44 protein-coding genes and 1 pseudogene (1 of these 45 running past the window's edge) are annotated in these 57,671 nt (G+C 53.1%); 19 read left to right on the top strand and 26 right to left on the bottom strand.

Going from position 1 to position 57,671, the window contains the following annotated elements; genetic code table 11:
• From MKY74_RS16815 to MKY74_RS16800, 4 genes are all read left to right on the top strand, one after another.
• A protein-coding gene (locus tag MKY74_RS16815; protein ID WP_076167540.1) for an endospore germination permease crosses the window boundary here: on the top strand, window positions 1-578 show its 3' portion. It extends 514 nt beyond the left edge of the window; only the last 578 of its 1,092 coding nucleotides appear in the window; its start codon lies off the left edge, out of view; its stop codon occupies window positions 576-578.
• Window positions 575-2,425 carry a spore germination protein gene (locus MKY74_RS16810; RefSeq protein WP_244169188.1) on the top strand — a complete coding sequence of 617 codons (1,851 nt, stop codon included), beginning with the start codon at window positions 575-577 and terminating at the stop codon, window positions 2,423-2,425. The genes MKY74_RS16815 and MKY74_RS16810 overlap by 4 nt, the downstream gene beginning before the upstream one ends.
• Window positions 2,422-3,567 carry a Ger(x)C family spore germination protein gene (locus MKY74_RS16805; RefSeq protein WP_084203746.1) on the top strand — a complete coding sequence of 382 codons (1,146 nt, stop codon included), beginning with the start codon at window positions 2,422-2,424 and terminating at the stop codon, window positions 3,565-3,567. Before MKY74_RS16810 ends, MKY74_RS16805 begins: the two co-directional genes overlap by 4 nt.
• A gap of 78 nt (window positions 3,568-3,645) precedes the next feature.
• On the top strand, window positions 3,646-3,846 hold the full coding sequence (locus MKY74_RS16800; RefSeq protein WP_076167546.1) for a hypothetical protein: 201 nt from the start codon (window positions 3,646-3,648) through the stop codon (window positions 3,844-3,846).
• An 81-nt stretch (window positions 3,847-3,927) separates the two neighbouring features.
• Here MKY74_RS16800 and map read toward each other — a convergent pair whose 3' ends face one another.
• The 6 genes from map to MKY74_RS16770 form a co-directional block, all read right to left on the bottom strand.
• Window positions 3,928-4,674 (bottom strand): type I methionyl aminopeptidase, encoded by a 747-nt coding sequence (gene map / locus MKY74_RS16795; protein ID WP_076169476.1) that lies wholly within the window; start codon window positions 4,672-4,674, stop codon window positions 3,928-3,930.
• A gap of 166 nt (window positions 4,675-4,840) precedes the next feature.
• On the bottom strand, window positions 4,841-7,105 hold the full coding sequence (locus MKY74_RS16790; protein ID WP_076167548.1) for a YhgE/Pip domain-containing protein: 2,265 nt from the start codon (window positions 7,103-7,105) through the stop codon (window positions 4,841-4,843).
• A gap of 226 nt (window positions 7,106-7,331) precedes the next feature.
• Window positions 7,332-7,913, bottom strand: a complete 582-nt coding sequence (locus MKY74_RS16785; RefSeq protein ID WP_076167551.1) for a TetR/AcrR family transcriptional regulator — start codon at window positions 7,911-7,913, stop codon at window positions 7,332-7,334.
• A 122-nt stretch (window positions 7,914-8,035) separates the two neighbouring features.
• A complete protein-coding gene (locus tag MKY74_RS16780; protein ID WP_076167553.1) occupies window positions 8,036-8,374 on the bottom strand; it encodes a hypothetical protein in 339 nt (112 codons plus the stop codon).
• Between the two features lie 255 nt (window positions 8,375-8,629).
• On the bottom strand, window positions 8,630-14,095 hold the full coding sequence (locus MKY74_RS16775) for a HAMP domain-containing protein (protein ID WP_076167556.1): 5,466 nt from the start codon (window positions 14,093-14,095) through the stop codon (window positions 8,630-8,632).
• A 277-nt stretch (window positions 14,096-14,372) separates the two neighbouring features.
• Window positions 14,373-15,350: a helix-turn-helix transcriptional regulator gene (locus MKY74_RS16770; RefSeq protein ID WP_341012546.1), complete on the bottom strand. Its 978-nt coding sequence runs from the start codon at window positions 15,348-15,350 to the stop codon at window positions 14,373-14,375.
• A 237-nt stretch (window positions 15,351-15,587) separates the two neighbouring features.
• Here MKY74_RS16770 and MKY74_RS16765 point away from each other — a divergent pair, with 237 nt between their 5' ends.
• A complete protein-coding gene (locus MKY74_RS16765) occupies window positions 15,588-16,373 on the top strand; it encodes an alpha/beta hydrolase (protein ID WP_208629247.1) in 786 nt (261 codons plus the stop codon).
• Window positions 16,374-16,493: 120 nt separating this feature from the next.
• Here MKY74_RS16765 and MKY74_RS16760 read toward each other — a convergent pair whose 3' ends face one another.
• The 4 genes from MKY74_RS16760 to MKY74_RS16745 all read right to left on the bottom strand — a co-directional run bounded on the left by MKY74_RS16760 (window position 16,494) and on the right by MKY74_RS16745 (window position 20,704).
• The gene (locus MKY74_RS16760) at window positions 16,494-16,916 is read right to left on the bottom strand and encodes an SgcJ/EcaC family oxidoreductase (protein ID WP_076167564.1); all 423 of its coding nucleotides are present in this window, start codon (window positions 16,914-16,916) and stop codon (window positions 16,494-16,496) included.
• 24 nt (window positions 16,917-16,940) lie between these two features.
• Window positions 16,941-19,034 carry a multicopper oxidase domain-containing protein gene (locus tag MKY74_RS16755; protein ID WP_076167566.1) on the bottom strand — a complete coding sequence of 698 codons (2,094 nt, stop codon included), beginning with the start codon at window positions 19,032-19,034 and terminating at the stop codon, window positions 16,941-16,943.
• 96 nt (window positions 19,035-19,130) lie between these two features.
• Entirely contained in the window at window positions 19,131-19,880 is a 750-nt protein-coding gene (locus MKY74_RS16750) for an SDR family NAD(P)-dependent oxidoreductase (protein ID WP_076167569.1), read from the bottom strand.
• A gap of 416 nt (window positions 19,881-20,296) precedes the next feature.
• Window positions 20,297-20,704 (bottom strand): DUF6223 family protein, encoded by a 408-nt coding sequence (locus tag MKY74_RS16745; RefSeq protein ID WP_076167571.1) that lies wholly within the window; start codon window positions 20,702-20,704, stop codon window positions 20,297-20,299.
• A gap of 366 nt (window positions 20,705-21,070) precedes the next feature.
• On the opposite strand from MKY74_RS16745, the gene MKY74_RS16740 reads away from it, so the two are divergent.
• The gene (locus MKY74_RS16740) at window positions 21,071-21,757 is read left to right on the top strand and encodes a response regulator transcription factor (RefSeq protein ID WP_076167574.1); all 687 of its coding nucleotides are present in this window, start codon (window positions 21,071-21,073) and stop codon (window positions 21,755-21,757) included.
• Window positions 21,754-22,872, top strand: a complete 1,119-nt coding sequence (locus MKY74_RS16735) for a sensor histidine kinase (RefSeq protein WP_076167576.1) — start codon at window positions 21,754-21,756, stop codon at window positions 22,870-22,872. Before MKY74_RS16740 ends, MKY74_RS16735 begins: the two co-directional genes overlap by 4 nt.
• A 124-nt stretch (window positions 22,873-22,996) precedes the next feature.
• On the opposite strand, the gene MKY74_RS16730 is transcribed toward MKY74_RS16735, so the two are convergent.
• Entirely contained in the window at window positions 22,997-24,541 is a 1,545-nt protein-coding gene (locus MKY74_RS16730) for an MDR family MFS transporter (RefSeq protein ID WP_076167579.1), read from the bottom strand.
• 173 nt (window positions 24,542-24,714) lie between these two features.
• Between MKY74_RS16730 and MKY74_RS16725 the strand changes: the two genes are divergently transcribed.
• Complete coding sequence (locus MKY74_RS16725; protein WP_084203843.1) at window positions 24,715-25,152, top strand: MarR family winged helix-turn-helix transcriptional regulator; 438 nt, start codon at window positions 24,715-24,717, stop codon at window positions 25,150-25,152.
• Window positions 25,153-25,229: 77 nt separating this feature from the next.
• Here the strand turns inward: MKY74_RS16725 and MKY74_RS16720 are convergent, their stop codons facing one another.
• On the bottom strand, window positions 25,230-25,829 hold the full coding sequence (locus MKY74_RS16720) for a nitroreductase family protein (RefSeq protein ID WP_076167585.1): 600 nt from the start codon (window positions 25,827-25,829) through the stop codon (window positions 25,230-25,232).
• Between the two features lie 196 nt (window positions 25,830-26,025).
• Window positions 26,026-27,048 (bottom strand): UDP-N-acetylmuramate dehydrogenase, encoded by a 1,023-nt coding sequence (locus tag MKY74_RS16715; RefSeq protein ID WP_244169189.1) that lies wholly within the window; start codon window positions 27,046-27,048, stop codon window positions 26,026-26,028.
• 211 nt (window positions 27,049-27,259) lie between these two features.
• Here MKY74_RS16715 and MKY74_RS16710 point away from each other — a divergent pair, with 211 nt between their 5' ends.
• The 6 genes from MKY74_RS16710 (at window position 27,260) to MKY74_RS16685 (ending at window position 32,590) form a co-directional block, all read left to right on the top strand.
• Window positions 27,260-28,357: a GerAB/ArcD/ProY family transporter gene (locus MKY74_RS16710; protein WP_076167588.1), complete on the top strand. Its 1,098-nt coding sequence runs from the start codon at window positions 27,260-27,262 to the stop codon at window positions 28,355-28,357.
• Window positions 28,347-29,831 carry a spore germination protein gene (locus MKY74_RS16705; RefSeq protein ID WP_076167591.1) on the top strand — a complete coding sequence of 495 codons (1,485 nt, stop codon included), beginning with the start codon at window positions 28,347-28,349 and terminating at the stop codon, window positions 29,829-29,831. Before MKY74_RS16710 ends, MKY74_RS16705 begins: the two co-directional genes overlap by 11 nt.
• Window positions 29,832-29,834: 3 nt before the next feature.
• Window positions 29,835-30,206, top strand: a complete 372-nt coding sequence (locus tag MKY74_RS16700; RefSeq protein WP_076167594.1) for a Ger(x)C family spore germination protein — start codon at window positions 29,835-29,837, stop codon at window positions 30,204-30,206.
• Window positions 30,152-30,910 (top strand): Ger(x)C family spore germination C-terminal domain-containing protein, encoded by a 759-nt coding sequence (locus tag MKY74_RS16695; protein ID WP_445671804.1) that lies wholly within the window; start codon window positions 30,152-30,154, stop codon window positions 30,908-30,910. The genes MKY74_RS16700 and MKY74_RS16695 overlap by 55 nt, the downstream gene beginning before the upstream one ends.
• A gap of 178 nt (window positions 30,911-31,088) precedes the next feature.
• On the top strand, window positions 31,089-31,757 hold the full coding sequence (locus MKY74_RS16690; RefSeq protein ID WP_076167599.1) for a futalosine hydrolase: 669 nt from the start codon (window positions 31,089-31,091) through the stop codon (window positions 31,755-31,757).
• Window positions 31,754-32,590, top strand: coding sequence for a 1,4-dihydroxy-6-naphthoate synthase (locus tag MKY74_RS16685; protein WP_076167601.1), 837 nt, complete (start codon window positions 31,754-31,756; stop codon window positions 32,588-32,590). The genes MKY74_RS16690 and MKY74_RS16685 overlap by 4 nt, the downstream gene beginning before the upstream one ends.
• 103 nt (window positions 32,591-32,693) lie before the next feature.
• Here the strand turns inward: MKY74_RS16685 and MKY74_RS16680 are convergent, their stop codons facing one another.
• From MKY74_RS16680 to MKY74_RS16640, 9 genes are all read right to left on the bottom strand, one after another.
• The gene (locus tag MKY74_RS16680; protein ID WP_076167603.1) at window positions 32,694-35,012 is read right to left on the bottom strand and encodes a glycoside hydrolase family 3 N-terminal domain-containing protein; all 2,319 of its coding nucleotides are present in this window, start codon (window positions 35,010-35,012) and stop codon (window positions 32,694-32,696) included.
• Between the two features lie 29 nt (window positions 35,013-35,041).
• Window positions 35,042-36,631: a response regulator transcription factor gene (locus MKY74_RS16675; RefSeq protein WP_076167605.1), complete on the bottom strand. Its 1,590-nt coding sequence runs from the start codon at window positions 36,629-36,631 to the stop codon at window positions 35,042-35,044.
• A complete protein-coding gene (locus tag MKY74_RS16670; RefSeq protein WP_076167607.1) occupies window positions 36,621-38,429 on the bottom strand; it encodes a cache domain-containing sensor histidine kinase in 1,809 nt (602 codons plus the stop codon). Before MKY74_RS16670 ends, MKY74_RS16675 begins: the two co-directional genes overlap by 11 nt.
• A gap of 30 nt (window positions 38,430-38,459) precedes the next feature.
• Window positions 38,460-39,290: a carbohydrate ABC transporter permease gene (locus tag MKY74_RS16665; RefSeq protein WP_076167609.1), complete on the bottom strand. Its 831-nt coding sequence runs from the start codon at window positions 39,288-39,290 to the stop codon at window positions 38,460-38,462.
• A 17-nt stretch (window positions 39,291-39,307) separates the two neighbouring features.
• Window positions 39,308-40,183 carry a carbohydrate ABC transporter permease gene (locus tag MKY74_RS16660; protein ID WP_076167611.1) on the bottom strand — a complete coding sequence of 292 codons (876 nt, stop codon included), beginning with the start codon at window positions 40,181-40,183 and terminating at the stop codon, window positions 39,308-39,310.
• A 118-nt stretch (window positions 40,184-40,301) separates the two neighbouring features.
• On the bottom strand, window positions 40,302-41,606 hold the full coding sequence (locus tag MKY74_RS16655; protein WP_076167614.1) for an extracellular solute-binding protein: 1,305 nt from the start codon (window positions 41,604-41,606) through the stop codon (window positions 40,302-40,304).
• Window positions 41,607-41,658: 52 nt separating this feature from the next.
• Window positions 41,659-42,678, bottom strand: a complete 1,020-nt coding sequence (locus MKY74_RS16650) for a glycoside hydrolase family 130 protein (RefSeq protein WP_076167616.1) — start codon at window positions 42,676-42,678, stop codon at window positions 41,659-41,661.
• Between the two features lie 262 nt (window positions 42,679-42,940).
• Window positions 42,941-44,344, bottom strand: a complete 1,404-nt coding sequence (locus MKY74_RS16645) for an NAD-dependent malic enzyme (RefSeq protein WP_076167619.1) — start codon at window positions 44,342-44,344, stop codon at window positions 42,941-42,943.
• Window positions 44,345-44,640: 296 nt separating this feature from the next.
• A complete protein-coding gene (locus MKY74_RS16640) occupies window positions 44,641-45,531 on the bottom strand; it encodes a GNAT family N-acetyltransferase (RefSeq protein WP_076167621.1) in 891 nt (296 codons plus the stop codon).
• 318 nt (window positions 45,532-45,849) lie between these two features.
• Here MKY74_RS16640 and MKY74_RS16635 point away from each other — a divergent pair, with 318 nt between their 5' ends.
• Together MKY74_RS16635 and MKY74_RS16630 are read left to right on the top strand one after the other, a co-directional pair.
• Window positions 45,850-47,958 (top strand): acyltransferase family protein, encoded by a 2,109-nt coding sequence (locus MKY74_RS16635; RefSeq protein WP_076167624.1) that lies wholly within the window; start codon window positions 45,850-45,852, stop codon window positions 47,956-47,958.
• A gap of 268 nt (window positions 47,959-48,226) precedes the next feature.
• On the top strand, window positions 48,227-49,153 hold the full coding sequence (locus tag MKY74_RS16630; protein ID WP_076167626.1) for an aldo/keto reductase: 927 nt from the start codon (window positions 48,227-48,229) through the stop codon (window positions 49,151-49,153).
• A 151-nt stretch (window positions 49,154-49,304) separates the two neighbouring features.
• Here MKY74_RS16630 and MKY74_RS16625 read toward each other — a convergent pair whose 3' ends face one another.
• The 4 genes and pseudogenes from MKY74_RS16625 to MKY74_RS16610 form a co-directional block, all read right to left on the bottom strand.
• Complete coding sequence (locus MKY74_RS16625; protein WP_076167628.1) at window positions 49,305-50,231, bottom strand: D-alanine--D-alanine ligase; 927 nt, start codon at window positions 50,229-50,231, stop codon at window positions 49,305-49,307.
• A complete protein-coding gene (gene pdxR, locus MKY74_RS16620; protein WP_076167631.1) occupies window positions 50,225-51,682 on the bottom strand; it encodes a MocR-like pyridoxine biosynthesis transcription factor PdxR in 1,458 nt (485 codons plus the stop codon). Before pdxR ends, MKY74_RS16625 begins: the two co-directional genes overlap by 7 nt.
• Window positions 51,683-51,998: 316 nt before the next feature.
• Window positions 51,999-52,448 (bottom strand): OsmC family protein, encoded by a 450-nt coding sequence (locus tag MKY74_RS16615; protein WP_076167633.1) that lies wholly within the window; start codon window positions 52,446-52,448, stop codon window positions 51,999-52,001.
• A gap of 74 nt (window positions 52,449-52,522) precedes the next feature.
• Window positions 52,523-53,392: pseudogene (locus MKY74_RS16610) on the bottom strand (radical SAM/SPASM domain-containing protein); the annotation flags it as partial.
• Between the two features lie 216 nt (window positions 53,393-53,608).
• On the opposite strand from MKY74_RS16610, the gene MKY74_RS16605 reads away from it, so the two are divergent.
• The 3 genes from MKY74_RS16605 to MKY74_RS16595 all read left to right on the top strand — a co-directional run bounded on the left by MKY74_RS16605 (window position 53,609) and on the right by MKY74_RS16595 (window position 57,473).
• Window positions 53,609-54,439, top strand: a complete 831-nt coding sequence (locus MKY74_RS16605; RefSeq protein WP_244169191.1) for a protein-glutamine gamma-glutamyltransferase — start codon at window positions 53,609-53,611, stop codon at window positions 54,437-54,439.
• 208 nt (window positions 54,440-54,647) lie between these two features.
• A complete protein-coding gene (gene guaD / locus MKY74_RS16600; protein WP_076167637.1) occupies window positions 54,648-56,012 on the top strand; it encodes a guanine deaminase in 1,365 nt (454 codons plus the stop codon).
• 126 nt (window positions 56,013-56,138) lie between these two features.
• Window positions 56,139-57,473: a uracil-xanthine permease family protein gene (locus tag MKY74_RS16595; RefSeq protein WP_076169481.1), complete on the top strand. Its 1,335-nt coding sequence runs from the start codon at window positions 56,139-56,141 to the stop codon at window positions 57,471-57,473.
• Window positions 57,474-57,671 lie beyond the last annotated feature (198 nt).

Below are 57,671 nucleotides of genomic sequence, written 5' to 3'. Positions count from 1 at the left end.
TGTTCCCCCTGATGGAGCACGGCTGGGTGCCACCTGTTCATGGCATGCTGTATGCGGGAGGTGCGTTCATCGAACTCATCGTCATCATCACGATGCAGCACCGGATCCGGTCTCATGTGAAACCTTGGCATATGGTCGTGTTTGCGCTGTTGATGGTTTGGATTACGCTGGGACCCGTTATAGGAGCCATCACCGAATTCGGGCCGTATGAAGCGGCCAAGCAGGCCACGTCCCCTTATGAGCAGTGGCGGCTTGTCAAAATCGGCGATTACGTTGAGCATGTGGACTTTTTGTCGGTGTATCAGTGGCTTGCCGGGTCAACCGTACGGGTCAGTCTATCCTTGTTTTTGCTTGCGGAGATTATGCCTTTCTCCAGTCAAACGATGCGGAGCCGATTTATTCTCGCCCTTACGTTCAGTTACATCGTGCTGTGCATGTTTCCGTACAGCCAGCAGGACTTTTATAACATGATGTACCGGATGTATTTTCCGGCATCGCTGATCTTGGGAATCGCGTATTCCCTGCTGTGCGTTGGCATGTCCTTCATTCCGGAGAAAAGGAGGGAACGTACGACATGACGGATACTGAAAATAAACATAACTTGCCCCAAGGGGGCAATGAACCAGCGGAGGACCAGAAATCAGAAGGTCATCCGCATGGTGATAAACGTGACCAGGATCACGAAAAAAGCGGGGATCCAGGTAAACGGCGCGACCATTCATCGGAAGATCCGTCTTCAGAAGAATCAGGCCAGGAAAATGGCGCACCGCTGGACGACAACGAAGATGACAACGGGGACAACAGCGGCCCTGAACATGACAAGGATAAAAGAAACGATGAAGATGCAGTGCACGGCAAAGGTAAAAGTAGAAAAGAAAATACCGATAACGAAACTTCAGAAAACGGCCGGTCGGATGATAACAAGTCCCAAAAAGGCCAAAAGGATGACAACCCATCGGAGGATCCGATGCTTTGGAATTTCAGTAAGCTGAACGATTTGTTTGCGAAAAGTGCAGATATTAAAGTCCAAATGCATCGGCTCAGCAAATCCAATCCTTATTCGGAAATCGTATTGGTCTTTGCTGATGGTCTGTGCGAGTCGTCGCTGATCGGCAAAATCATTCTGCCGGAGCTCTACGACATGTATGAGAAGGACGGCCTTCCATCCAAAAAAGGCGAACTGCTTGCAGGCAAACTTCCTCTGAGCGTGCTAGAGCACAACGCGCCCAGCAGCGCGGTGGAAGAAGCGGTCTTTCAGGGGAGTGTCGTCCTGTTCCTCCCGCATACCAACGAGCTGTATACGATGGACATCAGCAACATGCCCAAGCGGACCCCGGAAGAGTCTACCACTGAAATTTCTGTCAAAGGCCCGAAAGACGGTTTCACCGAAGATATCAGCACAAACGTCGCGCTGATCCGCAAGCGGCTCCGCAGCACAACACTCTGCAATGAGACGTTTATTATGGGCAGACGAACACGGACGCGCGTATCGCTTCTTTACATTGATGACATCATCTCACCGAAGCTCCTGGAGGAAGTCAAAAAGCGGATGTCCAAGATCGACATGGACGGACTGTATACGGCGAGCCAGCTGGAGGAACTGCTGTCCGACTCGAAGTATTCCCTGCTGCCGCTGATCGATTTTACGGGCCGTCCGGATTACGCGGTTAGCGCGCTGATCAACGGGAGATTCGTTATTATCGTAGACAGCAATCCGATGGTGCTTACTGGTCCTGGTTCGCTGTCCCTGCTCATGAAGTCGCCGGAAGACATCCACTTTAACTACATTTATGTCTCCTTCGTGCGGCTGATCCGCGTGCTCAGTCTCGTCTTGTCCGTGGCTCTTCCGGGATTCTGGGTGGCCTTGACCGCATTTCACCAGGACCAGCTCCCATACCGGATATTGGCGACCATTTCAGTGACCCGTCTGGGCCTGCCCTTCTCCGCTCAGATGGAGCTGTTTCTGCTGCTCCTGCTGTTTGAGATCTTCCGCGAGGCCGGCATCCGGCTGCCCACCACGATCGGCCAGACCTTGACCGTCATTGGCGGTCTCATCATCGGCGACGCAGCCATCCGTGCCGGGCTGGTCTCTCCGTCATCGGTCGTCGTAGGCGCCATTACGACCGTCACCGGCGCGACCCTGGTCAACCAAAGCTTAACGTCGGTCATCAGTGTTATCCGGTTCACCTTGTTCCTGATCGCCTCGTTTCTGGGCATGTACGGTCTCATTCTCGGCTTGATTCTGCTGCTGGTCTACGTATCCCGCCTCCGGACGTTCGGAGAGTCCTATCTTGCGCCGGTTTCGCCTTTCCGGTTCAAGGATTTTATCAACTCGGTCACCCGTCTGCCATGGGATAAAGTCAAAAGCCGAACCTCCTTCCTGAATCCGCAGGATCCGGATCATCAAGGGGAATCTCCGACATGAAAAGAACGGTGCTATCCATCGTGTGCTGTGCGCTGCTGCTTCTCCTGCCGGGATGCTGGAACTCCAAGGATATTCAGAATATGGCCTATGTGACGGCGATCGGACTTGATTATGTGGATGGAAAATATAAAAGCTACATTCAGGTGCTGAACTTCTCGAATGTTGCTCAATCCCAAAATGCCCAAGTCGGTAAAGTTGTGCCCATCTGGATCGGTACGGGAGAAGGGAAGACCGTGACCGAATCGCTGACGTCCATCTACTCGACGGCCCAGCGCCGTGTATTTTGGGGCCATATGAAAGCGGTCGTTTGTTCCGAGCGGCTGCTCAAGCATGGCATGGACCAAGTGTTTGACATGCTGAACCGGTTCCGGGAGGTCCGCTATAACGTGCTGCTGTACGGGACGAAAGATCCGGTTCATGACATTTTGACGGAGAAGTCCATCCTGAATTTTTCTCCACTGGAAAGCGTATTGGAATCACCGCAGCAGATTTATACGCAGCGTTCGTTCATCCTGCCCATTTACGAGTTCAAAATTTTGGCCCAGATGAGAGAACCAAGCGGGACAGCAATTCTTCCATCGTTGACGATCGACATTAAGGACTGGTATGAAGATAAAAAGGACCACCCGATGCTCCGGGTGAGCGGAGCTTATTTCTTTGACAACCGGGAGCTCCGCGGATGGCTATCAGAGGATGACCTGAAGGGAACCCGCTGGATTCAGCAGCAGCTTGAACAGACACCCATCAACATCCCAGTCGGCGAAACCCCTGTGGCCGGCCTGGTTCTGATGAAGCCGCATTTTGTCGTCGAACCCAAATTGGAGAACGATAAAATACACTTCAATATCCGGATCGGTCTAAAATCCTACGTAGATCTGCTCATCAAGGATACACCCGAGTCGACGCTGGAGAAAATGGCCGCTGAACTGGTCAAGAAGGAAGTCATCGAGAGCTATAAAAAAGGCGTTGCCCTGAAATCCGACGTGCTGATGCTGGAGGACAAGCTGTACCGGAAATACCCTGACAAATGGAGGGAGCTCAGCAAGCAGTCCGATTTTATTTTGACCGAGGATATGCTGAAAAACGTGGACGTCACCATTACGATGGTGAACTCCGGAAAGTACAAGCAAAGGGTTCACTGATCCACCGGTGCATGGTATGATGAAGCAAAGAATGCGTTCCTGTCATGCACAGCCAAGGATCAAGGAAGGTGATTGTATATGTGGATTTACATCGTCGTGATCGGCATCGCCCTGCTGGCTGCTGTCGGGACGTTCTGGGTCGGTTTTTCCGCAGAAAACAAGAAGCGTAACCCGGAATACGAGCATCGCACGAAGAAGAATCTGTCCAAGCTGACTTCCATGTACGTGGTGACCGTGGTCCTGGCCATCATCATCTGCGTTGCGGTGTATTTGAAATAGCTTGCGCTCCACATACAAAAAGAGAAGCACCACAAGGATGCTTCTCTTTTTGTATTTCTGAAGGCCGTCTAGGGAGTTCGATTACTGTGCCGTCAAAATCTCCGGACCGTTCGCGGTAATCGCGAGGGTGTGCTCGTACTGGGCCGAAAGTCCGCCGTCCAGCGTTCTGGCGGTCCAGCCGTCGCTGTCCATCTTGCTCCGGTAAGTGCCGGTATTCAGCATCGGCTCGATCGTAATCACCATGCCCTCCTTCAACCGCGGACCCACATTCGCCGGCCCGTAGTGGGGAACCTGCGGCGCTTCGTGCATTTCCTCCCCGATGCCGTGGCCGATGAAATCGCGTACGACCGAGAAGCCTTCACCTTCGGCATAAACCTGGATCGCATGCGAAATGTCGCCGATCCGGTTGCCGATAACCGCCTTCTCGATTCCTTTGTACAGGGATTCATGCGTCACGTCCAGCAGGCGCTGCGCCTGCTCGGAAATGTTCCCGACCGGATAGGACCATGCAGAGTCGGCCAGCCAGCCTTTCAGGTTGACCACCATATCCACGGTGATGATATCCCCGTCCTTCAGCACCGTTTTGCCCGGAAAGCCGTGGCAGATCACGTCGTTTACCGAAGTGCAGGTCGCATAAGGAAAACCGTTGTATCCTTTTTGCTCGGGTGTAGCCCCATGCTTGCGAATGAATTGTTCTGCGAAACGGTCAATCTCTATAGTGGTGATGCCGGGAGCGATCATCTTGCGGATCTCACGGTGGCAGGCAGCCAAAATTTCGCCCGCTTCTTTCATGTACTTGATCTGGTCTTTCGTCTTCAGAATTATCATCTTTTTATCTACCCTCATTCCTGTCTGTATCTTCTTATTATACCCAATATCGTCAATGTCCGAAATCTACCCGTATCATCTTATGCGTGATAAGGCGAAAAGGAGCTCCGGTCCTTCGATTGGAAGAACCGGAACTCCTGTGAATGGATTGCTATCGCGAGTGCAATTAAGCCGTTTGCGGCTCTGCAGAAACTTCCTTCGCCTTGCGGCCCTTGATCAGGAAGTAGACAAGGGTCAAGGCAAGGAAAATCACGGCGTCGATCCCCAGTATGCCTGCCTGCTTCCACACCAGATCGAAATCTCCGCTGGCGATAATCGCTTTGTATCCGAGCACGCTGTGGGACATCGGAAGCCAAGGATTCAGCGGCTTCAGCCAATCCGGAATCAGCTCCAGCGGGAACGTTCCGGCGCTGGTTGCCAGCTGCAGAATCAGCAGGATGATGATCAGGAAGCGTCCCGGCATATCCAGCCAGGTGACGAACGCCTGCACGATAAACATAAACGTCAAGCTCGTAATAAAGGAGAAGAGGAAGAAGAGCGGTACGCTTCGAACCTCCAGCCCCAGTCCGTACAGAATGATCGCTGCCGCGACTACGGACTGGAACAAGCTCATGCCCGCGAAGGAAAGCGAGCGGCTGACAAACCGGCTGAAGCCGGAAGCGCCAGGAACCGTCGTTCCTTTGAGCGAAATGACCAGCGTCGAAATGAGCGCTCCGACGAACAATCCGAGCGACATGAAGTACGGCGTCAGGCCTGTGCCGTAGTTCGGCACCTTGCGGTCATCGATTTCCTTCGTATCCACCGGGGAAGCGAACATTTCCACAAGCGCATCGGTCTTCTTGAGCTCGGAGGTTTTATCCGCCGCGTCTGTCAGCTTCGTCTGCAGCTCCTTCGAACCGTCCTCCAGCTTGCTGATGCCGCTCTTCAGGTCACCTGCGCCGTTGTTCAGCTGCTGCGAACCGTCGGCAAGTGTTCCGAGCCCGCTGGCCAGCTTGTTCACGCCGCCTTGCAGCTGGCTGGATCCTGCCAGGAGCTGCTGGGCGCCGCCCGCCAGGCTCTGGCTGCCGCCGGCCGCTTCGGACAGTTTCTGGCCGAACGTTTGCATGCCGGCCGTAAGCTGCTGCTGGCCGGCATTCAGCTTGGATGCGCCGGCCACGAGCTGCTGCTGGCCTTGTACGAGCTGTCCGCTGCCTGCGGTGAGCTGCTGCGTGCCCGCATGCAGCTGGGCCGCGCCGCTAGCCAGCTTCTTCTGGCCCTCATGCAGCGAGTTCGCCCCGCTGACCAGCTGCTGCTGACCCTGCGCGAGCTGGGCGCTGCCGTCGGCTACCGCCTGGCTGGCTGCGATCAGCTTCTGCAGCTCAGGGTTTGCCGCGAGCTCAGGGCTCGCTTTGGCCAGCTGCTGCAGGCCGTCGGCCACGCCTTTGGCGCCGTCGGCGACCTTCTGAGCGCTGCCTGCGGAAGATTCAAGGCCGCTCGCCAGATCGGAGCTTCCCTTCTCCGACGCCTTCAGGCCGGATTCCAGTCCGGCTGCGCCCTCATCGGCGCTCTTCAGACCGGCATTCAGGTCTTGGGCTCCCTTGAGTGAGGACTGCAGCCCTTGATACAGCTGCTCGCCGCCCTTCTGGGCCGACACGGCCCCAGCGGTCAGCTGACCCTGTGCGCTGCTCAGCTGGCTGAGCCCGCCGGCAAGCTGCTTGGCGCCGCCTTCCAGGTCGCCAACACCTTTGGTCAGGTCGCTTGCCCCTTTGGCCAGCGGCCCCATGCCGTCCTTCGCTTCAAGTGTGCCTGCGGCCAGCTTGCCGAGGTTCTCCTTCAGCTTGACGGCTCCTTCATCCAGATCGTTGGTACCGTTGTGCAGCTTGCCTGCGCCTTCACCGGCTTCAGCCAAACCGTCCGAAACCTCCGTAAAATTGTCCAGCAGGCTGTCGGTATACGATTCCGTTACCTTCGCGGATACTTTAGACTTGATATCTTTAACGGCCGTATTGCCGATCTGGGAGGCCACAAAGTTGTAGTCTCCGTTCGGCTCGTATTCGATGCTGGCCGGCTGCGGATTTTCATCCATCAGCGTCGTCGCTTTGCTGGAAAAATCCTCAGGGATCGTAATTTTCATATAATAGCGGTTATCCTTGATTCCCTGCTCAGCTTCTTTTTCACTGACGAATTCCCAGTCAAAGTCCTTTCCTTTCTTCAGTTCGTCCACCAAATCATCTCCGATGTGGAGCTGCTTGCCTTTGAATTCGGCGCCTTTATCCTTGTTGACCACCGCTACCGGCAGTTGGTCCAGATGACCGTAGGGGTCCCAAAAGGCCGCCAAATATACGCCGCTGTACAAAATCGGAATAAACATGACGGCAATGACCGGAATGAGCACTTTCGGATTTTTTACGGCCGCCGCCAAATCTTTAAAAAACACGGCTATTGATTTCATGTTCCCGGGCTTCCCCCTTTACGTTATTTAGTATGACTCAGACACTCCCGAGTATCATTGACTGATTTCTTCAATTGGTCAGTTTTGCGCATACGGAAAACCTCCGGACAAAAGAACCCCACAACGTGGGGCCATTGCTCCGAGACGTACTCGGGTACTTCGCCGTTACGCCTGATAAAGGCCGCAGCGGTCCCTGCTCTTATAAAGGGATATAACGCATGCCCGGTTATTTCACAGACAGCCCTTCTTCCAGAAACAGCCGGAAGTGCTGTCTGATTTCCGCCTTGGTTAACGTTGCTTGATGCTGTTTGTTCCATTCGGACGTCAAGGCGACATACATTTTCAGCATGAGAAAAGCGACGACGGACGGATCGCATTCACGGATTTCGTGCTGCTCCACCGCGAACCGGACTTCCTTCTCCATGTAGCCGAGGATGACACCCTCCACCCGGCTCATCGCCTCCTGGGACTGTGGCGTCCCGAAGTCTCTGACCTCCTGTGAGAGCTTGATCAGCAGCTCATGTTCCCCCCGGAATTCCAGAAGGGAATCCAGAACCCGGAACAGGTTGTCGAAAAACGGCTTCCGGTGATCCACTTCCCGCTCAATGATCGTTTTCATTTCGGAGATGACGCCGTGCAGAATTTCGTCAAACAGCTGTTCCTTCGTATCAAAAAACGTATAAATCGTTCCTTTTCCCACATTAGCGATCTTCGCTACCTGCTCCATCGTCGTCGCCTTGTACCCGAACAAGGAAAAGGACTGGGCAGCCGCGCCCAGCACCTGTTTCTTCCGGTCGACCGATCCTATGATGTTCTCCTCCCATCTAAACGCGTATCAGCAAAAACTGACCAATTTTCAATTCCAGTCATAAGGTCAGTTTTTACTTTACCACATTTATTGGAATATGCAAAGATACTTATTGAAATTTTTCACGATTGTATGAAAATTTCATATTTTGCCCGTTCCGTTTCCATAGAAAGCTGCTGGTCCTGCACATTCGCGTGCTTCAATCCGTCAACGTAAATTTGGTATGTGCTCTGCGGAAGCGGGATATCTCCCTGCTCGTTCACCACAGCTCCGCTGCCGTGCAGGATCAGCGAATCCCCTTCGGTATATTCGTCAATCGTCGGTGTGCTCGGTTTGTATTCCACATCCTCCAGTGTGATTCGTGTCTGGTCGGTGTCCTCAAGCTCCTGTTTGCGGATCATAACGGTCTGCTTTTTATGCGCGTTCAGCCAGTCGGTTACGGATTTGAGAGATTCGTTCATTACAAAGCCCTTCTTTCTGCGTAGTAGTCATTGCCTTCATCTCCGGGTGCAGTTGATGCCGATAAAGCGGCCGCAGCCCGTCTATAAAGAGTCTAACCATTCCGCCGAAAGGCAAAACATCCCTGGAAATCACAATTCCCCGTCAAGCAGGATCAAAGAACTGGGGCTTATTGTGATAGGGACATTGCCGAGAATAGAAAAAGAGATGCCTCCCACCACAAACAGCGGGAAACATCTCTAAAATGTCCGTTCCTTCTACTCCTCCTGGTCCGGCCCGGCATCCTCCTCAGGTGCCGTCGTTCCGAGCCAGCTGCGGATCATCGACAACAGCTGCGCGCTGTTCACCGGCTTGGTAATGTAGTCGGATGCTCCGGCTTCCAGGCATTCCTCCCGGTCGCCTTTCATCGCCTTGGCGGTCAGAGCAATGATCGGGAGATCTTTGAACTGCGGCTTGCTGCGGATCGCCCGCGTCGTTTCGTAGCCGTCCATAACCGGCATCATGATGTCCATCAGCACGATCTCGATATCCGGCGTCTGCTCCAGAATTTGAATGGCCTCGTGTCCGTTTTCAGCAGGAACGACCATCATCTGATGACGCTCCAGGATCGTAGTCAAGGCAAAAATGTTGCGGATATCGTCGTCCACTACCAGAACCTTTTTATACTGAATCATCTCGTCGGATTGGTACAGCTTGCGCACAAGCTCTCCTGCCTGTTCTGGCAGGTCATCCGGCTTGCGGTGCAGGAACAGGCTCGTCTCGTCGATCATCTGGGCCGGCGTCTTGACCTCTTTGATGACCGCGGATTTGGTCAGCTCTTCCAGTTCCTCCTCCTGGTCATGGTTCCATTTGACGCTCCGGTTCAAGACCAATGGCATGTGCTTGTTCTTTGGATTTTTCTGCATTTCCCGGACGAACTGCAGAACGTTCATATCCTCCAAATCGTTATCCGCGAGCACGCAGTCAAAATGCTCATTCTTCAAGGTCTCGAGCGCTTCCCGGGCGGTCTGCGCCATGACGATCCGCACGTCCTCGCCGCCCAGAAGAGCCGCCCATTCCTGGCAGCGCTCATCTTCCGTTGCGGCCAGCAGCAGGCTGCGGCTATGTTCAGCGGCAAACCGGCTCAGCTGATCCAGCGCCTTCTCGAGGTCTTCGTTCGTGACCGGCTTGCAGACATACTCATAGACTCCCTTGCGGAGCAGTTCAACTTCATCCTCTTCGACGGTGATGACGCAGACCGGAATATGCCGGGTTGCCAAGTCGTTCTTCAAGTGCTCAATGACCATCCAGCCGTCCATATCGCCGAGGCGCAGATCGAGCGTAATCGCCTCAGGCTGGTATTTTCTCGCCAGCTCAAGTGCGCCGGATCCTTTTGTCGTGATGACCGCCTTGATGTTCTTCCGGTGCAGCAGCTCCAGCAGGATTTCGTTAAACTTCACATCGTCTTCAATGATGAGAAAGACGCGATCTCCCGGCTCGATCCGCTCCCGGTCGTCGTTCACGTCATCCGCCTTGCGGCTGAAGGTCAGCTTCTGCTCCGGCGGCGTGACGTCGATGATTTCCGGCACGTATTTCGGCGTTTCCTCCTGCGGCCCCATTTCCGTGTCGACCGGCAGGTAGAGGTTGAAAATGCTGCCTTTGCCGACGACGCTGTATAGCGTCAGTTCCCCGCCAAGCAATTGGGCGATCTCACGGGAAATGGCCAATCCGAGCCCCGTGCCCCCGTACACCCGGTTCGTGCTGCCGTCCGCCTGCTGGAACGCCTCGAAAATGATCTGCTGCTTGTCCTCCGGAATACCGATTCCGGTGTCGCTGACCGAGAAGCACAGCACGTTCGGCGCTTGGTTCAGCGATTCGTTATCCCTGCTCCAGCCTTCGCTTGCCCGCCGCAGGGCCAAAGTAACCTGGCCCTTCTCCGTGAACTTAAAGGCGTTCGACAGGAGGTTTTTGAGCACCTGCTGCAGCCGCTTCTGATCGGTAACCACCGTATCCGGCACGTTCGGATCCACCTTGATGCTGAACTCAAGCAGGCTGTTATCCACCATCGGGCGGAACGACCGGTCGAGGCTGTCCGTCAATGCTTTGAGGGACACTTCGCTGAAGTCCGGCGTTACCGTGCCCGATTCAATTTTGGACAGATCCAAAATTTCATTGATCAGGTTCAGCAGTTCCAGCCCTGAATCCTGGATCGTTTTGGCGAATTTGACCTGATGTTCGCTCAAGTTCTGATCCGGGTTATCCGCAAGCTGTTCGGCAAGAAGGAGGAGGGAATTGAGCGGCGTTCTTAATTCATGCGACATATTGGCCAAAAACTCCGATTTGTAGCGTGAGGTCAGCGCAAGCTGCTCCGCCTTCTCCTCGAGGAACTGCTTCGCAACCTCGACCTCCTGGTTTTTGCTCTCGACCTCGGCCTTTTGCAGGACGAGCAGCTTCGCCTTGTCCTCCAGCTCCTCATTCGTATGCTGAAGCTCCATCTGCTGCTTCTGCAGCTCCTCCGTCAGGGACTGCGACTGCATGAGCAGCTCCTCCGTCCGGCGGTTGGCCTGCATCGTATTCACGACGATGCCGATCGATTCGGTCAGCTGATCCAGGAAAGCCAGATCGATCTCGGTAAACGCCCGGAAGGACGCCAGCTCCAGCACGCCAAGCACATGCTCCTCGAATATAATCGGCAGCAGCACGATATTGAGCGGCACGGCTTCGCCGAGTCCCGATGATATCATGACATAATCATGCGGCACGTTCGTCAGCAGGATACGCTGCTTCTCCACGAGGCACTGGCCGACCAGCCCTTCGCCGGCACGGAAGCGGTTCGACAGATGCTTCCGGTTCTGGTAGGCGTAGCTGGCAAACAGCGTCAGCACCGGTTCGTCGTTCTCCGGCTCGTTGATATAGAAGACGCCGTGCTGAATCGACACGAGCGGCGCCAGCTCCGACAGGATCATGCGGCTGATGGCATACAGGTCGCGCTGTCCCTGCAGCAATCTCGAAAACTTGGCGAGATTGGTCTTCAGCCAGTCCTGCTCGGTATTGATGCGGGTCGTCTCTTTCAAGTTCCGGATCATTTCGTTCACATTGTCCTTCAGCGCGGCAACCTCGCCGGCCGCAGCGACATCGATCGTCCGGGACAGATCCCCTTTGGCTACCGCCGTAGCCACATTGGTGATTGCACGGACCTGCGTGGTCAATGTGCTCGCCATATAGTTGACATTGTCGGTCAAATCCCGCCAGGTGCCTGCGGCTCCCGGAACGCTGGCCTGACCGCCCAGCTTTCCTTCTGCGCCGACCTCACGGGCGACGGTAATGACCTGATCGGCGAACGTATCCAGCGTCTCGGTCATATTGTTGATCGTATCGGCCAATTCGGCAATTTCGCCCTTCGCATCCACGTTCAGCTTCTGCTTCAGGTTCCCGTTCGCCACGGCGGTCACGACCTTGGCGATGCCGCGGACCTGATCCGTCAGATTGTTCGCCATAATGTTAACGTTGTCGGTCAAATCCTTCCAGATGCCGCCGACCCCGCTCACCTGCGCCTGTCCGCCCAGCTTGCCGTCCGTTCCGACTTCGCGGGCGACGCGCGTGACCTCGGAGGCAAACGAGTTCAGCTGATCCACCATCGTATTGACTGTATTTTTCAGCTCCAGCAGCTCGCCGCTGACGTCGACCGTAATTTTCTTGGACAGATCACCGTTGGCGACCGCTGTCGTCACACCGGCAATGTTCCGCATCTGGATCGTCAGGTTGCGCGTCATGTTGTTCACCGTATCGGTCAGGTCCTTCCAGGTACCCGACACATCCTTGACGTTCGCCTGGGCGCCGAGCTTGCCTTCTGTTCCGACCTCGCTGGCCACCCGCGTGACTTCCGACGCAAAATTGCTGAGCTGGTCCACCATCGTGTTCATTGTGTTTTTCAGCTCGAGCAGTTCGCCTTTGACGTCGACCGTAATCTTCTTGGACAAATCGCCCTTCGCTACCGCCGTCGTCACTTCGGCGATGTTCCGCACCTGATTCGTCAGGTTGCGGGCCATATTGTTGACGCCTTCGGTCAAATCCTTCCACGTGCCGCCGACGCCCCGGACCTCAGCCTGTCCGCCGAGTTTCCCTTCCGTGCCGACCTCGCGGGCCACGCGGGTAACCTCGGACGCAAACGTGCTGAGCTGATCCACCATCGTGTTGATCGTGTTTTTCAGCTCAAGGATTTCGCCCTGCACGTCCGCAGTGATCTTCTTCGACAGGTCCCCGTTCGCCACCGCCGTCGTCACGACGGCGATATTGCGCACCTGGTTCGTCAGGTTCGAGGCCATGTAGTTGACGTTTTCGGTCAGATCGCGCCACGTGCCGGCCACGCCTTTCACCTGCGCCTGACCGCCAAGCATGCCGAGCGTTCCGACCTCGCGGGCCACGCGGGTCACTTCGGACGCAAACGTGCTAAGCTGATCCACCATCGTGTTGATCGTATTTTTCAGCTCGAGAATTTCACCCTTGGCGTTAACCGTAATGTGCTTGGACAGGTCGCCCTTCGCCACCGCTGTCGTCACTTCGGCGATGTTGCGGACCTGGTTGGTCAGATTGCTGGCCATGGAATTGACGCTTTCGGTCAAGTCACGCCATGTTCCCGCTACGCCGCTGACCTCCGCCTGTCCGCCCAATATGCCCTCGGTGCCGACTTCGCGGGCAATTTTCGTCACTTCGGAAGCGAACATGGACAGCTGGTCCACCATCGTGTTGATCGTATTTTTAAGTTCCAGGATTTCACCCTGAACGTTGGCGGTAATTTTTTTCGATAAATCCCCGTTGGCAACAGCCGTCGTAACGACCGCGATATTGCGGACCTGATCCGTCAAATTCGTGGCCATGTCGTTGACGCTCTCCGTCAAATCTCTCCACGTGCCGGACACGCCCTTGACGTTCGCCTGCCCGCCGAGCTTTCCTTCCGTGCCGACCTCGCGGGCCATTCGGGTGACCTCAGACGCAAAGGTCGACAGCTGATCCACCATCGTATTAATCGTATTTTTCAATTCCAAAATTTCGCCGCTGGCATTGACCGTGATCTGCTTGGTGAGATCGCCCTTGGCCACTGCCGTCGTCACTTCGGCGATGCTGCGGACCTGGCTCGTCAGATTAGCCGCCATGCCGTTCACGCTGTCGGTCAGATCTTTCCATGTCCCTGAGACGCCTTCAACATCGGCTTGACCGCCCAAAATGCCTTCGGTCCCTACCTCTTTGGCTACGCGGGTCACTTCGGAAGCAAACTTGCTCAGCTGGTTGACCATCTTGTTGATGTTGTTCGCGGATTTCTTGAACTCGCCGGTCAGCGGCCGCCCTTCAAACTCCAGATCCACCTTTTGCCTCAAATCGCCCTGGGCAACCGCGTTGATTACGCGCACCATCTCGCTGGTCGGCTGGATCAGGTCACTGACAAGACCGTTTAACGATTCTACGGCCGCCTCCCAAGACCCGCCGGTATTTTTATGGGAAAACCTGCGCGACAGCTTGCCCTCTTTACCGACAACCCTGGCAACGGTATCGATTTCGGACACAAGGCTCTCCTGCATTTCCATGATCTCATTAAAGGTGTCTGCGATTTTTCCGGCGATGCCCGTCTGATCGTATGGCATGCGGTATGTAAAATCTCCCTTTTTAAAAGCCATCAGCGCATCGAGCAGTTCCTTGGACTGAACCTGGCTCTCTTGCGAATCCGGTTTCAAATGCTGATCCGACATGGTCAAATCCCTCTCTCGACATAATTTTACACCGTTCATTGCTGGTAAACATGATTTCTCTATTATTCTACTATGCCGATTAAAATCTGTCATTTTTCTGCCAGTTAAAAGTTAAAAATTACACTTTAGCGAAAGCGCATTAGCGAACACACAAAAAGCCGCCCAAATCGCTGGACGGCCGTGAGGTATCAAGTCACTTTTGCATAGGACACTTGTTCTCCGCATCTAACTCGAGAGAGAAATCTACATCCACCCCAATAAAATTGAAATCGGAAGACTAGGATTGTGGAACGCTGTATTCTTCGAGAGCACGGACCAGCTTTGTTCTGACCGCTTCTCTCAGCTCTTCCGGTTGGAGCACGACCGCTTCAGCACCAAAAGAAAAAAAATAATCAGCAAAGAATGGTATTTCGGACGGGAAGATACCCATTTCCAGTATGCCTGTGCCGTCCTCGGAACGATGTACTTCTCCCCAAGGGAAAATCCAGCTCTTTTCTCGGAATAACTCAATCCCTTTTGCCGTTAGTTTCACTTGAACATCTACGCTTTCCCGTGTGCTGTAGAAATGAGGACCCCAGTTCGTTAAATCCACCTCTGAAACATCCACTGCAGGCGTTGACGCTTCGGCATCCGCCAAGACGGCTGACCCTATCCGATCTACCCGGAATAATCGGAAAGCTTTTCGGAAATAGCAGTAAGCCGGGCAAAACCAATATCCCTCATGGGCATATATACCGATGGGTTGAATCGTTCTTTCATGGGTACCATTCTTTCGAATTCCATAATTGATTGTTACGGGCAACCTTCTAATGGACGCTTGGAGCAATAACTCAAGGCAGCCAGCTTGTTCCGGGCGTGTATGCGTAAAGAAGTCAATTCGGTTTCGCATCTCGTCGATCTGACTTTTCACATCTTCCGGTAAGTACCTGTAAAATTTTCGAAGTGCGGATTTTGCAGATGCCTCGAAAGGCAGCGAGCTGAAGTGTCGAAGGGCATGGGAAGCAAAAAATATGGAGAATGCCTCATTTTCCGTAAATGAGATCGGTGGGAGGCTTCGCTCAGTCAGAACATGGTATCCGCCTCCCGCTCCAACTTGAGAGTATAAAGGCACTCCCATTCCACTCAGCTCCTGCAAATCGCGCAGCATGGTTCGGGTAGACACACCAAATTCTTCGGCAAGCTCTTTGACGGTGAATTTCCGCTTTCGATTTACCGCCATCATCAATTCAATCAGGCGCCTTGACTTCCCCATCATATTTACCCCCAAAAGATTATAGTGACAAGTTCTGTCACATTCATATTATACACTATGAATACGCCGGATCGTTGGGAGAGATTGACGGTAGAAATCGATATAAAAAAAGAGAAGGAGATTATTCATATGTCTAGAGAACAACGTAACAAATTGGATGAAATGCTGCGGCGTCCTAACCCCGCCAAGCCGCAAACCGTCGAGGAGATGCGCGCGAACTTCGCTGCCATGATGGCAACGATGTTAGTACCTGCGGGCGTGCGGACCACGCCGACAACCATTGGTAATCGACCCGGTGTAATCGTTGACCCTGCACAGGATACCCGCCCAGGAATCATTCTTTATTTCCATGGCGGCTCGTATATTATGGGCTCCCCCTACACGGCTATGTCCCTTACCGCGAGCCTGGTCGACAAGACCGGTATCCGGTCCGTCTCACTCGATTATCGCCTCGCCCCGGAGCATCCGTTCCCTGCGGCTCTTGAGGATGCTCTCGCAGCCTATCGTGAGCTTCTGGACAATGGAGCCCAGGCGTCGTCTATTGTGTTTGCCGGCGACTCCGCCGGCGGCGGTATTGCTGTCTCGACTTGCCTGATGGCACGGGACGCAGGCCTGCCGATGCCAGCAGCGGTCGTTACGTTCTCGCCGGGGCTCGATAAGACGCATTCCGGAGCAAGTATGGATAGCAAAATGGGGCTCGATCCGTTCTTCATCCGTGAGGGCTTTGCATTGACGGACGAGATGTACCTCGCAGGACAGGATCCGAATCATGAACTCGTAAGCCCCGCCAGGTTCGCCGATCTTACCGGATTCCCACCGATCCTGCTGCAGGCCGGAACCAATGAGCTGCTTCTTGACGATTCCACGCAGTTTGCCGATCGTGCACGTGCAGCAGGCGTTGATGTCATCCTTGACGTTACCGCCGACGTCCCGCATGTGTTCCAGGCGTTCACGGGTATGCTTGATGAAGCCGATCAAGCCCTGGACCGTGCTGCACTGTTCATCACACAGCATCTCAGATGTTGAATGCAATTGTTTAAAGATTCGTAATAAAAATGCTCCCTTATACGATAAGGAGAGCATTTTTTTCGTTATTGCATTTCTTTGGTTGGCCCCATCACGGGCGGTACTGGTAAGCCTGCTTGATTAAATGCCTGGCATCGACTGGATCCGGCTGTTTTGGAATGCCGCTATTTTCCATCCCCCATCTTGTCTGATCACCACATTCGTATTTATTGAGCCTCTGTCGTTAGGGTCCTGCGCTGGATTAGGCAATTTGACCTCGCCGATCCCGTGAACAATCGCTACGTCCGGCGTTAAAAAACGCGGCCGCACTTCATCCGTAAGCGTGGAATCCAATGTTGTGCCTTTGAGCGGGCCCTGGAACAGCATGTGGTGAACCTTCGCAATCTCCTTTTTCCCTTTCAAGTGCTGGCCCATAAATGTCACGTAATCTGCGTCATCCGTAAAGCAATCGCCGTAAGCCGCTCCATCCCCCTTGTTCCAGGCCTCGCTCAACGACATAAACAGTTCCTTCATCAATTGAATATCTTTCGCTTGGTTTTCCATTCATCATCTTTCCCTTCGATTGGTTTATTCCGGCATATTTCCCGATCTCACTCCCGCTTCAAAGGAGGGCATGACATGGTCATACATCAGATGCAGGGTCATCCCGACAGCCGCGTGGTCTAAAATATGGCAGTGATCCATCCACATGCCCGGGTTGTCGGCTATAAAGGCCACTTCATACATTTCGTCCGGATTAACGTTCAATGTATCGGTCACCCACGGCGTTTGAATTCTTTTGCCGTTTTTCTTCAAAACCGTCATCTGATGTCCGTGGAGGTGCATCGGATGCTCCGAGAGGCTTTTGTTGATAAACGTCGTTTTGATTTTCTCTCCTTCTTTGACAACCAAAGTAGGCGTATGGGGATACACTTCTCCGTTAATGGTCCAAAGATAATTCATCTTCCCGTTATAGAATCCAAGCCGGTTTCCCAATACCATCCTAAATTCCCGATCGAACCTGGTCACGGATGTCAGTTCTGAATCTGCCGGTTTCCCGTATTGAGACGGGTCAAACAAGCTCGATTCCGCTTTAAAGCTTTTCGGGTCCGGCGGTAAATTCCCATAAAAAACGACGCTCGGTCCCTCCAAATCCGTGGAATCGCCTAATTTGAGCAGTACGGGATGATTCGGCATCGTAAATGTGACATCGTATCTCCCGCCCGCCGCAAGCCTGAATGCGGTTTGATCCGATAACCGATCCGGCTGCCGGATGGGAGTGCCATCAATGCTCGTGATCTTATATTCACTCCCCTGGAGGAAGTACTTTTGGGATTGATTGTTGGCGTTAATGAGCCTTAATAATACGATCTTTCCGGGCTTCACCTGCATTTTTTGCACACGGTCCTGGTCCTTGAAAGCCGTCTTCTCTCCCTGATCGGTGTTCCAATTATGATTAATGAGCGTCACCTCTTCATCGTAGCTGGCCGTCTCCTCTGATGGTTCGACGATAAAGGATCCGAACAGGCCGTTGCGTACTTGCTCTGCAGCCTGCTGGTGAGAATGGAACCAATACGTCCCTGCTTGCTCGGCTCGAAATTTATACGTGAACGATTCCCCCGGGTTGACGACATTTTGGGTCATGCCCGGTACGCCGTCCATGGCGTTCGGCACGTTGTATCCATGCCAATGAATCGTCACACCTTTGTCGATATCCCGGTTCATCAGCTTCACTTCCACCATCTCTCCTTGCCTTGCGCGCAGCTCGGGGGCGACCTCGCCGTTGTACGTCCAAGCTTCGATCTTGGCACCGGACGCAAGTGTAATTTCCCGTTTCTGCGCAACGAGCTCATAATGGATATCCGCAGGAGCGGAGATATCCCCCGTCAGTTTCGCTACTTCCACCATATTGGCATGGTCAGCATGATGCTGATGACCCGTCATCATCGTCGGCGTGCCGCCTCCTTCGTCCAGCCAGTGGTGATTCATCATATCCGACGCTTCCGGAAGCTTCGAGGCATGAAAGTCCGACCAAGCCTGAAAGGCCACCACCCCGATCGCTACAATGGCCGTCGTTAATCCCGCTAAGGCGAATTTCAACAGCCTTTTCCATAAAGGAGCCACGGTAAATGTACCTTTCATGATCGCATGATATCTTCTGATAACGATAAAGGATGGCACAACCAGCACGAAGAGATATAGCGCGATCAGCAGCACCGCCTCCAGCAAGCCGGGAAGGGTCGGCTGTGAGAAAATCGTATGAAAGGCGGCAATGCCGGATGCGAGGGCGGCCGCATAGATCGGGATCAGCAGCCTCGGATCGGTTGTTGTGACCATCGAATCTGAAGACGATACGTCCGCAGTGGAAACCCGCAGTCTCCTTAATAGGGGAAGTGTATACAGGACCAAGGGAACGTAGCCAATCAACATGATGGGCAAAATCGTCTTGACGATGCCTTCAACGAACCACCAGCCGTTTCTAACCCATTGGCTGATTATCAGAATGAACCATAACAAGGCTAATGCAAGGCCAATATAACTGATCCAAAGCAATAACGTTCTCCAGACCTTCCGTTGAAAAATGCCTTTCACGTAAGGAAGCCCCGCGGCCGCCGTGCCGACGATCAACCATAGCGCCGTCACCGCGTAGGTTAACATCATACTTGTAATCGTTTCGAACATTACGTTTTTTCCTTTCCACCGGTAAATAAACTTACGTCTGACCACACAACATTTGGTTGGGAGGCAGCCTTCTTATGGATCTGCACTCTGCCCATGTTATTTACCGCCTGTAACGCGGATTTCTTCTCCATTGACAAAGCTGTTCGCCGTTGATCCCAAATAAATGATCAAATTAGCAACGTCATCTGGGGTGCCCAGCCTTCGCGTCGGAAACGATTGAGCATAATCTTCAAGCATCGGCTGCGGGAATGCGTGCGAGACCCATTCCGACAGCGTGAGCTCAGGAATGACAACATTGGAGTAAATTCCATCCGAAGCCAGCTCCGCCGCCAAGGTACGGCTGAATCCGTGCAAAGCCGCTTTGGCCGTCAGGTTTGCGGTTTCATTCGGTTTCCCGGCGTATACGAGGCTGGAAGAAACATGAATCAACCGTCCCCATCCCCCCTGCTTCATAAGCGGAACGGCCGCTTTCGTTGCCATATACGTTCCCTTGACGGTCTGATCGATAACGGAAAACCACGCTTCATTCGCGCTCGCCTCTACCGCGGCTTCCTCTCCCCAAAAGACGGCGTTATTCACGAGCACATCCAACCGCCCCCTCTCCTTCTTCACTTGGTTGAAGGCCCGGTAAATGCTCTGCTCGTCATTTAAGGACATTTGGACGGCCTGACCAGAACCTCCTGACGACTGAATATCGCTGATGGTTCGGTCCGCCTCGCTTCGGTTGCTTAAATAGGTGATGTAGACATGAGCTCCTTCCGCAGCGAACTTCTTTGCAGCCGCTCTGCCAATTCCGCGCGAACCTCCCGTTATCACAGCCACTTTCCCCTGTAAACCATAATCCATCCTCAACATCCTCCATCATTCGACTTTTTTGCAACCCAATCCCGATCTGCTTGTATTTTAACGAAACGGTCCCGCGATTCCATTCGGCTCATCACGATAGGCTCTCTCCCCTTTCGAGACAAATCCTGGCTCGCTTCCTTTAGATCGTGGAGGGCTGCCACATTAATCTCAATCGATTAATTATCTTATTTTATTATTTATCTTAAACAATCAAGATAACTTTATATTATCCTCGAGGTTCCCTTGTGTCAAGAGGTAATTCATCCGAATTTTTCCTTATCCGAACAGATAACAAGCGTCCCAAGTCAGATGATCTTTAACAGGATCCAGCAAAATTTCTTGCTCCTATGAGAAATAAAAATAGACCGCTTGCAGCGGTCCAGGTCGGCCAAAATCAGGTATTTAACGATTACACATCAGCCCGAATGACGAGATCGAGCCAAAGTCAACCCGGCAAGGACGATGCCGACCAACCCCATTACAATGGCAATGATGGCTCCGGCCCGCCCGCTGCCGGTTCCGAAATCTCCGGTAAAAATGGTCAGATGCAGCAGGGCGTAGACTATGACAATCAGCCCCACCACCCCGGACACGATGGCCCCGCGCCTCCCACTGCCCTTACCGAATCGACCTGCGGAGCGAGCCAAAGAAAGCCCGCCGATGATCGCGCCGATCAAGCCTAACATCGCATCTAACGAAGCCCAGATTCGCCCAGGGGTAGCTTCTCCGTATCCGACATTACCATTGGCCGCTGCAGCGGAAGCAACTGATGGAACAAGTAGAAAAACACAAAATATAGCGAACATCACCATCTTTATTTTCATTGGCCAAAGCTCCTTTTTGTTTTTGATTCGTTCTTCGCCACTGCCTTGTACACGACACGCGTTCTAACTGCGAGCGGTGAAAGATCGGCTGCTTCCACCATACGATCCAGGGCTTCAGGTTCACTGCGGTTTACGGGTAGATTACTCATCTTTGAATCCTCGCCTTCGTTAATTTAAGATTTTTGTTCTAATGCGTCTATCGCTCTCATCGCACAGTCAGTGTAAACAATAAATGTCGAGAACTTATGCAGATCCGCCTCCTTTTGTATGGATTTATTCATGATCGTGTGAAAACACAGTATAATTTGGGGTAAGTGATGGAACTCACCCACTCGAAGCAGACTAAACTGGAAAGATGGGATTCGAATGGAACCGAAGTTGTTGCTTGTGGAGGACGAACCGGGCATGCTTGAGGAGATGCAGACCTATTTGCATCGTGAGGGGTTTCGAGTATTGACCGCCCGTACCGGGAAAGAAGCGCTCATGATCGCCCGGTCTGAACGGCCAGATCTCGTTGTGCTTGATTGGATGCTTCCGGAGAAAAGCGGCATCGATGTGTGCCTTGAAATCAGACAAACCTCGAATTGCGGCATTATTATGGTCACAGCCCGTTCGGATGAAACGGATAAAATCGTCGGTCTGGAAATCGGTGCGGACGATTATTTGACGAAACCGTTCAGCTTGCGCGAGCTGTCTTCGCGTATCAGGGCATTGCTTCGCCGCTTGCGTGGACCTGAAGACAAGCCAATACTGCTTGAAAGAGACAACTTGACCATTTCCGAGACCAAATGTCAGGTGTTCAAGGATGGCCAGGAGATTCAACTAACACCGACCGAATTCAAAATTTTGCTCACATTGGCTGCGCGTCCCGGAATGGTTTTCAGCCGCCTGCAATTGTTAAAAGCCGCCCTCGCGGATGAATATATGGGATACGAGCGAACGATGGATTCCCACATCCGGAATCTTCGCCGCAAGCTGGGAGACGATTCGGCCAATCCCCGTTATATTCAAACGGTCTACGGTTTCGGTTACCGATTCGGTGAACAACCATGACGCTCACGGTTCGCCAAAAAATATTTGTCTGCATGGGACTGCTCGTTTTTATTATCGGAGGTGTTCATGCCGTTACCAAGCAGGCTTATATGGAGTCTTTGTTCGATCAATATCGCAAGGAAGAAATCCGTACAGCTTATTTGAACGCACCGCCCGGGGAACAAATTGAGCATTTGAAGACTTACGTTTCAGGAAAAATGCGGAAGTTCGAGCTTGGGAATTGGTTCTTTTTCATCGCAACCGGGCTGTTCGCCAGTTTATGGATTTCAGGGGTGCTCACGATCCCGCTTCGAAAGCTTGTTGCCGCGATCGAACGCGTTGCGCAGGGAGATCTGCACGTGAACGTTCCTGTAAAATCAAAGGACGAATACGGCAAAGTCATCCGGACATTCAATGACATGACGCTTCGTCTCCGGGAAGCCGAGGACGCCCGCAGGCGGTTGGTAGCGGATGTCGCTCATGAGCTGCGGACCCCGCTGTCGATCATGCAGCTCAAGCTAGAAAATGCTCAGCAGGCCGGTCAATCTGTCCCCCCGGAAATGCTGCTTAGACTCCATGACGAAGTGATCCGCTTAGGCCTGCTTGTGGAAGATCTTCATGTCTTGTCGCTGGCTGAGGCGGGTCGATTGGCGCTGGATTGCAAACCGCTCGATCTCTCAGCAAGACTTGAACAAATCGTGGACGATATGAACGTGGAGGCTGAGGAGAACGGGCTGGAAATGCGCTTCTCTTCAAACACAAGGCCGGTAACGGTGATGGCAGACGCGAGACGAATGACGCAGGTGTTCATCAATTTGTTGACGAATGCAGTTCGTTACACATCGGAAGGCGGAAAGGTTTCGGTTGTCATTGAAGATCAAGTTTGGGATCAGAATGCACTTTATGTATGTGTCTCGGTGATAGACTCCGGTATCGGTATTCCAGCCGATGAATTGGCTCATCTGTTCGATCGTTTTTATCGTGTGGAAAAGGCCCGTTCGCGGCACACAGGCGGAACGGGCCTCGGATTATCGATTGCTCATCATTTAGTCCGGGCCCACGGCGGGTTCATCCGCGTTGTGAGTGAACCCGGTCAAGGTACGACATTTAGTGTTTTTTTGCCTGTGCATACTTGAAAAAATATATCGCTCTTGTCCTATATCAAAATAGTGTCCACATTCGTGTTGTAATAAAAAGTTTGCCTTCAATCAGCAAGGGCTGCCCGTGGAAACGGACAGCCCTTGCATTTTTTTAACCGATTTACACCGTTTTCTGCTGTTTTGCCGAAGCTGCCTTTTGTTCCTTGCCGACGGTGACTCTGGCATTTCCCATGCTGGCCACGACGACCGCGGCGATGGCGATCGGAATCAGCGCAAACAGAAATACGCGGGAAATGGAATGGGACATGGCGTCCACGATGTTGTTGAGCACTTCAGCCGGAATTTTGGCGCGGTTGGCCGATTGGAAAATTTCCTGCGGACTGCCGACGTTGGCCATGGCCGAATTGGCCCCGCCGCCCATGCCTTTGAAGTTTTCGGCAAGCCGGTTCGTGAACAAATTGTTCTGAATGGTGCCGAAAATCGTGATCCCCATCGTCATGCCGAGCGACCGCAAAAACTGGTTGGTCGAGTTTGCGGTACCGCGGAAGCGAGGCTCCAGGTTATGCTGGGATGCCGTCGGCAGCAGCGAGAACGAGAAGCCCATGCCGAAGCCGACGATGATCATGAAGATCGTCAGATAAATCCGGGCGGTATCGGGGGTCAGCGTGCTGAGCAGATACATGCCGCCCAAATAGAAAATGACCGATATGATCATAAGGTTCCGGTAGCTTGTCTTGGTGGAGAAAATCCCGCCGATGGCGCTCCCGGCCACCGATCCCAGCATCATCGGCGTCAGGATCAATCCGGCGTTCGTAGCCGAACCGCCATACACCGCCTGTACGAAGATCGGGATATATACCGTCATGATGATAAAGGTTCCGCCGTACAAAAACGCGAGCAGCTGTGATGTCGCAAACAGCCGGCGTTTAAACAGGAAGAACGGCAATATCGGCTCCTTCGCTTTCAGCTCCACGAAGAAGAAGATGATGAAGAATACCGCAAAGCTGGCAAACAGAGCAATAATCGGTGCGGAATCCCACGCGTACTCCTTGCCGCCCAGCTCCAGTGCGAACATCAGGCTGATGACGGAAATCACGAGCGTCGATGCGCCCCACCAGTCGATTTTTTGCTTGTTATGGGATGGGGACTCTTTGTAACTGCGCAAAATGAAAATCAGGGACACGATGCCGATCGGCACGTTGATGTAGAAAACCCACTCCCAGCCGGCGTATTCGGTGATATACGCACCGAGCAGCGGTCCCACCACGCTGGCCGATCCGAATACGGCTCCGAGCAGCCCGGTCATTTTGCCCCGGTTCTCCGGCGGAAAAATATCGAAAATAATCGTAAACGCGATCGGCAGGAGCGCGCCTCCCCCGATCCCCTGAATCGCCCGGTACAAGCTCAGCTGTTCAATCGTCTGGGCCAGCCCGCACAGCGCAGACCCCAGTAAAAACACAGTTAAGCCGAAAATGAAAAAACGCTTCCTCCCGTACATGTCCGACAGCTTGCCGAAGATCGGCATGCCGGCCATCGTCGTCACCATATAGGCCGAGGTGACCCAGACGAATTTGTCCAGCCCCCCAAGATCGGATACGATCGTACCCATGGCGGTGGCGACAATGGTATTGTCAATGGCAGACATAAAAATGGCCAGCAGCAGCCCTGCTACGACCATTTTAATGTTGCTTTTCGTCGCTTCCATTGGTTATCTCCTTTACAATGTATTGTCCCTTCCGATAAAATGAAACCAAGTCATTATCTCGGAATTCAAGTATCTCGATCATCAAGATATTCAGATTCTAAGAGGAGGTCTTGCTTTTGTCAAGTCAAAATGCTGAGGGCAACGCATCACCTGAAGAACGGTTGGCTTCGCAAATGAGAAAGCTGGGAACCAGGACCGTCCTGTACCAACAGCATGTCGCCAGTTCCCTCGGTTTATCCAACACCGATTTGAAATCCGTAGATATATTGTGGGAAACCGGTCCGATTACGGCCGGAGAGCTCTCCAAAATGACCGGTCTTTCCACCGGCACCGTCACCGCCCTGATCGACCGTCTGGAGAAAGCGGGTTACGTGCGGAGAGAGCAGGACCCGTCCGACAGACGCCGGGTCATCATCGTCCCCGACTATTTTGCCAGGGACGAAGTTCGCGAGACCTTCAAGCCGCTGCACGATTCCGTGGTCCGGCTCGGCTCGTCCTATACGGCGGAGCAGATCGAGCTGCTCATTGACTTTGCAGCCAAGGTCAGCGGCATCATGGAGGAGCAGATTCGTACGCTTGGCGGCGGACGCTCCAAATCGGCTGCAGAATAGCATGGCACGCAAAAAAGCACCCCGCGCATAATACGTGAGGTGCTTCTCTTGGATTAAGTATAAAAATTCCGTACTGCTTATTTGAATACTTTAACGCGGTCTTCAAGCGGCTTGAATTCTTTCTCGCCCGGCTGAACTGTCGGTTTGCCGAAAGGCATTTGGGCGATCAGTTTCCAGCTCGCAGGAATGTTCCACTCTGCGGCAACCTTCTGGTCGATCAGCGGGTTGTAGTGCTGCAGGCTGGCGCCAAGGCCTTCGGCTTCAAGCGCGGTCCAGATGACCAATTGGTGCATCGCCGAAGTATGGTGGGACCATACCGGGAAGTTGTCTGCATAAGAAGGGAAGCTTGCTTGCAGTCCTTCAATGACTTCATAATCTTCGAAGAACAGGATTGTGCCGTATCCGGCGCGGAAAGCAGCCATTTTCTCAGCAGTCGGTGCAAAGCTGTCAGCCGGAACAACGGCTTTCAGCACGTTCTCCGTTACATTCCACAGCTTGTCATGCTGCTCGCCAAGCAGAACGACAACGCGTGTGCTTTGCGAGTTGAAAGAAGACGGCGTGTATTTCACCGCGTCGTTGACGATCTCCTGAATTTTCTCGTCGGAGATCACCTGCTCCTTGCTGATTCCATATATGGAACGTCTGTTCTTGAGTGCATCAATAAACTGTTTAGACATTTTTATATCTTCCTCCTTTTTGTTACTTACTTACTTTTTTAGTATACATACACCCTCGTCCAATTACAATACCTTAATTTAAAGATTTTTAACTGGATTGTCACCCCGGTCACGAACGTGACACAAATAACCCGCCAATCGCGGGTGAAGGCGGGTTACGGTCACATAATGTTCACATATTCGGATTTGAAACAGACTACTCGACGACGACGACCTCAGGTTCAGGAACGAAGCCGAACGCCTTGTCGACACCCTCCATGATCACATTCATCAAATATTTAATGTGCTCGGCGGTCGCATGATCCGTGTTGATGATCATGTTCCCGTGGAAAGGAGAAATCATGGCGCCGCCGTATGCCTTCCCTTTCAATTCAAGCCGGTCGACCAAAGCACCGACGGGAACGCCGTAATCGTAATTGTTTTTAAAGACGGATCCGCAGGAAGGATACTCGAAATGGCGCTTGCCGTTCCGGTATTCCTCAATCTGGGTCATCGGGGCGGGCAGATGGATTCCCCGGCTTTGGAGCGCCTTCGCCTCTTCAGCCATATACGAATAGAACGAAGACAGGGACGACATCCCCTCTTTGTCCTTCCAGCGGCTCAGCAGGCGGTTTGCCTGCTGCGGATCCAATTGCTCCGGTACGGCCAGCATATCCGCACCCAAAATAAGCCACGGATTCATCTGGAATATGGACTGCTTATAGCCATATTTGCACTGGCTGACATCAATCGATTGAACGGACAGGGATGGATCTTCCAAGTCCACATAATACACCGTTTTGATAATGTCGCTGATCTGCCGGTGGTTGTACTTGGCGTTCATGTAAATGCCGGCCCCCAGGCCGCCCGGCAGCAAGTAGGTAAACTCGTAACCCGGGATGTTATACATCAGGCCTGCGATCGACAGCATGGACATCGGTGTCCCCGAGGAAATAAACCATTTGTCCGGGGTAATGTCCCAATAAACCAGCCTTTTCAAAGAAATGTACAGCGTATCCTTGCGCGGATTGTCGGGAAACAAAAGATTAGAGCCCATCCCGCAGAAAAAATAGTCCAGGCCGTGGGTTCTGCATCCCTGCAGCAGCGTGATCAGCTCTTCGGCCGTTTCGGGCATAGCGAAGAAATTCGCTTCTCCGCCGATCTGATAGGACGAGTGGTTCGCAAGCGGTTCATTCCGCAAGCACAGATTTTCAAATGTCATCCGGTTATTAATCATCATGGCAAATTCTCACTTTCAACTTTCTTGTCTTTGCACGGTCCCTGGATCGGGAATCCGCGCCTCATAAGAAGCCTAACTAAATATACAGACCTATCTATTCTAATATATCGTCGGTCTTCGCGCCATGTGTCATTTTAAATATAGGAAGTATTGCGGGGAACCTCCCGGTTAATAATGGATCTAGATCCACGCCTTACTTGGAGGTAACTGAATGAAAGTACTTAAAGCCCGCTTGTCGCAAGGTTTCATGATGATCCTGCTGTCCATCGGGATGATGAACCATGTGTTTATCATTCCGTTTCTGCTGCAGAGCTCAGGCAGAGACGCGTGGATCTCGGTCACCTTGTCCATTCTGCCGCTGATGGCCGTGACCGCTATGACGTATTACGTAGCCAAACGATTGGGAAACCGCTCCATCCACGAATGGCTGAGTCAAGAATACGGCCTAGCAGCGGCCGTTCTTCTGCGCATCATCATGAGCGTTTTTTTATACATGATTTGCTTCTATACGTTGTTTGATACGACCACTTGGGCCAAAATCACCTTTTTGACCGAAACGCCGGTATCTGTAACAACCATAGTTATGCTGCTTTTATGCCTATATGCCGCGATCATGGGATTTAAACCCATTGCCATCTCCGCCGGGATTCTCCTGCCGTTCGTCGTCCTACTCGGATTTTTTATCATGACGGTCAATTTTCAAACCAAGGATTACAGCCAGCTGCTGCCGATTCTGTCGAAAGGCTGGGGACCTGTATTTTCCGGACTGGCCAATTCATGTGCAGGTTCCTTTGAAATAATCATGTACCTGTTTCTCCAGCCAAAATTGGCGAAGGCCGCGAAAGCCTGGCAGTTATATGTTCTTGCCTTGGCCCTGACCGGGCTGACCATGGGGCCGCTGATCGGCGCCATCACGATCTTTGATCCGTATGAGGCGTCCAGGCAAATGTATCCGGCGTATGAGGAATGGCGCGTGGCCACCATTGGAAGATATGTCGCTCAGACCGACTTTTTCTCCATCTATCAATGGCTGTCGGGAGCCTTCATCCGGATTTCACTAGCCCTGTATTTTATCGTTGATGTTTGGAACATTAAAGAAAAGATGCCGCGAATTGGCGCATACGTTACCGTCGCTGGCTTGATTCTCCTTATAAGCCTGACCGGACTGAACGATACGAATTTCCTGAAAATTTTAAAACGTTTCTATTTCCCGTTTTCTGCCGCCTTCCTGGGGGCTTTAATCCTCATCTTGTTTGCTTTGGCTCTCATTTCATCCGGAAAGAAAGGAAAAGAACACCATGACAACTAGTACAGAGCAGCCTCAAGTCAGCCTGGCAGATATCGATATCCCGTTCCTCCAAAAGTATTATGAGCCATGCGGCGATGTGGTCCTTCATCCCTTTTATGTAGGGGAAGGAGACCTGAAGCAGTCCATCCTTCTGATTTATTGTGAAGGCATGACGGACGAGGTCCAAATCAACCAGTTCGTGCTCCCTAGGCTGGAACAGATGTACATGGAAACAGGATTCTTCAGCAAAGACAGCATCCGGGACTATCAATCGCTGCCGCTGAAGGAAATGAAGACCCAAAATGTACTGTACGAACTCGATACCCAGGTGTTTCAGGGAATGATGATCCTGTACTTCCAGCATATGAATGCCTTCTACCAATTGAATGTCAGCAGCACCCCTTCCCGGTCTCCGGAGGAGTCATCCACGGAATCTTCCATTAAGGGGCCCCAGGATGGATTTACCGAAAATTTAAGCGTGAACCTCGCACTTGTCCGCAAGCGGCTTCGGACCCAGTCGTTATGCGTGGAAAAATTCGTCCTTTCCGAGCGGGGCCACACACAAATCGCGTTGATGTACATCCGGGATATCATTAACCCGGATATCGTTGATGAAATCAGGAAGAAGATTCAAAGTTTCAACGGGGACGCAATCATCGGCACCACACAAATCGAAGACCTCGTTCAGGGGCAGCTTAAAAGCGTGTTTCCGCTCACCGATTATGTCGGCAGGCCGGATTATGTGGCATCCAGCCTTTTGGCAGGCCGGTTCGTGATTATGTTCGACGGTTCTCCCATGGGAATTATCGCGCCCATCACGCTCTTCAGCCTGATCAAATCGCCGGAAGACTCCAATATGCCCTTTCACATCGTCTCGGTGCAAAGGTTTTTGCGGGTATCGGGCCTCTTTATTGCTATGTTCCTGCCTGGATTCTACGTGGCGCTGACCACCTTCAACCTCGAGCAGATTCCGACTCCGCTGCTGGCAACCATTATGAATTCCAGAATCGGGCTTCCGTTCTCCATTCCCCTGGAATGCTTTTTGATGCTGTTCCTGTTCCAGGTGTTCCATGAAGCGGGCACCCGCCTACCCAAATCGGTCGGCCAGACCGTAACGGTGGTCGGGGGTCTCATTGTCGGCGATGCGGCCATCAGGGCAGGAGTTACGTCTCCGACGATGGTTGTGGCGGTGGCCGTGACGATCATCGCTACCTTTACACTGGTCAATCAAATTCTTTCGGGGACGACGGCTATCATTAGGCTGTATGTTCTCCTGCTTTCTTCTTGCTTGGGCATGTTCGGATTTTTTATCGCGATGTTCTCCGTCCTGCTTCACTTGGCCACGCTGGAAAACTTCGGTGTTCCTTATCTGGCTCCCGCTTCCCCCTTTATCGCCAAGGATTTCTGGGAAGGACTGTTCCGAAAGCCGGTCAAGCTGTTCAAGTACCGTCCGCGGGTGCTGCGGACGCAGGACGATACGCGCAAGGGAGAGTAACGAATGAAAGCCATCATCGTTGTTCTGTTCTGTTCCCTGCTGCTGACCGGCTGCTGGGACTTGAAGGCGGTACAAGATATGAATATCGTGACGGCGCTCGGCATCGATTACAAAAAGGACCATTATGTCGTATACGTCAAGCTGACCGATTTCTCCGCTGTCGGGACAAAGGAAGGCAGCGGGGATTCCAAACCTGCATCAACCTGGGTGGGGGTCGGCGAAGGCCCCACTGTGTTATTGGCTATCAACGATATTTACAGATCCGCCCAGCACCTTTCGACAGCCTCTTGCGTTCCAGAGAGCTGCGGTATACATCCTGGGTGTACGGAACCGATAAACCGATCGAGTCGATATTCATGGCAGATACGACGCTGAACCAGTCCCCTCTGATGCTGGAAATGTTTGAGCCTAAGGAGACCTATAAGCAGCGATCCGCGATCATGCCGATTCAGCTGCAAAAATTAGTCAACAGCATCCGGGAGCCTGCAACCAGCGTGCTGCTTCCCGTCCTGTCCGTAACGGACCGGAAATGGATGGCCAACCAAAAGGATAAAACCCCCTCCATGATGGAGCTCACAGGCGTGTATGTCATCAACAAAGGAGCGAATGAGGGATGGGTCGCCGAGGAGGACATGATGGGCGCCAGATTGATTCGGTACAGCCATATGTTAAGATATCCGTTCAGCATTCCCGAAAGATACGGCCTGAACAACACGTTGAATTTGACTGGGCCGCATACGAAAATCTCGTTGGACCCAGATACGTCTGAACGCTTAAACATAAATATCAACCTTACAGTCAATGCCACTGTATTAGAAACGCGTACCGAGGCTGGGATGTCAGAATATCAGATGGAGCAGCAGGCCCAGTCGATCCTGAAAAAGGACATCATGAAGGAGTTTAACGATGCGAAAGATAAAAATATCGACTTGTTCGGGATCGAGGAGTGGTTATACCGCCATCATAATGATAGCTGGAAACGGTACGTCTCCCGGGGGCCGATCCTTCCCAAAATAAATATTAAGGATGTGAACGTAAAAGTCATCATTAAGCATTCCAACACCTATATCACCGGATGAAATACATGGTACACCGATCCCCCTGCGCATCAAGAGGCGTAGGGGGATCGGTGTTTTTATCGGATTACGTTCTGCCTCTCGGCTTCCCCCCCACTTTACACACGGCTCCGATCAGGATAAGGTTATATATTGATGCTGCATATACGGCCTGTAAATTATACGATAAGAAGGTACGCACATGAATTCACCAACAACCAATCACTCCCGGGTGCTGATCATGACCGCCGTCGAGGCCGAGCGGGAGGCGGTTCTTCGCGGACTCGGCAGCCCGGATTTTATCGACGTCGAGCTGGCCGGCGTCGGACCGGCCTCCGCCGCCGCCCGTACGGCTCGCGTTCTGGCCGGTAACGAATACGGCCTGGTCATCAGCGCCGGCATCGGCGGCGGATTTACGGATCGGGCCGGCATCGGCTCGATCGTCATTGCCGATCAGCTGATCGCGGCTGATCTTGGCGCGGAGACGCCGGACGGCTTTCTCAGCGTGGACGAGCTTGGGTTCGGCTCTTCCCGCCTCGAGCCGGATCTTCCGCTCGTCCGCCGCCTCGAGCAAGCCATGGCTTCCGCCGGACTGGCGGTTCGAAGCGGTGCCGTCCTGACGGTCACGACCGGGACCGGCTCGGCGCAAACCGCCGCCGCGTTAAGGCAGCGGTATGAGGACGCTGCCGCGGAAGCGATGGAAGGCTTCGGCGTGGCTGAAGCCGCCCGGCTGTTCGGACTCCCCTGCCTGGAAATTCGTACGATATCGAATGCCATCGGTCCACGGGACCGTTCCGCCTGGCGGATGAAAGAAGCTTTCGAAGCACTTGAAGCAGCAAGCTCAATCTTAGTGGAGGTATTAAAACGATGAAAATTGCATTTTCCCCTTGTCCCAACGACACTTTTGTCTTCCATGCTGCGGCGCACGGCCTCATTCCCGCCGCACCGGAGCTGGAAGTCACCTATGCGGATATTGATATTACGAATAACCTGGCATCGAACCCGGGCAGCGACCTGGACGTGCTTAAAGTTTCTTATGCCGCCCTGCCTTGGGTTCTGGACGAATACGCCCTCATTCCATGCGGCGGCGCCTTGGGCCGCGGCTGCGGACCGCTTGTACTGACCAAAGGCGGCCAAGCCGACCCTTCGGAACTTAGCGGACGCCGGGTTGCCGTTCCGAGCGAAAAATCGACGGCCTACCTGCTATTCCGCCTGTGGGCCGCCCAGAACGTACCCGGTGGGATTGGCGAAATCGTGGTCATGCCGTTCGACCAAATCATGCCTGCCGTCCGCGACGGCTTGATTGACGCGGGGCTGGTCATTCACGAAGCCAGATTCACGTATCCGTCCTACGGCTTGTCCTTGATGACGGATCTTGGCAGCTGGTGGGAAAGCGATACCGGCCTGCCGATTCCGCTCGGCGCGATCATTGCCAAGCGGTCCCTCGACCTGGACGCGATCGAAGACTGGATCCGTCAGTCCGTCGAATACGCCTGGGCCCATCCCGAAGCTTCCCGGGAATACGTGCTGAGCCATGCCCAGGAGCTGGATCCTGACGTTGCCCAGCAGCATATTGACCTGTATGTCAACGACTTTACGCGCAACCTCGGGGACGACGGATACGCCGCGATCACTTCGCTGCTGACCCGGGCGGCCGGCGAAGGCCTGGTTCCTCCGATTGATCCGGAAGCGCTGCGCAAATAAGCGGATGATCGTAACAAAAACCTATCAAATCATGCAGCATAAAAACCCGCCTCCTGGAAGGCGGGTTTTATCTGTGTCAGGCATTTTAAAGACAAAGATTTTTTTAAGGAACGATCAACAATTCCGTTCCGGCTGTATCCACGGAATTCCCCCCGACCAAGATCCGCACCCGGCAGGGCTGTGCCTTAAACAGCATGTCCTGATTCCAAAAAGCCAGCTCCTCGTGACCAAGTTTGAAGACAACGTTCTGCTGTTCCCCTGACGCCAATTCGATCTTCCGGAATCCCTTGAGTTCGGCGATCCTCCGGCTAATTCCAGATTCCCGCACTTGAATATATAATTGGACCGTTTCGGCGCCGCTGCGAGGACCGGCATTAACAATCCCGACTGTTACGCTTACGTGTCCTCCAGCTTCCAACTCGCTTACCTTGATCCGATCAGTTGAAAGGGACACATTCCCGTATTCAAATGTCGTGTAGCTGATCCCATAACCGAAAGGATATAGAGGAGAAGAAGGCATATCAACGTAATGACGCGGTCTTCCCGGATCCTTTTGATTATAGTAAACGGGCAGCTGAGCCGCGGAACGGGGCATCGAAACCGGCAGTTTCCCGCTAGGATTCACCTTCCCGAACAGAATCTCCGCAATGGCCTGTCCCCCTTCCGTTCCAGGATACCACCCGCATAATATCGCATCGCAGTGCGCCTCAATGCCGGTTAATGCATGAGGGCGGCCTTGAATCATGACGGCAACGGTCGGTACGCCCGTGGCAGCGATTCGCTCAACCAACTGTTCCTGAACACCGCCAAGAGAAAGACTGGCTAAATCTACGCCTTCGCCGCAGTCCATTTCGGAGGGACTTCCTTCTCCCACGATGGCTTCACCATTGCTGTCAAAGGCCCCGTTAAACTGACGGGCGCTGCTTCCACCGAGCACCAACACCGCCACATCCGCGTCCTGGGCGGCGGCGATAGCTTCCTTAAAGCCTGCTGTTGATCCGTCCCGGATGCCACAACCAAGCGCAAAGACCACTTCGGTCCCTTCCGGTGCGCACGTTCGAATGCCTTGTAGAACGGTCGTCCCTTTCCCTTCCCGCTGCACGCTCGTATAATCACCCAATTGGTTGTACAAGCGATCGGCGTTTGGACCGATGACTGCGATTTTCCGCTTCTCCCCTTTCGGAATGTCCAGCGGCAGCAGCTGATTCGTATTTTTAAGCAGGACGATGGACTCCCGTGCCAGCTGAAGATTGGTTTCCCGCGCTGCCGGCGCGCCTACAGCCGAAATGGCCCGGGTCTCATCTGCATATGGGCGGTCAAACAGTCCGAGCCTGAACTTGAGGCGCAGCACCCGGCTTACTGCACGATCGATGGTTTGTTCGGAAACCACCCCCTGGCTCACCGCCTTTTCCAGAGTGGAAAACGCAGTGTCCCATAAGCTCAGATCAACGCCTGCAGACAATGCGAGGGCGGCAGCGGACTCATGGCTCCCCGTCAGCGCTACAAGCCTGTCCACGGCGACGCCGTCGGCCATGACGATCCCTTCGAATCCCCATTCCTCCCGGAGGATGCCTGTTAATAGGGCATGATTGGCATGACAGGGAATCCCGTCAATTTCATTATAGGCAGCCATAAAGCCCGCTGCTCCCGCCTTTGCCCCAGCACTGGCGCCAGGCAGATGAATCTCTCTCAGCTCCCGTTCGCCGATAGCCGCTGGCCCGGCGTTCCGCCCGCCTTGCGCAGTCCCTTGGGCACAGAGATGCTTGAGCACAACAGCCACTTTGTCTGATCCCGCCAGCATTTCGGGCGTAGTCCCCTGCATTCCCCGTACGGCCGCTTCCGTAAACCGCGCAGCCAGATAAGGATCTTCACTGAAGCATTCTTCGGAACGCCCCCAGCGCGGGTCATGCAATATATCAAGAGCCGATACAAGTCCAATGTGGGCTCCCCTGCTCCGGATCTCCGATGCGATGTATGAACTGGCGCGCTGCATCAGATCCGGATTCCAGGTGGCGCCTACGCCCAGGTTGACCGGAAACAGCGTTCCGTCCAACGCCTGGTGCCCATGAGGGCACTCCTCTGTCAGCAGTACCGGTATCCCGAGGCGCGTATTTTCGACGACATAACGCTGAACCTTGTTGGCAGCTTCCGCGCTATTCTCTGTCGGGATTCCGTTGCCATAATGAACGCCGGACCAAGGATCGCTGCGGAACAATCCGTACAGCGCACCCATTCCTCCGCCGCGGGCGACCTCCTCTTTAAAGGCTTCGGTCAACGTTATCTCTTCGCCTGTCCGGACATAAGCGTCCCATCCATACATCCGCTGGTTCAGCTGGCCTACTTTTTCCTGCAGCGTCATCCGCTCGATCAAATCTTGGACCCTTTCCTCGATTGAATAACCGGGCTGCCTATATTTCTCCATCCTTAAGACTCCTTCCGATATCTCCTTCGCTACTCTCCCTCAGCCTTTTTACCGGCCATCAACCCGCGGTATTCCTTCGGAGTCATTCCCGTATACGTCTTGAAAACCGACACAAAATATTTATACTCCTTGTACCCCGCCTGATCTGCAATCTCGAATACTTTATCATGGGTCGTCGCAAGGAGCTTCTTGGCATGGTTAATCCGTTTCTCGTTCATATACTCGGTGAAGCCCTTGCCCGTACTCTGCTTAAATATATAACTGAAATGGCTTGGCGTGATTTTCAGCCAGGAGGCAACCTCAGAAGCCTTTAAATCCATCCTGAATTGATCATCCATGTACCTCTTCGCTTTCTCGATAATCCAGTAAGACTTATCAAGCCCGCTTACGTTGACTTGGTGCTGCAGTTCCAGCATCTCGTCCAGCACTAGCTTTTGAAGGGAATGATAAGAATTGTAAATGCTCAAGTCGGCAGCCGCCTTGAAACCGGCATCCATATCCGGCATCCCGCTTCGGCGCAGCTGCTGGCGCAGCAGTACCCATAATTCTTCATAAATATGAAGGATATCCTCCAGTAAAAGTCCATTTTCCCGAAAAACGGCAAACATATCGGCGATAAATGCACCCATATCTTCAGGATCCTGTTTAAAAAGCCTGCTGACCAGCTCCCGGACAGCCGTCACCGTGTCATAGTTTGGAATCACCCTCTGGATCTCCATGGCTTCCCGGTATTCAGGAAGCAGCAGTTGCTGTCCTTCCAGAACATAATACGGCAGCAGGCTGACCGCTTCCGTGCATGCGGATGCAGCAAGCTCAAGCGTATGGAAAGGTGCCGAGACGCCGAGGTAAACGGTACCTATTTCTTCAAGGCATGCAATCATTCCGGTTAGCAGTTCATCCCAGACCGGACGCTCCTGAGAGGTTTTCACCACGATCAGCGAAATCATCAGATTTTCGTTCTTCAGGACGGATACCGATTCCAGGCAATGATTGTCGGTAAACAGATGGTTAATCGCCTTACTCCATCGATTTTGGAGCGCTTCCAATTCATCTGACGCCGTTCCGCCAAACCGGGTATGATAGTCGGCGATCTGCGAAGCCACAATACGATACTCCGTCCCCAGCAGGCAGGCGGGAACTTTGCCGGATGCAAATCCGCTTCTGACAAGACCTGCAAACCAAAGTCGCGCTTCCTGCAGTCCCATATGCTCCTGTCGGTCGACCCGGCTGACAACTCCCTTCACGACGGCTGTCAGTTCATCGACGTCCACCGGCTTAAGCAAGTAATCCGTCACACCAAGCCGCATTGCCTGGCGCGCGTAATCAAAATCCTCATAGCCGCTGACCAGAATCATGCACACCTCCGGAAAGAGGACCTTCAACCGCTCAGCAAGCTGAAGCCCATCCATGCCGTCCATGCGGATATCTGAGAGAACGAGATCTACGCCGCCGCATTCGGCGATTCGCTGCAGCGCCTCTCTGCCATCTTCCGCTTCTCCGACAACTTCGACGCCATAATCTGTCCAATCGATCGTATGATGAAGTCCTTTGCGAATCACGGCTTCATCATCGACGATGAGCATCCTGATTTTTCTGGATTGTTCATAGTTAACCGTCATTTTCATCCACCGCCAGGCTAGGCTGTATGTCAGCATCGGGAATCCGCAGCCGTACCCAAGTCCCGTCCGTAGAAGTCTGAACGATTTGCAGCCCGAACCCTTCACCGAAATAGATCGAAAGTCTATCGTGTATGTTCATCATGGCGCCCTCCCTGTTGACGTCCGCCCCCGCATGTTCTAGCGCGGCCTGAACTTCTTCTTTACGCTCCGGCTCCATTCCCAACCCATTGTCAACCACATCGATCCAGATTTCGCCGGTGTTTTTGTAGCATTTCACATGTACGATATACCGCGGCTTATTTTTGTCCAAACCGTGTTTGATAAAGTTCTCCACCAAGGGCTGAATGGTCGCTTTCAGAATCGGCACCTGCTCGATCCCAGCCTCCATGAACAGCGCATACTGAAGCTTGTCACCAAGGCGATTCTGCTGCAAAAACAAATACGACCGCACGAACTCCATTTCTTTGTAGAGAGTCGTCTCGTAGTTCCCGTTGTCGATGCTGCTGCGGAAAAACTTCGAGAGCATCTCAATCAGCTGACTCGATTTCGACGCTTTTTCCAGCCTAGCCGTCCAGCGGATCATATCAAGCGTATTATACAAAAAATGGGGGTCCATCTGGTTCTGCATAAGCTTTAGTTCCGATTCCCGCTGACGAAGCTCGAGCTTATATTTATGCTCAATCAATTCCTTAATCGTGACCACCATTTCATTGAATTTACGGTTAAGCTCGGCAATTTCGTCATGGGAATTGACCGGAACCCGAGCGTTATAATCCCCGTAGGTCACGCGGTTCGTCTCCTTTTTCAGCCGGAGAATGGGGCGGATAATCGTATAATGGAACCCGATGAGCGCCGTGAGTCCGAGAAGCTGTATCACAGCGATAATGAAGATCATCAATATTTTGACGCTCCGGAATTCCTGATTAACCTTCACTTCCGGAATCATCGAGATGATCGTCCAGTCCGTATTTTCGATCCGGTTATAAAGCGTCAGATACCGCTTGTCCTCTATTTTCGCCGTAATAAAGCCATCTTTGCTGTTCTCAAGCTCATTCATCAGCGCGTTGTCCGGCACATAGGCATCCGGCAAATGATGCTTCGATTCCATAATCATCTGCCCTTGATCCCCAACGATGAACACACTCCCGCTGCCCTCCTCGAAAATCCCTTTTTCCAGAAGCTCCACGATGCTCGCCTCATCCAGACGAATGATCAAGCTGCCCAGAGGTTTAGTAATTTCGCTGTACGAGTTAAGCAAGCGAAACAAGGACAGCACGCGGACATGTCCGTTCCATCCGCTGTTCAGCTCATATCCTTCCGTCCAGACGATCCCCCCCTTCCGCTGCCTTGCCAGCTCCATCCACCGCGACTCGTCCCCGTAGAACGGTTCTCCCATCCCGATAAAATTCCCGTTCAATCCGGAAATTTCAATCGAACGGATGTAGCTCTTCGACATCAGCTGGAACGTCAGAAAGTCTTCGATCTTCCGCTTGAGATCCGTCTTTTGATCGCTCGTCAGCGGAGGGCTGCTTCTTAGAAAAGTTCTCATATCCGGGCTGAGAATCAAATAATTGGCAATGTCCTTCACCATCGCGGTCTGTTCTTCAAGCTGGTTCGTTACATTGTCCAAATTGCGTTTGGTCGAGTTGATAAAGCGCTCTTCCAGGATCTGATTAAATTGATGCTGAACGACGACCCCAACGCCGAGAGTCGGCAAAAGGACGAACAGCAAAAATATGACAAGCGCCTTCTTTTTCAAGCTGAAATTGCCTAGATGCCTTCTGAAGCTTGTCTTCATGCGATCTTCTCCTTCAGGCTGCCCTGCGCATTACCCTTTGACCGCCCCTGCCGTCATACCGCTTACCAGCTGCTTCTGCAGCAGCAGATAGAAAATAATAATCGGGATCAGGGCAATCGTAAGCGCGGCCATCTGCAGTGTCATACTGGCCGTTTCGATGCCGGCAAAGTTAGAAAGGCCCAGAGGCAGCGTCTTTAGGGAACCCGAAGTAATGAGTACAAGGGCAAACAAATATTCATTCCAGTTATAAATGAAATTTAGTATCACGACCGTAGCCAGGGCTGGTCTTGTGATCGGAAGAAGAATCGACCAGAAAATACGATAAATTCCTGCACCGTCCATGACCCCCGATTCTTCCAGATCCTTCGGAAATCCCCGCATGAAGCCTTCCAGGATAAACACGGTCAAGGAAAGATGGAATGCCGTATAGGGCAGAATCAATGCTAACCGCGTATCCAGCAAATGTACCTTTTGCATGATCAGGAAGATCGGAATGAGTGTCGCGTGAATAGGTACCAGCATGCCTAACAGAAACAACCCATACACGGTACCCCGCAGCTTAAACGTAAACCGCGACAAAAAATAGGCGGCGAGCGAACCGAGCAGGACCGTGACGGCCAACGACACAAAGGTAATGATGATGCTGTTCAAAAAGTACGTGTTCATATTGGCAACTTTCCAGGCACCGGCATAGTTGGAAAACTGCAAATGCGACGGGAGCGAGAAAGGACTTCTGGAATATTCTTGCTCTTCCTTAAACGAATTGACGACCATCCAAAATAACGGAACTATATTTATAATAGCGAACAGGCTCAAAAAAGTGTATGCAATTATATGGAACAGTTTGGACTTTCTGACCAAGGGATAACCTCCTTCCTTTAAGCGTTCTTTTCTCTTCCGAGTCGGTTTAACAGACTTATGACAATCAAACTGAACAGTAGAATCAGGATCGAAACGGCACTCCCATATCCGTAGCGCATATTCATAAAGGCGCTATTGTACATGTAAATCGTCATGACCTCGGTCTGATGGGCAGGACCGCCTCCGGTCATGATCTGAATAAGATCAAATACACGGAAAGAGTTGCTGATGCTGTAAACAACGCCCACCATAATCGTCCCGCGGATCATCGGAATCGTTATGCGCAGCGTACGCTTTAGACCGGTCGCCCCGTCCAGTTCGGCAGCTTCGTTAACCTCGTCCGGAATGTTCTGCAATGCAGCCAGAAAGATAACCATATAGAGTCCGCAGTTTTGCCAAATGTAGGCGATGCTGATGGACAGCATCGACCATTTGGAATCGCCCAGCCAATTCTGCTTCCAGCTCTCTGCGCCGAATAAACCGAGGACATTGTTCAGCATTCCGTATTCCGTGTTGTACACCATCCCCCAGATCATGGACACCATGACCGAAGAAATGACGACGGGCATGAAACCTATTGTCCGGAAGAATCCGGATCCTTTCATCTTGCGGTTAAGCAAAAGGGCGAGCACAAGCCCGAGCGGGATCTGGCCCGCCAGCCCTGTTACCATGATGATGAGATTGTTTTTGACTGACAGCCAAAAAATGTCGTCCTTCAAAATATCCAAGTAGTTATCCAAGCCGACAAAGCTCATGGAGCCGATGCCGTTCCAATCCATTAGCGAGTAGTACAGCGACAACCCGATCGGAACGATGGCGATTCCCAGGTAGATGAGAAGCGCAGGAAACAAGCCAAGAAAGATAGCTAGCTTCGTCCCTTTTAAGGTGTGCATATGTGGTCCCTCCTTTTCATCACCCCACTCATGCGATCTGATAAAAGGAAGAAAACCCGGTAGCCCAGGTTTCCTTCACGTTTTTCATCTCAGACACGAACAGGCTCACAGTGCCATTCTATTTCATGTTATCGAAAGCCTCCTGAACATCCTTGGCTACCTGCTCCGGAGTCCCATGGCCAACAGTTAGCGCCTGCAGGCCGTTTTGCATGACGTCAACCACCTGTGTCGGAATCACACTGTCGAATACTGGAGCGGTTCCCTTACTGGTGAGTTCCATCATTTCTTTCAAATACTTGCTTGCATCTGCGGGAATGTCCACCTTTGCAGGAACAACGACCCCGCTGCTGATCAGTTGTTTATACAAATCCTCGTTCACAAAAAACTTCAGAAACTCCTCGGCGGCCTGCTGCTTTTTCTCGTCCAGTCCGCTTTTAATCCCGATGCCGTACTGAACGACTCCGGCGCTCTTGGCAGGATCACCTTTTCCGCCATCCACTTTCGGGAACAGCGCGATTCCGAACTTGTCCCCTTCATCGTTTTGGATACGAATGCGGCCGTCAACGGTCGAAGAGGAAATATGCATTGCCGCTTTTCCCTGGATAAAGTAATCCTGGGCCTGCACCGTATCCATATTGTTAGCGTCGGTATTAAACGCTTTCAGTTTGCTGAGCTCATCAATGACGGAGATCGCCTTGACGAAATCCGGGTCGGTAAATTTGGCTTCCTTGTTCATCACTTTCGTCAAGAAGTCGCTGCCCGTAAACCGGTCACCGATGATGGACAGGTAAGAGGATTGCAGCGGCCACTGCTCTTTATTTCCTAAAGAAATCGGCGTTATTCCCGCGTCTTTCAGCTTTTTCACCGCATCGATGAATTTCTCATAGGTATCCGGGAATTGGTCGTAGCCCACTTTGGCCAACATCTCTTTGTTATAGTAGATAATATCCACGAATGTCTGTTTGGTAGGGATGGCGTATTGCTGGTCGCCGACTTTAAAGCCGGCCAGCGCGCTTTCTGGAAGAATGCTGTTCCACTGGTCCATCATGTCATTGATCGGTGCAAGCAGTTTACCGTCTACAAGCGGGGCCAGATCCGCTCCCGGCCATAACACGTCGATGTCAGCCAAATTGTTGCCTGCAGCGAGGGTACGCAGCTTGGTCTTGTATTGGGCAGAAGGCACGCCGTCCTGCTTAATGATGATATCGGGATGCTGTTTTTCGAACTCTTCGATCCGTTTCTTATACACATCATTGTCCACGTTTGGCGATGTCCAAGGATGCATCATGGTCAGCGTCACTTTCCCGTTCTTGGCATCTGCTCCTCCGTCCGCCTGATTATTGCCGCATGCGGCTGTAATCACCATAATGACGGCAACCAAACCTGTCATCAGCCATTTCAATCGATTCTGTGATTTTTTCATACCTTTCCCCTTCTTTTCATATAAAGTAGTATTCTCGAATACCGGAGCTGTCCTACACCAAAGATTCGCTCAAAATATGCTGCACCAGGTCATCCAGCGGAACGGTAGCCAGCGCAATCGCCGTATCCGTCACGCCGTAATAAATATAGAGAAGTCCGTCTTTTACCACGTTGCCGGTCGGGAAAATGACGTTCGGGATTTGGTAGCCAAATTTCTCGTAATAAGTTTCCGGCTCCATAATATAATTTTTCGTCCGGGCGATGACTTTCTCCGGTTGTTCCAAATCCAGCAGCATCGCTCCAACGCGGTACACCGTATCCTCGTCCACCCCATGGTAAAGGACCAGCCAGCCGTGATCCGTACGCACCGGAGGGGTGGAACCGCCGATTTTTTTAGATTCCCACTCCGGATTTTCGGCTTTGGCGAGGAGCACAGGCTCGTCCCAGTGGATGAGGTCTTCCGAGCTTGTGATCCACATCGCGGCTTTTTCCGTGCCGTAAGCTTCCCCGACATATTCTTCAGGACGCCGAAGAAGGTAGTATTTCCCGTTTATTTTTTCAGGGAACAGAATATTGTCGCGGTCATTGATATCCAGCGGCGTCGTGTCCGATACAAACTCCCAGTCCAAGAGATTGTCCGACTTGAGTATAGAGGAACGGGTTAGCCAGTGTCCCTCCTCTTCGCCCCACCCGTCCGGATAGGAAGGTATGGAACGCTCAGGTACACCCGAACCGGTCGGATAGTAGCTCATCGCGCATGGGCGCAGCGCGTAATTCAAATAGTACGTGCCCTCAATCTTGACAATCCGCGGGTCCTGAACACTCCCGTAAGGAAAACCGAGCATGTCCGGTGTGATAATCGGTTCATCCTTGACATGGGTGAAATGGACACCGTCCTCACTTTCGAGAAGCCCCAGCACGTTTTTGCACGGAGTCAATGATTCCGCCGTCCGTTCTATCATGTAGAATTTGCCGTTATCCATGATTACCGCCGGATTGAATACGGTTACTTTTCTCCAATTATATATGCCCGGAACGACGATCGGATTTTCCGGATGTCTTGTGATCTTCATAGGTAAAGCCTCCTTGTAAGCCCTTTATTTTCTCGTCACGGTTATTATAGCTCCCCGCCAAAACACAAAATATCCCATAAACTTTCGAAAACATCCGAATAATGCAGATCGTTTTACTTATGTCAGTTATAAATCACGGAGAGCAAAACAAAAACCGCCCCTTGCTGCGATGTCCGGGTGACATCGCTTTACAAGGGACGGTTTTGTTATTGTTGTATGCACGAGAACAAGTCAGCTGCTCTAATCCGGGAAACTCCGCGCTTTATCTGAAGTCCTTCGGAATTCTGCGCGCCACCCCGGTCAGGATCGCAGCCTGAACCACCGCTTTGCGGATTTCGATCACAACCTGCTCGTTAAAAATACTCGGGATGATGTACAGCTCGTTCAGCTCCCCGCCCGAGACGACCGAAGCGATCGCCCGCGCCGCCGCCAGCTTCATCGGTTCGTTGATGCAGCGGGCCCGGCAGTCAAGCGCTCCGCGGAACAGGCCCGGAAAGACGAGCACGTTGTTGATCTGGTTCGGATAATCGCTGCGCCCGGTCGCGTAGACCCGGGAATGCGGAATCGCCTCTTCCGGCGACACCTCCGGCTCTGGATTCGCCATCGCAAAGACGATCGGATCCGGCCCCATGCTGCGGATATCCTCCCCGTTCAGCAGATTGCCGCGCGATACGCCGATGAATACGTCGGCCCCTTTGATCACCTCTTTAAGCGAGCCTTCGTTCGCTTCGACCTGCGGCTGGTCTGCCAGCCACTGCCACATCGGATGGCTGTATGTACCTCCCCTGACGATAGCGCCTTCCCGGTCAACCGGAACCAGCTTCGTTACGCCGGCGCTGAGGAGCATTTTGCAAATGGACACGCCCGCCGCACCGATGCCGTTCACGACGACCCGGATATTCTCCATCCGTTTGTTGACCACCTTCAAGGCGTTCAAGAGACCGGCGATGACGACCACGGCCGTACCATGCTGGTCATCATGGAAGATCGGCATATCCAGCTCCTGGGCCAGCCGCGTCTCGATTTCGAAGCAGCGCGGAGAGCTGATGTCCTCCAGGTTGATACCGCCGAAAATCGGGCTGATCGCCTTGATCGTCCGGATAATTTCCTCCGTGTCCGTCGTATCCAGGCAGATCGGAAACGCATCGACGCCGGCAAGCTGCTTGAACAGCATCGCCTTGCCTTCCATCACGGGAGCCGCCGCATGCGGACCGATATCCCCAAGTCCGAGAACAGCTGTACCGTCGGTGATGACCGCTACCGTATTGCGTTTAATCGTGAGCGAATAAGCCTTATCCTGGTCTTCGTGGATCGCAGTGCACACCTTGGCCACACCCGGCGTATACACACGTGACAAGTCGTCCCGGTTTTTGATCGGCAGCGTCGGCTGAACCTTGATTTTGCCGCCCAAGTGAACGAGAAAGGTCCGGTCGGACACGTTGATCAGCTTGATGCCGTCATGCCGCTTCAGCGATTCAACGACGCGGTCCTCCTGCGTGTCGGCCACCTCAACCGTAATATCCCGCACAGAAGAATCCTTCCCGGGGCGGATGACGTCGATGGAGGTGATGTCCCCTCCCGATTTACTGATCGCGGCTGCGACATCTCCAAAAGTTACCTTCCCGTGATCCAGCTCAACCCTAAGAATAATACTCGTATTCGCCATGATGCATCCTCCTGATTCAAGGTTTAAAAATAGTCACCCGTGCTGTTAAAGCCATTTGTCATTTGTCCGAAGTCTGACGACCCGGCTTTGTAACCGATTGCAATTCTATCATAAGCTGATCCATATTCAGGCCAAAAGCTCGTCCGGTTTTGACTTTTCGGATCGAAACCGCCCGCAACATATCTTAACAATAACCGCGAAACTGCACAAGCGTCAGAGTATCCATAAGGAACGGGAGTAACTCAGCGCTCCCACCGCAGCTTCGGCCCGTGTATAGTTTATATACGCTTGAGCCGTTACACGCTGCGTTTCATATGTACCTGGCTGACCGATATGCCAAAACCGGCTTCCTTCAGCAAACCCGTCAGCATCGTTTCGGACCCGGGAATGTTGACGGTACGCAGGGTCAGTCCAAGGCTGGACGGCCCAAACACTTCGCTTAGGAGGCCCTTCATCAGCGCCAAAGCGTCTTCGCTTTGCCCGCCCAGAACCTTGCATTGAAAGAGCGACGTGGAGGTATGCGTCCCCTGATCATCGAAGCCCCTTTTATACAGTGCGTAACCGGCAGGCTGACCTTCCGGATCGAACGCGATCAGCGATTCGCCGTTCACGATGCTCTCCCATTGCGTCTGCCAAGGCTGGTTACTGACCGGCACTTGCAGCCTTTGGATATCCTGCGGAATGCCCCTGCGGAATTCGTACTCCCCGAAACCGCCGCTGGTCAGCGCTTCATCTTTCAGGCTTTTGCATTCATAGAAGAAGAGATCGTCAATGACCTCATATCCCATCCGCTCGTACAGCGATATGGCCGGCTTGTTATCGCTCAGCGCTTCGAGCAGGGCGACATCCGCACCCTCCGCTTCGTACAGCTCAAGGCTGGCTTTGATCAGCAGCTTGCCGATGCCTTTGCCCCGGTACGCCGGGATGATCCCCGTTCCCCCGTTCCATGCTGTCTTCACACCGCCGGTATTCCGCAGACCGTTCATGACAAAACCGACGGGAATACCGTCCACACAGCCGACGATCGACTGGGCGAGCGACAATCCTTGATCTGCACTTCTCTTGAGGAGCATTTCCATGCTCATCGTGATGGGGACCGAATACCCCTTAAACCCTTCGTTCCAAAGATCCGTAAGCTCGGCAGGCGAAAATTCACTCATCCTTCTCATGATTACATTCATTTTCATTCATTCCCCACTTTCTGCAGATCTAACTACATAGAATGAACTAAAGAATGAATGTTATTGGCCGTATAAGCAACAGGAAGTTCAATACACAGCTTTAGTTCAATCTATATACATAATGAATAAAATGTGAAATGAACGCAATCATTTTGTAACTTTCCCTTCGGTGCCCTATGATAAAGTATGACATGGTAAACTTATGTTTCACCGATCAACAATGTCTGGAGGCAGCTAAAGAATGCGCACATACATCTCAGGAAGTTCATACATAGCCGTTAACAACAGCGCCGCTCACCTGCCTGAAAAGCCGGGTAAGCCGCTATGATTCACCTCTCGCCGAATGAAAAAAGATATATGCCGGGACTGGACGGACTCCGGACCCTGGCTGTTTTCGCTGTCATTTTATACCATCTGAACGTCGGCTGGGCGCCGGGGGGACTGCTTGGCGTCAGCATATTTTTCGTCCTGTCCGGATATTTGATCACCGATCTTCTTACCGCCGAGTGGCGAAGGAGCGGAACACTTGACCTGAAGCAGTTTTGGATCAGACGGTGCCGGAGGCTGCTTCCCGCCATGATCGTCATGCTCGCCGCCGTGACCGCCTGGGTGACATTGGCGCGGCCGTCGACAATGCCGGTTTTAAAGGGCGACGCGATCTCGTCACTCTTTTATGTAAACAATTGGTATTTGATCTACCACCAGGTTTCGTACTTTGAAAAATTCGGGCCCGTCTCGCCGCTCGGTCATCTGTGGTCGTTATCGGTTGAGGAGCAGTTTTACGTACTGTGGCCGCTGCTTATGCTGATCGGTCTGAAGCTCGCCCCGCGGCGGGGAAAAATGTTTCTGTTCATGCTCTCGGCCGCGGCGGTATCCGCCCTGGCGATGCTGGTCATCTACGATCCGGGGACGGATCCCAGCCGGGTATATTACGGGACGGATACCCGGGCGTTTTCACTCCTGATCGGTGCCGCGCTCAGCATTATTTGGCCCAGCCGCAAGCTGTCTCCCCGCATCGACCGGTTCTCCAGGCGCTTGCTGGACGGCATCGGCATAGTCAGCTTAGCAGCGATTCTGGTCATGATCTGGACCACCAACGAATACGACGCATTCCTATACCCTGGCGGCTTGGTCCTCCTGTCGCTGGCCGCGGCAGCAGCCGTGGCCGTGCTCGCCCACCCGGCAAGCCGGGTCGGCCGTCTGATTGGCTGCAAGCCGCTGCGATGGCTCGGCGTTCGCTCCTACGGCATATACATATGGCATTATCCAGTAATCATTTTATCCACAACGAACGGAGCCGGAGACGTGAGCGTCCCGAAAGCCGTATTTCAGGTGGCTGCCAGCATTGCGCTGGCTGCGCTGTCGTATACATTGATCGAAGAACCGATCCGCAAAGGGTTATTGGGAAAAGGGTGGGAGAAGCTGCGCTCCGGCAAACTGGGCGTAGATCAGATTCCGCTGAAGGGCTGGATCACCGGGGCTACCTTACTGCTGCTGGTCATTATCTCCTGCACAGGCATCGCCCGGACACCTGCGGTGGCATCCACCGTCCAGGCGCTCGGCCCGGCCGCTTCCGGAGCTGACGGCTCCAGCCCGGTGTCACAGGAGGTTTCCGCTGCCGGGGACGGCACAGGAAATGCGGATGCCCCTGCTTCCGGCCAGCAAACCGCAAAAGGCGGCGATCATCACGACGCCGGCCCGGCGGAAACCTCTGTCGGCAGTCCAGCCGAGGCGCAAACGCCTCCTGCAGCCCAAGGCCAGCAGGCTGCGGATAATGCAGCTTCGGGCACTACAGGCCAGGCCGAAGACCCGCCTTCTGCCGGCGGCAAAGCAACATCGTCCGCGAATCCCGTAGGCGTGGCCGGCACGCCTCCCGCCAAAGCCGGCGAGCCGGGAGGGAGTTCGGGCAAGGCATCCGGGCAAGGGGCCGGCGCAGCGGGAACGAACGCCCCTCCACCGGTCAAGCGGAATCTGGCGGTGAGCGCCATCGGCGATTCCATCCTGTTGGACGCCGCCCCATATTTGCAGCAGTACCTTCCCGGCATCGTCGTCGATGCCGAGATCGGCCGGCAAATGTCCGAAGCGCCGGACATCGTGGAGCGGCTCCGGTCGGAAGGCAAGCTCGGCGACTACGTGGTGATCGAGCTCGGAACCAACGGCGCCTTCAGCTCCAAGCAGCTTTCCCGGCTTCTCGACTCGCTGAAGGACGTCCGGCAGGTCGTGCTCGTGAACACCCGGGTGCCGAGAAACTGGGAAAGCACGGTCAATACGGCGCTCCGAAAGGCAGCCGATGCCCATGTCAATGCGACGCTGCTCGATTGGTACGAAGCGAGCAGCGGACAGTCCTTCTTTACACCCGACGGGGTCCATCTTAAGGCGGATGGAGCCAAACTGCTGGCATCGCTGATCACAAATGCCGTCGGAACCAAATGACCGGGCTCATAAAGACATTTGTGTTAAGAGCCTTTGAGAAATACACGTATTGGAACTCATACATGACTGTTACCTTTTAGTGGTTCGTCAGGCACTGCCGCAACAGCCGGGCACGGAAATGATCCGTGCCCGGTTTTTTCGGTTCATTTTCAATGGAGCCGTCTCCCTCACGTCCCCCCGCCTAACTGTACATATTGAATAAACAGTTCACAATTTGATATGATAATGAAGGATTACCATCAATGAATGTAGAGAAGGAGAGATCACCATGGCTACGATTCGTTTAGGCAAAAGCGATCTGCATATTAATCCGATTGGGCTCGGAGCCAACGCTGTCGGCGGGCATAATCTGTATCCGAATCTGAATGAAGAGATAGGCAGGGACGTGGTCCGGACCGCCCTCGACCTCGGGGTGAATTTCCTGGATACCGCGTTCATCTACGGTCCCGGCCGCTCCGAAGAGCTGATCGGCGAGGTGCTGAAGGAGAAAGGCAGAGCGAATGCCGTCCTCGCGACCAAAGGCGCGCACAAGTTTGTGGATGGCAAAGTCGTGATGGACAATTCGCCCTCCTTTTTGCAGCAGTCGGTCGAAGACAGTCTGAGACGCCTGCAGACGGATTACATCGACCTGTTCTACATCCATTTCCCTGATGAGCAGACGCCGAAGGCTGAAGCCGTCGGAGCGCTGCAGAGGCTGAAGGAACAGGGCAAAATCCGGGCCATCGGCGTATCGAATTTCAGCATCGACCAGCTGAAAGAGGCAAACGTGAACGGCTATGTGAATGTGCTCCAATCGGAATACAACCTTTTTGCCCGGGGCGCGGAAAAGGAGCTGCTTCCATACTGCGAAGCCAATGGCATCTCGTTTGTCCCATATTTCCCGCTGGCTTCCGGCCTGCTAGGCGGCAAATATACGAAGGACACCACGTTCGGCGATTTCCGCGCGAACAATCCGCGCTTTCAAGGTGAAGCTTTCGCCCGGAACCTGGACAAGGTGGATCGACTGCGGCCGATCGCTTCGCAAAAGAACGTCGAAGTGGCTCATGTGGTGCTGGCCTGGTACCTGAAGCAGCCGGCCATTGACACCCTGATTCCGGGAGCGAAAAAACCGGAGCAGGTAAAGGAAAACCTGAAGACGCTGGACGTTCAATTAACGGATGCTGAAGTCGAAGAGATCAGCAGTATCTTTAAATAATCCGCGGGGACCATCGGCGGATGAGCCGGTACTGCGGGAAAGACGCGGCTTATCTGGCTTCGGATGTATATGTTTTTTGATCTCTTCAACAAAAGGAGCTGCTTTCAGGGCGATCCGCCCTAAAAGCAGCTCCTTTGCTGTCATCCACCAATTACACAACGAGCCCGTACTCCCTCCGACGTTCAGCCAATGACCCCTCGATGATCCGGTCCAGCAGGGCGGAGAAGGACAGCCCAGCGGCCAGCGCGCTCTTGGGCAGCAGACTGGTCCGGGTCATACCAGGCAGCGTGTTGACCTCCATCACGTAAGGAATGCCCTGGTGGAGCATGACATCCACCCTCGCGTACACGCTGCATTTGAGCACGCGGCAGCTGAGTTCGGCGGCCCGGCGGACCTGTTCGGCGGTATCCGGATCCAGGCTCGCGACGACTTCTTCGCACTCCCCTTCTTCGTATTTGGACGTGTAATCGAAAAACTCTCCGTTCGGCTTGATCGCCAGAACCGGAAGGTACTCACCGTTCAGCAGGCTGCACGTGATTTCCTCACCCTCGATGTACTGCTCGAGGATCACTTCATCGTCCCAGTGGAAAGCGCGCTCCACCGCTTCCCGCAAGCTCTGCTCATCCCGCGCCAGCGTCACGCCGACGCTGGAACCGCCGCTGTTCGGTTTGACGACAAGCGGATAGAGCGGTTCCGAGACGAGCACGTTCTCCAGCTCATCCGGACTCGTCAGCAGCATCCAGTCGGGTGTCTCTACACCCTCGTAACGGAGCAGCTTCTTTGCCGTATTTTTGTCCATGCACAGACTGCTCGCCAAAACGCCGCTGCCGGTGTATGGAACACCGAGCGTCTCGAGCGTACCCTGAATCGTTCCGTCTTCCCCGTATTTGCCATGCAGGGCGATCACGGCCATGTCGATACCGGCCAGCTGCTGCGGCAAATCCCGTTTCCTCGTAATTTCGATCGGCCGGACTTCGTATTTGGCGGGATCCAAATGCGAGATGATCTCCCGTCCCGTCATCAGCGACACCTCCCGTTCCGAGGAATCTCCGCCCATAATTACGCCTACTCTTAACATCCGTTCTCCTCCATTCGTCTTTGGACCGCCTTTCCGATCACCTGAATGCCGTGGACAAGTTCTTCATCGCTCACCCGTGAAAAACCGATCCGCAGCGTTCCCTCACCCTGACCGTCCGTATAGAAGACATCTCCTGCGGTAAACACCACGCCTTGTTCATAACAATCCCTCAGAATATCCCTTGAGCGGATGCCGTCCTGCAGCTCAAGGAACAGATGGAGCCCGCCGGTTCCGGTTAACCTTTTGTGAGGTATATACTTGCGACAGCACTCTACCGTCAGCTCGTGCTTATGCTTGTATTCAGATTTCGCCCGCTTTAAATACTTTTCAAAATTGCCGTTATGAAAATATTGATACAGCACCGCCTGATCCAGCGTGGAGGTGTGAATGTTTCTCGCCCGCTTGACGCTGACCAGCGCATCGATCAGCTCCCTGTCCGCCGCGATCCAGCCGATGCGGATGCCCGGGAACAATATTTTGGAAAAGCTCCCGAGGTAAATGACGCTGTTTCCATCCCCGCCGAAGGCCGCCAGCGGGGCCATATGCGAACCCGAATAGCGCAGCTCCTCATTAAAGCCGTCCTCGATCAATGGAATATGGTGCTTTGCCAGCAGGCGCAGCACTTCGACCCGCTTTTCGGCTGACATCACGATCCCGGTCGGGTTGTGATACGACGGGGTGAGGAACGCCAGACCGAAGGAGTTCTCGGTCAGCGCCCGCTCCATTTCGCCGATATCGATCCCGTCCTGCTCCATGCCGATCCCGGTAATGTCATATCCTTGAAGCCGGGAAATTTTGATGGCTGTGTGATGAGTCGGGTTTTCACACAAAATATGCTTTTCATTCACGTTCAGCGAGGACAGAATAATATCATAAGCTTCCGTGAACCCGTTCGTGATCAGAATATCTTTACCGTCCATGTCGACGCCTTTCGTTTCCATATAACCCGTCAAATACTCGATCAACGGTTTGTATCCTTTGGCATAGCCGTAGTTGAGCAAAATTTCCCCTTCGATCGCCATCCGGTCCAGAAAAGCGCGCTTCACGTTGGCCAGGTCGAAGAGCTTCTCGTCGGGGGCGATGCTCGCGAAGTTAATCATCCCCTTCTCCCCGCGCAGGTCGCGCTTCATCAGATCCAGATCCGTGGCCGCTTGTGCGACCGGGCTCAAATGCTGCTGCCAATCCACATGCCAGGAAGGTACCGAAGCGATGCCCACTTTGGAGACAAAGGTTCCTTTGGAGCGGACGGTATAAATGTACCCTTCCTCCTCGAGCTCGGTGTACACCGCCACCAGTGTGTTACGGCTGATATTCAGCATCGTGCTGAGCTCCCGCGTCGACGGCAGCTTCTGGTCCACCCTTCCCTTGCCCTTGGTGATCCACTGCTTCAAGTATTCTTTGACCTGCACCGTCAGCGGCCGGCCTTCTGTAATTTTAAAATCCGTAAACATAACGTTATTCCCCCCGTACCTATCTTCACACAATCCGCTGCCTGATAAAAGATCCACCGGACGGCGTTTTCCGGCCCGGCGTGGTTTAGTTTGTCCGCAGGTCATGATACCGGCTCTCGCCGAACCGCTTCGGCTGTCCTCCTTCTCAGGATGCCCGAAAGCCGGAGGCCGACTCACCCGCCTTCATTCATTTGTGATCTGGGCACTTTCCTGAGTTTGTCCAAGCAAACAGAAAGACCGCCGGGCAGCCTGCCCAAGCGGTCTGTTCATACATTCAGCGATTTGGCGCTCGCCTCTCACCAAGGCTGTAACGCCGCTATTCCGTAACGGTTTCGATCTTCGGCTCGGTCGCGAGGGCGACATTCCCGGATACCGCCCGGGAAATCATGCAGGAGCCTTCCGCTTTATGCGCCAGCCTGTCCGCCGTCTCCACATCTTTGGCTGTTGCTTCACGGGCCAGCACGATATGCGGCTTGTGCGTAATGCTGACGTACGTAAAAATGTTGTCCGTCACGTCCACGATGCCTTCGGACTCCAGCGAAAGCTCATGAACCGGAAGGTGCGAACGCTCCATCATGGCCGCCAGTGTGATTAAGTAGCAGGTAGCGGCGGCGCCGAGCAGCATTTCGTCGGGGTTCGTCCCGACGCCCGGGCCTCCCATCTCTTTCGGGATGGAAATTTGCGTACGGAGATTGCCTGCTTCGATCTGTCCATCGCTGTTGCGTCCGCCGTTCCAGCCGGCCTTTAACACAAATGAATGTTTCACAGTCGAGTCGCCTCCTGTAATTCAGAGCGGGCTGGTTGCGGTTCGTCAGAAGCGATGCCGTTCGCTTTATAGTTAAAGCGCTGGCGGTAGCCGCATTTTCTGCACAGCTCCTCCACGACCTCGCGCCGGGAAAAACCGTCGACGATCCGGTTTGCCCGCTCGCTTTCGATAATTTCGGAAAATGAGGTCTTGTGGATGTTGCCGAGATTAATGACACCTTCCCCGTCAAGACAGCAGGGGATCACCGTTCCATCCACCAGGACGCCGGCCTGATTGCGCAGACCATGGCAGAAGCCCCGGCTGAGGTCCTCCTCCTCCGTCAGGTCCGGCCATTTAAATTCGTGGTCCATATTGATGTAGATCCGGTCCGCAATTTTGATGCCTTTGCCGGGAACGATTTTTTCCTCGATTTTGTAATCCAGGTTAAACTCCTTCTCAATGTACTCCAGCATTTCCCGATTACGGCTCCGCTCCAAGTTCGTTGCGTTGTCCGGGTCGAGATTCCACAGCCGCAGCGATACGATCATGCCCGATTGGGACACCGCCTCTTTGACAAAGGTAAGCACTTTGGAGATATAGCCGTTCTTGTCTTGGGAACCGACATGCCCGTCAAAGCTGTGCAGGGAGAAATTCATCTGCCGCAGCGCCGGCTTGTTCAGCAGCTTCCGACCTGCCTTGTGCAGCAGCGTGCCGTTGGACGTGATGTTCACTTTAAACCCTTTCTCATGGGCGATATCCAGCAGCTGGTCAATGTGCGGATGAAGCAGCGGTTCGCCTTTGACGTGAAAATAAATATATTCCGTGTGGGGTTTAATCTCATCCAGAGTATGCGTAAATTGCTCAATCGTAATATAATTGGTCGCCCGGTGCGTCGGCGGACAAAACGTACAGGCCAGATTGCATTTGCTCGTCAGTTCGACGTAAAACTTTTTGAATTTTTTCATGATGGAAGCTCCAGTCTGATCCTTAAAAGTTACCTTCTCAACCTATTATATTAGAACATCCTTCCGAAGCAAACGTAAACCGTATTTTTGACAAAGGACAGCCTTAATCGCTTGGATCTGACAATCGGGGTTATTTCCGGGCCCGGCCTGCTCATATGCTGATATATGCCGCGGGCTTTTTCGATCATCAATAAACGGTAAGGAGGGATGAACGGGGTGATTACGATTGGAAGCGGCGGGGAAACGGTGAACCCGTCAGGATGGCCGGATTTGTGGAGGGAAATTTACGACAGGAAGATGAGGAGCACGACCGCATATCATTACGAATCGCCGGCCCACTTGGTCTTTGAGCTTAGGCTCCGTGAAGCGATCGTCAGAGCGGCAGCCGACTTAAACCGGAGCGGGGTGCAGTTTGAAACCTTCAAAAATTCCCACTGCAACGAAGCGTACTGGTACTTGAACCGGCGCGGCGGCTTCGAGCTCAAGCCCCATGTTACGCCCGCCCAAGGAATCCAGGACATCTTCGTGAACGGCTGGGCGTATGGCTTCGAATGCGCGACGGGGATCGTGATCGTGTTGTACAAGGGTGTGCTCGATTGTATTCGGGAAGACGACTTCAACCGTCTGTTCGCGAATCTGCTCCTGTACGACTGGCATTACGACAGCGACCTGGGATTGATTGAAAAAACAGGTTCCCGGGATTCCTATCCGGGCGACGTCCGGTATTTTAAAAATCCGGATGTCAACCCCCATCGGATCGAGTGGCAGGGTGAAAATACGATCCAAATGGACGACGACCTGTACTACGGTCACGGAGTCGGTATTGTCACTTCAGGCGAAATCATCAGTACGCTCAACCGGTACCGGATTCCAGGCAGCAGCCGTTCCGCCTATTTGACCGACCAGATCATCCATCCGGATTTTCTGTATTTGTCGGGATTCGCCGCCGGCGGGCCACCGGCCCCCACCAACTGGCAGCAGCAGCCCTACAGGGAGAACGGCATCACCGCTTCCCGGATCGGCAGCCGGGTCTATCTTCGCTATTAAGTCTGCAGCGCAACGGCCCTTGGACTATACTGGGGCGGAATTAAGTCTAGACATGTACATGATGATTTAAGGTTAGTATAGGTAACCGCCTTCTGTAGAAGGCGGTTTTTCACTTTCACAATCATTCGCTTTTTAGTATAGACTAATCATTTTTCAGCGCATATAATAACAAAAGTATCTCCAATTAACGAACATTAAGGCGGTAATTATGAGTAAATATAAGCTATTGTTTCGAGGAACGGCATTTTCCAGTAAATCATCCAAAGAAATTGAAATCCTGAAAGACCATCTCTTTTGTATCCATGATGACGGGAAAATCGAAAAAATCGTGGCTCCTGAGGATCCCAATTATCAGGTTCTGCTGGACGCTTATCAAGGAAAAGACAACTTTTATTCGTTAGCCGAAGGCCAGTACATTCTGCCCGGATTCATCGATCTGCATGTTCACGCGCCGCAATGGACCCAATCCGGAACGGCACTGGACATTCCGCTCTATGATTGGCTCAACACCTATACTTTTCCGCTGGAATCCAAGTTCTCGGATCTCGATTTTGCCTATGAGGTCTACAACGATCTGGTCCGCACCCTGCTCGCCAACGGCACGACGACGGCTCTATATTTTGCCACCATACATAAAGAATCCAGTTTATTGTTAGCCCGGATTTGCGCCGAAAGGGGCCAACGCGGACTCGTCGGAAAAGTCGTCATGGATGACCCGGAGCAAAATCCGGAAAATTACCGCGACGCGGACACCAAGGCGGCACTTGCAGACACGGAAGAGTTTATACTCGCCGTCAAAGCATTGTCCAAAACAGTAAAACAAGGGGTATTTCCCGTCGTGACGCCAAGGTTCATTCCAAGCTGCACGGATGAGGCGCTGCAAGGCTTGGGAGAGCTGGCCGAAAAATACGACGCGTACGTGCAATCGCACTGCAGCGAAAGCGACTGGGCTCATGGTTATGTTCGGGACCGGTTCCGGAAAAACGATGCCTATGCGTTGCATGATTTTGGGCTGCTGCGCGACAAGTCCGTCATGGCCCACTGCAATTTCCTGAGCGACGATGACGCGGATTTATTTGCCGAAACCGGAACGGCTGTCGCCCACTGCCCGATATCAAACGCCTATTTTGCCAACAGCGTTATCCCCGTCGCCCATCTCCACGAAAAAGGGGTAGAAATCGGCCTGGGGACCGACATTTCGGGAGGCTTTTCTCCAAGCCTGTTCGATAATATCAGACAAGCCGTCATGTCCTCCAGAATGTTGGAGGATGGCGTGAACCCTGCCCTTCCTGCCGAAGACCGCGGTGTGCCGGGATCACGCATTACGGTCAACGAGGCGTTTTACCTCGCTACAGCAGGGGGAGGCGAAAGCTTAAGCTTGCCGGTCGGCCGCATCCAGGAAAACTATGCCTGGGATGTGCAGATCATCGATACGAAGCTGCCAACCGCCAAACTGCCGATCTTTGATCCAAATGAAGATTTGAACGACGTGTTCCAAAAAATGCTGTACCTGACCCGGCCCGAAAACATCCGCGAAGTTTGGGTACAGGGCGAAAAAGTCCATTCGCGTTAAAAGTAGACGCCCAGTGCAATGATTGGCATTCTTTTTATACTGTAAACCATTCGCTATTCGTAGAAAAAATCCAAAAAATTCGAGGTGTACTCCTGAGTGAACACACAAACCGCGGCACAATCAGCTATGCATTCCGAGATTCAAGAACAAGCTCCACAATTAACTGTTTCACCTGACGATAAAATTCCGGTCTACAAATCGATCATTCTGGGCTTACAGCACGTCGTCGCCATGGACGTCTATGTCGTGCCATTTCTGATCGCGATGCTGATCGGCTTATCGTCCGGCCAGTCCAGCGCTTTGATTCAAGCGACCTTTATTGCGGCCGGTCTGGCTACGATCGTACAAACGTATTTTTGCATGAAGCTGCCTGTCGCCCAAGGCCCTTCCTACGTTCCGCTTGGCGCCATCGTCAGCATTTATGCCGCCAGCGGCGGCGGGCAGTTAGGCTGGAACTCCGTTTTAGGGGCGGGCTTGATCGGCGCGGTTTTAGTCATTGTTTTGGGCTTTACCGGCATTTTCAATAAAATCGTAAAATCGTTTATTCCGCCGATCGTTGGCGGCACGATCATTTTCATCGTCGGTCTTTCTTTACTGCCTGTGGCCATCCGGGATAATATCTACGGTGCGACAGATGCGACCATCAACCAAAACGTGCTGCTGGCCCTCATATCGGGCGCTGTACTCATCATTTTCGTCATCCTGGGTTCCTTGTTCCGCGGTAAAGGCTCCATCTTCCGTATCATTTCGGTCATGGTCGCGTTGGTCGTCGGGTGTATTTCGGCGAATTTTATGGGTGTGCTTCATTTCTCTGCGGTGAACGATGCCAAATGGTTCAGTATGCCGCAGCTCCCATTTGCCGATTTCGGCTTTTCGTTCAACATTTCGGCGATCATTACCATGGTCATTATTTATTTCGTCCTGTTGGCCGAAACGACAGGCACATGGTTTGCCGTCAGCAACGTCATCGATAAACCGTTAACCGATAAAAACTTAAACCGGGGTGTCATCGGGGAAGGCATCAGCTGTCTTATCGCTTCTTTGCTCGGTTCGACGCCGGTTACGGGTTATTCCACCAATGCAGGCATCATTTCCATCACGGGCATCGCGAGCCGCCGCGTCTTCCTGGCCGTAGGTGTATGGTTTGTCATCTTCGGCTGCTCGGGTAAACTGGCCGCGTTGATCTCATCCATCCCCACCGCTGTCATCGGCGGCGTCTTCACCATCGTCTGCGGCATCATCGCCATTAACGGCGTGCAGGTGATGAAAAACGTCAGCATCGCCGAAAAAGAAATGTACATCATCGCAATCCCGATGATCCTGACTTTGGCATTAGTCATGATCCCGCAGGATTTCCTGCACTCGCTGCCTACGTTCGTGCAATATTTACTGGGGTCGCCGATTTTGGCTGCATCGATTGCGGCGATCGTATTAAATAAGGTGCTGCCCGGCAGAAAATAAAGTAAGTAGATGCGGGTTGCAATAAATAATGCAAGGAATCCGAGACAGGGCTGACCCGGAAGGACGCAAATAGCGAGCCTTCCAGTCAGCCCTGTTCCTTTACCGGATGCTGCTGAACAGGCTGCGCCCTGACCTGCGAATGTAAAACCGGCCGGACTCGTCAAAGACAAGCCGAATATAGAAAATGTTGACAGCGAA

The sequence above is a fragment of the Paenibacillus sp. FSL R5-0378 genome (assembly GCF_038009285.1).
In the GTDB taxonomy this organism is placed as follows: Bacteria; Bacillota; Bacilli; order Paenibacillales; family Paenibacillaceae; genus Paenibacillus_AQ; species Paenibacillus_AQ favisporus.
This window is presented reverse-complemented; position numbering and strand designations above follow the sequence as displayed.

Bases quoted from the DNA above. Each gene is read 5' to 3' on its own strand.
- pdxR (WP_076167631.1), bottom strand. From the start codon at position 51,682: ATGTTTACGGATTTTAAAATTACAGAAGGCCGGCCGCTGACGGTGCAG.
- MKY74_RS16750 (WP_076167569.1), bottom strand. From the start codon at position 19,880: ATGGATTATGGTTTACAGGGGAAAGTGGCTGTGATAACGGGAGGTTCG.
- MKY74_RS16680 (WP_076167603.1), bottom strand. From the start codon at position 35,012: ATGGAGAAATATAGGCAGCCCGGTTATTCAATCGAGGAAAGGGTCCAA.
- MKY74_RS16780 (WP_076167553.1), bottom strand. From the start codon at position 8,374: ATGAACGAATCTCTCAAATCCGTAACCGACTGGCTGAACGCGCATAAA.
- MKY74_RS16670 (WP_076167607.1), bottom strand. From the start codon at position 38,429: ATGAAGACAAGCTTCAGAAGGCATCTAGGCAATTTCAGCTTGAAAAAG.
- MKY74_RS16650 (WP_076167616.1), bottom strand. From the start codon at position 42,678: ATGAAGATCACAAGACATCCGGAAAATCCGATCGTCGTTCCGGGCATA.
- MKY74_RS16720 (WP_076167585.1), bottom strand. From the start codon at position 25,829: ATGTCTAAACAGTTTATTGATGCACTCAAGAACAGACGTTCCATATAT.
- MKY74_RS16655 (WP_076167614.1), bottom strand. From the start codon at position 41,606: ATGAAAAAATCACAGAATCGATTGAAATGGCTGATGACAGGTTTGGTT.
- MKY74_RS16700 (WP_076167594.1), top strand. From the start codon at position 29,835: ATGAAAGCCATCATCGTTGTTCTGTTCTGTTCCCTGCTGCTGACCGGC.
- MKY74_RS16800 (WP_076167546.1), top strand. From the start codon at position 3,646: ATGTGGATTTACATCGTCGTGATCGGCATCGCCCTGCTGGCTGCTGTC.
- guaD (WP_076167637.1), top strand. From the start codon at position 54,648: ATGAGTAAATATAAGCTATTGTTTCGAGGAACGGCATTTTCCAGTAAA.
- MKY74_RS16805 (WP_084203746.1), top strand. From the start codon at position 2,422: ATGAAAAGAACGGTGCTATCCATCGTGTGCTGTGCGCTGCTGCTTCTC.
- MKY74_RS16625 (WP_076167628.1), bottom strand. From the start codon at position 50,231: ATGTTAAGAGTAGGCGTAATTATGGGCGGAGATTCCTCGGAACGGGAG.
- MKY74_RS16705 (WP_076167591.1), top strand. From the start codon at position 28,347: ATGACAACTAGTACAGAGCAGCCTCAAGTCAGCCTGGCAGATATCGAT.
- MKY74_RS16765 (WP_208629247.1), top strand. From the start codon at position 15,588: ATGTTAGTACCTGCGGGCGTGCGGACCACGCCGACAACCATTGGTAAT.
- MKY74_RS16725 (WP_084203843.1), top strand. From the start codon at position 24,715: ATGAGAAAGCTGGGAACCAGGACCGTCCTGTACCAACAGCATGTCGCC.
- MKY74_RS16715 (WP_244169189.1), bottom strand. From the start codon at position 27,048: ATGATGATTAATAACCGGATGACATTTGAAAATCTGTGCTTGCGGAAT.
- MKY74_RS16645 (WP_076167619.1), bottom strand. From the start codon at position 44,344: ATGGCGAATACGAGTATTATTCTTAGGGTTGAGCTGGATCACGGGAAG.
- MKY74_RS16675 (WP_076167605.1), bottom strand. From the start codon at position 36,631: ATGACGGTTAACTATGAACAATCCAGAAAAATCAGGATGCTCATCGTC.
- MKY74_RS16770 (WP_341012546.1), bottom strand. From the start codon at position 15,350: ATGATGGGGAAGTCAAGGCGCCTGATTGAATTGATGATGGCGGTAAAT.
- MKY74_RS16755 (WP_076167566.1), bottom strand. From the start codon at position 19,034: ATGTTCGAAACGATTACAAGTATGATGTTAACCTACGCGGTGACGGCG.
- MKY74_RS16595 (WP_076169481.1), top strand. From the start codon at position 56,139: ATGCATTCCGAGATTCAAGAACAAGCTCCACAATTAACTGTTTCACCT.
- MKY74_RS16735 (WP_076167576.1), top strand. From the start codon at position 21,754: ATGACGCTCACGGTTCGCCAAAAAATATTTGTCTGCATGGGACTGCTC.
- map (WP_076169476.1), bottom strand. From the start codon at position 4,674: ATGATAATTCTGAAGACGAAAGACCAGATCAAGTACATGAAAGAAGCG.
- MKY74_RS16710 (WP_076167588.1), top strand. From the start codon at position 27,260: ATGAAAGTACTTAAAGCCCGCTTGTCGCAAGGTTTCATGATGATCCTG.
- MKY74_RS16810 (WP_244169188.1), top strand. From the start codon at position 575: ATGACGGATACTGAAAATAAACATAACTTGCCCCAAGGGGGCAATGAA.
- MKY74_RS16790 (WP_076167548.1), bottom strand. From the start codon at position 7,105: ATGAAATCAATAGCCGTGTTTTTTAAAGATTTGGCGGCGGCCGTAAAA.
- MKY74_RS16660 (WP_076167611.1), bottom strand. From the start codon at position 40,183: ATGCACACCTTAAAAGGGACGAAGCTAGCTATCTTTCTTGGCTTGTTT.
- MKY74_RS16745 (WP_076167571.1), bottom strand. From the start codon at position 20,704: ATGAAAATAAAGATGGTGATGTTCGCTATATTTTGTGTTTTTCTACTT.
- MKY74_RS16635 (WP_076167624.1), top strand. From the start codon at position 45,850: ATGATTCACCTCTCGCCGAATGAAAAAAGATATATGCCGGGACTGGAC.
- MKY74_RS16775 (WP_076167556.1), bottom strand. From the start codon at position 14,095: ATGTCGGATCAGCATTTGAAACCGGATTCGCAAGAGAGCCAGGTTCAG.
- MKY74_RS16630 (WP_076167626.1), top strand. From the start codon at position 48,227: ATGGCTACGATTCGTTTAGGCAAAAGCGATCTGCATATTAATCCGATT.
- MKY74_RS16640 (WP_076167621.1), bottom strand. From the start codon at position 45,531: ATGAAAATGAATGTAATCATGAGAAGGATGAGTGAATTTTCGCCTGCC.
- MKY74_RS16685 (WP_076167601.1), top strand. From the start codon at position 31,754: ATGAAAATTGCATTTTCCCCTTGTCCCAACGACACTTTTGTCTTCCAT.
- MKY74_RS16690 (WP_076167599.1), top strand. From the start codon at position 31,089: ATGAATTCACCAACAACCAATCACTCCCGGGTGCTGATCATGACCGCC.
- MKY74_RS16730 (WP_076167579.1), bottom strand. From the start codon at position 24,541: ATGGAAGCGACGAAAAGCAACATTAAAATGGTCGTAGCAGGGCTGCTG.
- MKY74_RS16740 (WP_076167574.1), top strand. From the start codon at position 21,071: ATGGAACCGAAGTTGTTGCTTGTGGAGGACGAACCGGGCATGCTTGAG.
- MKY74_RS16760 (WP_076167564.1), bottom strand. From the start codon at position 16,916: ATGGAAAACCAAGCGAAAGATATTCAATTGATGAAGGAACTGTTTATG.